The organism is Microbacterium sp. OVT16B, from assembly GCF_019969705.1.
Classification (GTDB): domain Bacteria; phylum Actinomycetota; class Actinomycetes; order Actinomycetales; family Microbacteriaceae; genus Microbacterium; species Microbacterium natoriense.
On sequence record NZ_JAHXZA010000001.1, the window covers coordinates 621,198 to 678,868 of the forward strand.

The 57,671-nt window shown below is 70.2% G+C and carries 44 protein-coding genes (2 of these 44 cut by a window edge); 35 read left to right on the forward strand and 9 right to left on the reverse strand.

Annotation, left to right across the window (positions count from 1 at the left end; translation table 11 throughout):
- From LC438_RS02910 to LC438_RS02960, 11 genes are all read left to right on the forward strand, one after another.
- Positions 1–2,881, forward strand: partial view of a family 43 glycosylhydrolase gene (locus LC438_RS02910; RefSeq protein ID WP_223585791.1) — the 3' portion only. Its footprint begins 1,454 nt before the window's first position; only the last 2,881 of its 4,335 coding nucleotides appear in the window; the start codon falls outside the window, past its left edge; its stop codon occupies positions 2,879–2,881.
- 119 nt (positions 2,882–3,000) lie between these two features.
- A complete protein-coding gene (locus tag LC438_RS02915) occupies positions 3,001–4,017 on the forward strand; it encodes a LacI family DNA-binding transcriptional regulator (RefSeq protein WP_223585792.1) in 1,017 nt (338 codons plus the stop codon).
- 166 nt (positions 4,018–4,183) lie between these two features.
- On the forward strand, positions 4,184–7,768 hold the full coding sequence (locus tag LC438_RS02920) for a glycoside hydrolase (protein WP_223585793.1): 3,585 nt from the start codon (positions 4,184–4,186) through the stop codon (positions 7,766–7,768).
- Between the two features lie 203 nt (positions 7,769–7,971).
- The gene (locus LC438_RS02925; RefSeq protein ID WP_105676806.1) at positions 7,972–8,979 is read left to right on the forward strand and encodes an ABC transporter substrate-binding protein; all 1,008 of its coding nucleotides are present in this window, start codon (positions 7,972–7,974) and stop codon (positions 8,977–8,979) included.
- Between the two features lie 77 nt (positions 8,980–9,056).
- Complete coding sequence (locus LC438_RS02930; protein ID WP_105676808.1) at positions 9,057–10,661, forward strand: sugar ABC transporter ATP-binding protein; 1,605 nt, start codon at positions 9,057–9,059, stop codon at positions 10,659–10,661.
- Positions 10,658–11,746 carry an ABC transporter permease gene (locus LC438_RS02935; protein WP_105676809.1) on the forward strand — a complete coding sequence of 363 codons (1,089 nt, stop codon included), beginning with the start codon at positions 10,658–10,660 and terminating at the stop codon, positions 11,744–11,746. The genes LC438_RS02930 and LC438_RS02935 overlap by 4 nt, the downstream gene beginning before the upstream one ends.
- Before the next feature lie 47 nt (positions 11,747–11,793).
- Positions 11,794–12,783 carry an ABC transporter permease gene (locus tag LC438_RS02940; RefSeq protein ID WP_374197885.1) on the forward strand — a complete coding sequence of 330 codons (990 nt, stop codon included), beginning with the start codon at positions 11,794–11,796 and terminating at the stop codon, positions 12,781–12,783.
- A 3-nt stretch (positions 12,784–12,786) separates the two neighbouring features.
- Positions 12,787–13,494: an L-ribulose-5-phosphate 4-epimerase gene (locus LC438_RS02945; RefSeq protein ID WP_105676813.1), complete on the forward strand. Its 708-nt coding sequence runs from the start codon at positions 12,787–12,789 to the stop codon at positions 13,492–13,494.
- Positions 13,491–15,086, forward strand: coding sequence for a xylulokinase (locus tag LC438_RS02950; protein ID WP_105676815.1), 1,596 nt, complete (start codon positions 13,491–13,493; stop codon positions 15,084–15,086). Before LC438_RS02945 ends, LC438_RS02950 begins: the two co-directional genes overlap by 4 nt.
- A gap of 96 nt (positions 15,087–15,182) precedes the next feature.
- On the forward strand, positions 15,183–16,700 hold the full coding sequence (araA, locus tag LC438_RS02955) for an L-arabinose isomerase (protein WP_105676817.1): 1,518 nt from the start codon (positions 15,183–15,185) through the stop codon (positions 16,698–16,700).
- A gap of 13 nt (positions 16,701–16,713) precedes the next feature.
- A complete protein-coding gene (locus LC438_RS02960) occupies positions 16,714–17,634 on the forward strand; it encodes an aldose 1-epimerase family protein (protein WP_223585794.1) in 921 nt (306 codons plus the stop codon).
- Between the two features lie 23 nt (positions 17,635–17,657).
- On the opposite strand, the gene LC438_RS02965 is transcribed toward LC438_RS02960, so the two are convergent.
- Positions 17,658–18,323, reverse strand: a complete 666-nt coding sequence (locus LC438_RS02965) for a type 1 glutamine amidotransferase domain-containing protein (RefSeq protein WP_223585795.1) — start codon at positions 18,321–18,323, stop codon at positions 17,658–17,660.
- Positions 18,324–18,406: 83 nt separating this feature from the next.
- Here LC438_RS02965 and LC438_RS02970 point away from each other — a divergent pair, with 83 nt between their 5' ends.
- Positions 18,407–19,306 (forward strand): LysR family transcriptional regulator, encoded by a 900-nt coding sequence (locus LC438_RS02970; RefSeq protein ID WP_223585796.1) that lies wholly within the window; start codon positions 18,407–18,409, stop codon positions 19,304–19,306.
- 3 nt (positions 19,307–19,309) lie between these two features.
- Here LC438_RS02970 and LC438_RS02975 read toward each other — a convergent pair whose 3' ends face one another.
- Positions 19,310–19,897 carry an antibiotic biosynthesis monooxygenase gene (locus tag LC438_RS02975; RefSeq protein ID WP_105676822.1) on the reverse strand — a complete coding sequence of 196 codons (588 nt, stop codon included), beginning with the start codon at positions 19,895–19,897 and terminating at the stop codon, positions 19,310–19,312.
- 436 nt (positions 19,898–20,333) lie between these two features.
- On the opposite strand from LC438_RS02975, the gene LC438_RS02980 reads away from it, so the two are divergent.
- The 17 genes from LC438_RS02980 to LC438_RS03060 all read left to right on the forward strand — a co-directional run bounded on the left by LC438_RS02980 (position 20,334) and on the right by LC438_RS03060 (position 46,742).
- Positions 20,334–21,278, forward strand: coding sequence for a helix-turn-helix domain-containing protein (locus LC438_RS02980; protein WP_223585797.1), 945 nt, complete (start codon positions 20,334–20,336; stop codon positions 21,276–21,278).
- A 268-nt stretch (positions 21,279–21,546) separates the two neighbouring features.
- Positions 21,547–22,194, forward strand: coding sequence for a response regulator (locus LC438_RS02985; protein ID WP_105676825.1), 648 nt, complete (start codon positions 21,547–21,549; stop codon positions 22,192–22,194).
- Between the two features lie 196 nt (positions 22,195–22,390).
- On the forward strand, positions 22,391–26,740 hold the full coding sequence (locus tag LC438_RS02990) for an isopeptide-forming domain-containing fimbrial protein (protein ID WP_223585798.1): 4,350 nt from the start codon (positions 22,391–22,393) through the stop codon (positions 26,738–26,740).
- Between the two features lie 89 nt (positions 26,741–26,829).
- Positions 26,830–28,434, forward strand: a complete 1,605-nt coding sequence (locus LC438_RS02995) for a SpaH/EbpB family LPXTG-anchored major pilin (protein WP_181155972.1) — start codon at positions 26,830–26,832, stop codon at positions 28,432–28,434.
- A gap of 176 nt (positions 28,435–28,610) precedes the next feature.
- A complete protein-coding gene (locus LC438_RS03000) occupies positions 28,611–29,573 on the forward strand; it encodes a class C sortase (protein WP_308116169.1) in 963 nt (320 codons plus the stop codon).
- A 63-nt stretch (positions 29,574–29,636) separates the two neighbouring features.
- Positions 29,637–30,272: a response regulator gene (locus tag LC438_RS03005; protein WP_105676830.1), complete on the forward strand. Its 636-nt coding sequence runs from the start codon at positions 29,637–29,639 to the stop codon at positions 30,270–30,272.
- Complete coding sequence (locus tag LC438_RS03010) at positions 30,269–32,428, forward strand: ATP-binding protein (protein WP_105676832.1); 2,160 nt, start codon at positions 30,269–30,271, stop codon at positions 32,426–32,428. Before LC438_RS03005 ends, LC438_RS03010 begins: the two co-directional genes overlap by 4 nt.
- A gap of 258 nt (positions 32,429–32,686) precedes the next feature.
- A complete protein-coding gene (locus LC438_RS03015) occupies positions 32,687–33,304 on the forward strand; it encodes a DNA-binding response regulator (protein ID WP_223587443.1) in 618 nt (205 codons plus the stop codon).
- A 39-nt stretch (positions 33,305–33,343) separates the two neighbouring features.
- Positions 33,344–34,528 (forward strand): thiolase family protein, encoded by a 1,185-nt coding sequence (locus tag LC438_RS03020; RefSeq protein WP_223585799.1) that lies wholly within the window; start codon positions 33,344–33,346, stop codon positions 34,526–34,528.
- A gap of 399 nt (positions 34,529–34,927) precedes the next feature.
- Positions 34,928–40,939, forward strand: a complete 6,012-nt coding sequence (pulA, locus tag LC438_RS03025; RefSeq protein WP_223585800.1) for a pullulanase-type alpha-1,6-glucosidase — start codon at positions 34,928–34,930, stop codon at positions 40,937–40,939.
- A gap of 217 nt (positions 40,940–41,156) precedes the next feature.
- Positions 41,157–41,603 carry a hypothetical protein gene (locus LC438_RS03030; RefSeq protein WP_223585801.1) on the forward strand — a complete coding sequence of 149 codons (447 nt, stop codon included), beginning with the start codon at positions 41,157–41,159 and terminating at the stop codon, positions 41,601–41,603.
- Between the two features lie 31 nt (positions 41,604–41,634).
- A complete protein-coding gene (locus LC438_RS03035) occupies positions 41,635–41,922 on the forward strand; it encodes a ribbon-helix-helix protein, CopG family (protein ID WP_223585802.1) in 288 nt (95 codons plus the stop codon).
- Positions 41,922–42,185, forward strand: a complete 264-nt coding sequence (locus LC438_RS03040) for a type II toxin-antitoxin system RelE/ParE family toxin (RefSeq protein ID WP_223585803.1) — start codon at positions 41,922–41,924, stop codon at positions 42,183–42,185. The genes LC438_RS03035 and LC438_RS03040 overlap by 1 nt, the downstream gene beginning before the upstream one ends.
- Before the next feature lie 87 nt (positions 42,186–42,272).
- Positions 42,273–43,796: a CoA-acylating methylmalonate-semialdehyde dehydrogenase gene (locus LC438_RS03045; RefSeq protein WP_105675078.1), complete on the forward strand. Its 1,524-nt coding sequence runs from the start codon at positions 42,273–42,275 to the stop codon at positions 43,794–43,796.
- A 33-nt stretch (positions 43,797–43,829) separates the two neighbouring features.
- The gene (locus tag LC438_RS03050; RefSeq protein WP_223585804.1) at positions 43,830–45,035 is read left to right on the forward strand and encodes an acyl-CoA dehydrogenase family protein; all 1,206 of its coding nucleotides are present in this window, start codon (positions 43,830–43,832) and stop codon (positions 45,033–45,035) included.
- Complete coding sequence (gene mmsB / locus LC438_RS03055) at positions 45,032–45,919, forward strand: 3-hydroxyisobutyrate dehydrogenase (protein WP_105675082.1); 888 nt, start codon at positions 45,032–45,034, stop codon at positions 45,917–45,919. The genes LC438_RS03050 and mmsB overlap by 4 nt, the downstream gene beginning before the upstream one ends.
- 46 nt (positions 45,920–45,965) lie before the next feature.
- Positions 45,966–46,742: an enoyl-CoA hydratase gene (locus LC438_RS03060; RefSeq protein WP_223585805.1), complete on the forward strand. Its 777-nt coding sequence runs from the start codon at positions 45,966–45,968 to the stop codon at positions 46,740–46,742.
- Between the two features lie 4 nt (positions 46,743–46,746).
- Here the strand turns inward: LC438_RS03060 and LC438_RS03065 are convergent, their stop codons facing one another.
- From LC438_RS03065 to LC438_RS03075, 3 genes are all read right to left on the reverse strand, one after another.
- On the reverse strand, positions 46,747–47,190 hold the full coding sequence (locus LC438_RS03065; protein WP_223585806.1) for a YdeI/OmpD-associated family protein: 444 nt from the start codon (positions 47,188–47,190) through the stop codon (positions 46,747–46,749).
- 110 nt (positions 47,191–47,300) lie between these two features.
- Complete coding sequence (locus LC438_RS03070; RefSeq protein ID WP_223585807.1) at positions 47,301–47,762, reverse strand: SRPBCC family protein; 462 nt, start codon at positions 47,760–47,762, stop codon at positions 47,301–47,303.
- 1 nt (position 47,763) lies between these two features.
- Entirely contained in the window at positions 47,764–48,300 is a 537-nt protein-coding gene (locus tag LC438_RS03075; protein WP_105675088.1) for a MarR family winged helix-turn-helix transcriptional regulator, read from the reverse strand.
- 101 nt (positions 48,301–48,401) lie between these two features.
- Here LC438_RS03075 and LC438_RS03080 point away from each other — a divergent pair, with 101 nt between their 5' ends.
- The 3 genes from LC438_RS03080 (at position 48,402) to LC438_RS03090 (ending at position 52,034) form a co-directional block, all read left to right on the forward strand.
- Positions 48,402–49,178 carry an electron transfer flavoprotein subunit beta/FixA family protein gene (locus LC438_RS03080; RefSeq protein ID WP_105675090.1) on the forward strand — a complete coding sequence of 259 codons (777 nt, stop codon included), beginning with the start codon at positions 48,402–48,404 and terminating at the stop codon, positions 49,176–49,178.
- A 1-nt stretch (position 49,179) separates the two neighbouring features.
- Positions 49,180–50,154, forward strand: coding sequence for an electron transfer flavoprotein subunit alpha/FixB family protein (locus LC438_RS03085; protein ID WP_105675092.1), 975 nt, complete (start codon positions 49,180–49,182; stop codon positions 50,152–50,154).
- A gap of 674 nt (positions 50,155–50,828) precedes the next feature.
- Positions 50,829–52,034: a cytochrome b/b6 domain-containing protein gene (locus LC438_RS03090; RefSeq protein ID WP_223585808.1), complete on the forward strand. Its 1,206-nt coding sequence runs from the start codon at positions 50,829–50,831 to the stop codon at positions 52,032–52,034.
- A 413-nt stretch (positions 52,035–52,447) separates the two neighbouring features.
- On the opposite strand, the gene LC438_RS03095 is transcribed toward LC438_RS03090, so the two are convergent.
- Positions 52,448–52,954, reverse strand: a complete 507-nt coding sequence (locus LC438_RS03095) for a GNAT family N-acetyltransferase (protein WP_105675094.1) — start codon at positions 52,952–52,954, stop codon at positions 52,448–52,450.
- A gap of 130 nt (positions 52,955–53,084) precedes the next feature.
- Here LC438_RS03095 and LC438_RS03100 point away from each other — a divergent pair, with 130 nt between their 5' ends.
- Both LC438_RS03100 and LC438_RS03105 read left to right on the forward strand, forming a co-directional pair.
- Positions 53,085–53,645, forward strand: coding sequence for an acyl-CoA thioesterase (locus tag LC438_RS03100; protein WP_223585809.1), 561 nt, complete (start codon positions 53,085–53,087; stop codon positions 53,643–53,645).
- A gap of 79 nt (positions 53,646–53,724) precedes the next feature.
- Complete coding sequence (locus tag LC438_RS03105; protein WP_105675098.1) at positions 53,725–55,122, forward strand: hypothetical protein; 1,398 nt, start codon at positions 53,725–53,727, stop codon at positions 55,120–55,122.
- Here the strand turns inward: LC438_RS03105 and LC438_RS03110 are convergent.
- Genes LC438_RS03110 through LC438_RS03120 form a run of 3 tightly spaced genes read right to left on the reverse strand, consistent with a single transcriptional unit; the run spans position 55,077 to position 56,970 of the window.
- Positions 55,077–55,739, reverse strand: coding sequence for a hypothetical protein (locus LC438_RS03110; RefSeq protein WP_146114319.1), 663 nt, complete (start codon positions 55,737–55,739; stop codon positions 55,077–55,079). The genes LC438_RS03105 and LC438_RS03110 overlap by 46 nt on opposite strands.
- Positions 55,736–56,281 carry a DUF4352 domain-containing protein gene (locus LC438_RS03115; protein ID WP_146114320.1) on the reverse strand — a complete coding sequence of 182 codons (546 nt, stop codon included), beginning with the start codon at positions 56,279–56,281 and terminating at the stop codon, positions 55,736–55,738. The genes LC438_RS03110 and LC438_RS03115 overlap by 4 nt, the downstream gene beginning before the upstream one ends.
- Before the next feature lie 11 nt (positions 56,282–56,292).
- Entirely contained in the window at positions 56,293–56,970 is a 678-nt protein-coding gene (locus LC438_RS03120) for a hypothetical protein (protein WP_223585810.1), read from the reverse strand.
- Between the two features lie 146 nt (positions 56,971–57,116).
- Here LC438_RS03120 and LC438_RS03125 point away from each other — a divergent pair, with 146 nt between their 5' ends.
- Positions 57,117–57,671: the start of a proline dehydrogenase family protein gene (locus LC438_RS03125; protein WP_223585811.1), read on the forward strand. The gene runs 3,090 nt beyond the window's last position; the window shows 555 of its 3,645 coding nt (coding positions 1–555); its start codon is at positions 57,117–57,119; its stop codon lies beyond the right edge, outside the window.

Below are 57,671 nucleotides of genomic sequence, written 5' to 3' on the forward strand. Positions count from 1 at the left end.
TCCGCACCTGGTGCGGGCCCCCGAGGGCGACAAGTACTGGATCATCGGCACCGATCTGCACGCCGAGGGCGGCGGTGCGGGCGGCTCGGGCTGGAACCAGCTCACCGCGAGCCAGAACATCGTCGTCTGGGAATCGGCCGACCTCGTCACCTGGAGCGATCAGCGCATCGTCTTCGCCGGCTTCGACAAGGCCGGGTGCGTCTGGGCGCCCGAGGCGATCTACAACGAGGCCACGGGCGAGTACTACGTGTACTGGTCTGCCCGCGATCAGCGCGACGACGGCACGAACGACTGGGCCCTGCGCGTCTACCTCACCAAGACCCGGGACTTCGTGACCTTCACCGAGCCCGAGATCTGGGCCTCCCTGAACGACCGCGGCGACGGTGCGACAGGACCGAACATCATCGACTCCACGATCGCCAAGGAGGGCGACACCTACTACCGGTTCTCCACCTCGGACTGGAACACCGTGGTCGACACGGCCACGAGCCTCGACGGCCCGTGGACCACCGTGATCGCCTCGGGGCAGGCGGCGTCCCACGGCCTGCGGGCGTCGATGGAGGGGCTCACGGTCTATCAGCTGCCCGACGGACGCTGGTCGGTCATGGGCGATCAGAGCGCGTACTACGGCCACACCGCCGACACGCTCGCGAGCCTGCAGTTCACCCAGCTGAGCAGCGGCGCCGGCGCGAACCAGTACTCCTTCGACCAGAAGTTCCGTCACGGCTCCGTCATCCGCCTCTCACAGGCCGAGGAGGAGAGGCTGCTCGCGGCCTACGGCCCCGATCGTGTCGAGCCGGAGGAGCCGCAGGAGCTGCCCATCGCGGAGTACACCTTCGACGACGGCACCCTGAAGGACTCCGCCGGGACGGCGGACCTCACCGCCTTCGGCACCGCGGCGGTGGCGACGGATGCCGTCAAGGGCAAGGCGCTCCGCCTGGACGGCAGCTCCGGCGGATACGCCGCCTTCCCCACGGGCTTCTTCGACGGCCGCAGCACCATGACGGTGTCGATGGACGTGAAGTCGGAGAAGACCAGCGGCAACTTCTTCACCTTCGCGATGGGGGCGGACACCACCAGGTACCACTTCCTCCGCGTCCGCGGGGGAGACGTCCGCAGCGCCATCACCCAGAGCTCCTGGCAGAACGAGTCGGCCGTCACCGGGACGGTCTCGGCCGGGCAGTGGCACCGGATCGACGTGGTCTTCGACGGAACGACGATGAAGGTGTACTCCGACGGGGTCAAGCTGGGCGAGAACTCGACGCTCGGGGCGACCGTGCAGCAGCTCGGCTCGAACCTCTCCGGCTACCTCGGCAGGTCCTTCTACGGGGCCGACGAGTACTTCAAGGGATGGTTCGACGACGTGCGCATCTACAACCGCGCGCTGAGCGACACCGAGATCCTCGGGAACGCGGGGGTCACGGATCAGCTCATCAACGTGTCCCTCGCCGACCCCGCCGCCCTCAAGGTCGCGCCGCTGGTGGACGGAACCGCGCACACCGCCACCCTTCCTGTGGTCAAGGGGACGGACCTCGCCGCCCTCGCCCCGACGTTCGGCACGGCGGCCGGGGTGACGGTGTCTCCGGCATCCGGCACGGTCGTCGACCTGCGCACGCCGAAGACGTACACGCTCACCGCACCAGGGGGAGCGACCACGACGTGGACGATCACGGCGACCGTCGTGAACAGCCCGGTGCTGCCGGGGCTGTACGCCGACCCGAACATCGCGGTGTTCGGCGACACGTACTTCATCTACGCGACCTCCGACGGCTACGCCGGCTGGGGTGGCAAGGAGTTCTACGTCTGGAGCTCGAAGAACCTGGTCGACTGGACGCGCTCCGACGAGCCGTTCCTCACTCTCGACGGGGCGAACGGCGACGTGCCGTGGGCCACGGGCAACGCGTGGGCTCCGACGATCATCGAGCGGGAGGGGAAGTACTACTTCTACTTCAGCGGCCACAACGCGGCTCTGAACCGCAAGACGATCGGCGTCGCCGTCGCCGACAGCCCGTACGGTCCGTTCGTCGCGCAGCCGCAGGCGATGATCCTCAACAACGAGGCCGTCACCTCGGGGCAGGCCATCGACCCCGCGGCGTTCCACGACCCCGTGACGGGCAAGTGGTACCTCGGATGGGGCAACGGCTCCCCGGTGCTCGCCGAGCTGAACGACGACATGATCTCCATCAGGGCCGGCACCTATCAGCGGATCAGCGGACTGACGGACTTCCGCGAGGGCGTCTTCTTCAACTACCGCAACGGTCTGTACCACCTGACGTACGCGATCGACGACACCGGCTCGGAGAACTACCGCGTCGGCTACGCCACGGCGACGAGCATGACCGGACCGTGGACGTACCGCGGGGTGATCCTGCAGAAGGACCTCTCCCTCGGCATCAAGGGCCCAGGCCACAGCTCGATCATCAACGTGCCGGGGACAGATGACTGGTACATCGCGTATCACCGCTTCGCCATCCCCGGCGGCAACGGCAACAACCGCGAGACCACGATCGACAGGGTGGAGTTCGGAGCCGACGGCCTGATCAAGGCGGTGGTGCCGACTCTGGAGAGCGTCGCTCCGCAGCTGATCGAACCGCAGGCGCCGATGCCGGAGGTGTCGGTGGTGGCGACCACGCGGTGCACCGCAGGCAAGGTGACGCTCGTCGTGCAGGTGAAGAACACGGGGGAGACCCCCGTCGCACTCGAACTCGCCACGGCCTACGGCACACGGGCGGTCGAATCCGTGGCCATCGACGGGTCGACCTCGCAGACGCTGTCGACCCGTCTCGCCGGCATCCCCGCCGGGACGGTGTCGGTCACCGCGACCGTCGACGGGCGCTCGGTCGTGGCGACCGCCGGGTACGTCGCGCGCAGCTGCGGCTGACACCGGCAGGACCGACGGAGTCTCCGCCCGCGGGGTGACCCGCGGGCGGAAACTCCGTGTTTCTGTGCCCCGCGCAGTAATGTCGTGTTTGTTGCCGGTCACATGGTCAGGGGGAAAGCGTGAGCACAGACGGAGGCGGGCCGCGCAAGCCGAGCATCTACGATGTGGCGGATCGTGCCGGAGTGTCGCACATGACCGTCTCGCGCGTGCTCAACGGGCACCCGAACATCCGCGCGTCCACGCGGGAGAAGGTGATGAACGCGATCGCCGAGATGAGCTACACGCGCAGCTCGATCGCCAGGGCCCTCGCCACCAACCGCACGATGCGCATCGGCGCTCTGATCGACAACCCCGGCTACTTCGGACCCAGCAGCACCCTGCGCGCGATCGAGGTCGCCGCGCGCGAGTACGGCTACGCCGTGAGCTCGTTCTCCGTGGGCGACGGGGAGGACCGCCGTGTCGACGCCGGGGTCATGGAGCTCATCACCCAGGGCGTCGACGCCCTGTGCGTCATCGCCCCCCGCGCCTCGTCCCTCGACCTGCTGCGACGTCAGTCGATCGGCGTGCCGACGCTGGTCGTCAAGGAGGAGCCCGACGAGGAGATGCACACGGCATCCGTCGATCAGCGCGCGGGCGCGACGGCGGCGGTGCGCCACCTGATCGATCTCGGACACCGCTCGATCCTGCACGTCGCCGGTCCGCCGGACTGGTTCGACGCCAAGGCGCGGACCGAGGCCTGGCGCGCGGTGCTCGAGGAGGCCGGTCTTCCCGTGGCCGAGCCGATGATCGGCGACTGGTCGTCGGATTCGGGGTACGCGTTCGGCACGAGCGTCGAGCTCGGCGACGCCACGGCCGTCTTCGTCGCGAACGACCAGATGGCCCTCGGACTCATGCACGGCCTCGCCGAGCGCGGCATCCGGGTGCCAGACGACGTGAGCGTCGTCGGCTTCGACGACGTGCCGGATGCTCGGCACTACCTGCCCCCGCTCACGACGGTCCGTCAGGACTTCACGCTGCTCGGCAGGCTCGTCATCGGAGAGCTGCTCTCGGCGATCGAGGGCGGCGAGACGGAGGAGCGCGAGCTGATCCAGCCCGAGCTCAAGCTGCGCGCGTCGACCGCCGCTCCGCGGAGCTGAGCCGACTCCTCTCGCGCTCATCGAGGCGCCGGATCGCGGCGCGCCCATTCGGCGATGGCCCGGGGCGTCCCCTGAGGCGACGCGCCTGTTGACGTGGGAGCGGGGTGTCCCTATGCTCACTGTTACCGCTCACTGTTGACGTCAACACATACTCTGAGGACAGACGATGAAGTCGAAGAGAACCATTGCCGCGCTCGGGATCTGCGCCCTCGGCGCCGGCGCGCTCGTGACCGGCGCCCCCGCGGCGCAGGCGGCTGCGATCCCGCTCACCATCACCCCCAACCCCGGTTACGCGTCATCCCCGTTCGAGGGATGGGGGACCAGCCTCGTCTGGTTCGCGAACGCGACGGGCGGCTACCCCGATGACGTCCGGCAGGATCTGCTCGACAAGGTCTTCGGCGAGGACGGGCTCAACCTCAACATCGCCCGGTACAACATCGGCGGAGGCAATGCGACGGACGTGCCGGGGTACCTGCGCCCCGGCGGCGCCGTGGAGGGCTGGTGGAACCCCGATCTCGCGAGCTCGACGTACGCCGACCGCGCGGAGTACCGTGCGGCCTGGGACGGCGACGACCCGGCGAGCTACGACTTCGACGCCGATGAGACCCAGCGCTGGTGGATCGACGCGCTGAAGGACCGCATCACGCACTGGGAGGCGTTCAGCAACTCGCCGCCCTACTTCCTCACCCAGAGCGGCTACGTCTCGGGCGGCATCGGCAACGGCAACGCGGAGCAGCTGTCCGCCGCCGACATGGACGCGTATGCGGACTACCTCGTGACGGTCGTCGAGCGCCTCGAGCAGGAGCACGGCATCGACTTCGCCAGCCTCGATCCGTTCAACGAGCCCAACACGAACTACTGGTCCACCACTCTCGGACCCGACGGCTGGCCCACCTCGGCGAGCAGGCAGGAGGGCGCGCACATCGGACCGGCCGCCCAGGACGCGATGATCAAGGCCCTCGCCGACCGCCTGGCGGAGCCCGGAACCGCCACAGACGTGCCGATCTCGGCGATGGACGAGACGAACCCGTCGATCTTCGCGACCAACTGGAACGCGTGGAGTGACGAGTCCAAGGCCGAGGTCGACCAGTTGAACGTGCACACCTACGGCACCTCAGGGCGGCTCGTGGTGAGGGACATCGCGAAGAGCGCCGACAAGCCGCTGTGGATGAGCGAGGTCGAGGGCGACTGGGACGGCACCGGCTACAACCTCACCAACATCGAGAACGGCCTCGGGATGGCCGGTCGCATCGTCGACGATCTGCGCGAGCTGGAGCCGAGCGCCTGGGTGTTCTGGCAGCCGGTCGAAGACACCTACAACATGCAGAAGGTCGAGAACAAGAACTGGGGATCGGTGTTCGTCGACTTCGACTGCAACGCCGACGGCGACTCCGTGCGGCGCATCGCCGACGGCGAGGCCGACCCGAGCTGCCGCGTCCAGACCAACGCGAAGTTCAACACCGTGCGCAACTTCACGCACTACATCCGTCCGGGGGACGCCCTCATCCCGTCGGGCGACGCGCAGACCACCGCGGCTGTCTCGGCCTCCGGCGACGCCGCGACCCTCGTGCACGTGAACACGGAGTCCTCGGCGCGTGAGCTCACGCTCGACCTCTCGCGCTTCGGCGCCGTGGCGGCAGGGGCGACCGTGACGCCGATCGTGACCACGCAGTCGACGGCCGCGAACCCCACGAGCAATGCGCTCGTGGCGGGAGCGCCCGTCGCGGTCGACGCGGCCACCCGCACCGCGAAGATCACCGTCCCCGCGAAGTCGGTGACGACGCTCCTGATCTCCGGGGTCTCCGGCGTCGCCGATGAGGCCGCCTCGCTGCGCGACGGCCACAGCTACCAGCTGTTCGGCGTGCAGAGCGGCAAGGCGCTCGCCGCGAACGGCACGGCGGCGGTCATCCGCACCCCCGCCACCACCGCGGAGGCCGCGACCGCCCAGACCTGGACCGTGCGGACCCTGTCGGGGGAGGGCGCCGATCGGCACCGCTTCGCCCTGCTGTCGGGTGACGGCAGGTTCCTCGCCGAGTCCGGCGGAGCGGTGACCGTGGTCGCCGCCACGCCGGAGCAGGCGGCATCCGATCCCGCTCTGCAGTGGATCTCGTCCACCGCCGACGGCTCGACGTTCTCGCTGCTCAGCGTCTCGGGCGAGCGCGTGCTCGACGTGAACGGGCAGAGCTCCGCCGATGGCGCGAGCGTGGGGCTGTGGACCTCGAACGACGGGGCGAACCAGCGCTGGACGCTCGCCGACACCGAACTGGTCGAGGTGCAGAAGGTCACGACGGGTGCGGTGCAGGGCACGGCCCCGACGCTCCCGCCCGCGGTGGCGCTGACCTATCGGGGCGGTGTCGAGCGCACCGCCGCCGTCACGTGGAACACGGCGGGGGCCGACTGGTCGACACCCGGCACCAGGACGATCGACGGGACGGGCGTCGACCTCTTCGGCGCGGCCTTCGCGGCCACGGCGATCGTCGAGGTCGGGTCCGTGACGATCACCGATCCGGTGTCCGTCACGACGTACGCGGGTGCACCGCTGTCCTCGGTGCGAGCCGCGGCGCCGGCGACGGCGCCCGCCGTGATCGGAGCCACCGACCAGCGGCTGCCCGTCGACGTCACCTGGGACTGGAGCGGCGTCGCCGACTCCTCGTTCGCCACTCCCGGCGTCGTCACCGTGCCGGGGTCGGCACGCGCGCCGGGCGGCGGAGCGCTCACGGCGACCCTGGCGGTGATCGTGACCGTTCCGTCGACGCGGAACGTCGCCCCGGCGAGCACGGCATCCGCGACCTTCACCGAGAGCTCCAGCTACGGCGCCGACCGCACGAAGAACGGCCTCACCACGGACAAGGGATGGTCGAACTGGAGATCGGGCACGAAGAACACGCAGGACACGCTGACCTACGCGCTGACCCGCACCGAGACGATGCAGAGCGCGAGGATCTTCTTCTACAAGGACGGCTCGTCGAACAGCTGGCCGCAGTCGCTCTCCGTGCAGTACCGCCTCGGCGCCGGCGCCTGGACGACGGTCGGATCCCTCGTCGACGTCCCCGTCCCGGCGGACGGATCCGCTCCTGTGGTCGACGTGCCGCTGGGCTCCGTGCAGGCCGATGCCGTGAGGGTGGTCATGAACGCCCGCGCCGCCACCCACATGATCGTGTCTGAGGTCGAGCTGCAGGCATCCGCCCCCGGCGTCTCCTCGGTGGACACGCTCGCCGCGATCACCCTGGACGGCGCGCCGCTGCAGGGCTTCGCATCGGCGACGACCGCGTACGAGGTGCCGTGGCCCGCGGGCGAGCAGCGTCCGGTGCTGCGCGCGGTCGCGACCGACGGCGCGGCTGCCGTCGCGGTCACGCAGGCCGGTGACTCCGGGGTCGCCTCGGTGCTCGTCACGGCGCCCTCCGGCGCGTCCCGCACCTACGACGTCGCCTTCGTCGACCGGGTCGGCCCCACGCTCGATGCGACGCTGGTCGGCAGCGTGCGCTGCGTGGCGGGCAAGGCGCAGCTCGTCCTCACGGTGACCAACACCGGAGGCGTTGCGACCGACGTGACCGTCACGACGCCGTACGGCTCGAGGGCGTTCTCGGAGCTCTCCCCGCAGGCGAGCGCGTCCGCAGCGCAGTCGACGAGGCTCGCCGTCGTCCCGGCGGGGAGCGCGCAGATCGTGCTGAGGGCTGATGTCGACGGGGTGCACCATGAGCGCACCCTGCCGTTCGCCCTCCCGGCTGGCGGGTGCGGCGCGGCGCGCTGACCCATCGCCGACGGAGGGGCGTCGAGGCCGGGAGACCGTCCTCGGCGCCCCTCTCGTCACGACGGCGTAACGACGGGGAATCCGGACTTGCGCAAAGTTTTGTTACCGCGCACAATTGGGTGAGCACAGCACCACACACGTCGTCCACGGCGGACGCGTTACCCGACGGCGAACCGCCGGAGGCACTCAAGGAGGAGACAACAATGGCTACATCCAAGCGACTGCTCGGAATGATCGGACTCGGCGTCGCCGGCGCTCTCGCGCTCGGCCTGACGGGCTGCAGCGGCGGCGGAGACGACAAGGGCGGATCCGACGCGGGCTCCGGCTCCGGCGACCTCATCACGGTCGGCTTCGTCGCCGTCGGCCCCGAGGGCGGCTGGCGTCAGGCCAACGAGAAGAACATCCAGGACACCTTCACCGAGGATGCCGGCTACGACCTGAAGTACGCGCCGGCCGCGAACCTCGACCAGAAGTCGCAGATCGACAACTTCACGTCGTTCGTCGACGAGGGCGTCGACGTCATCCTGCTCTCGGCCACCGAGGCCACCGGCTGGGAGGACTCGCTCAAGCGCGCACAGGAGGCGGAGATCCCCGTCATCCTCCTCGACCGCGGCATCGAGCCCGACGACACCAGCCTCTACGTCACCCGCATCGCGCCCGACAACGTCGAGGTCGCGAAGGAGGTCGGCACCTGGGCTGCAGCCGAGTTCCCCGACGGTGGCAACTACATCGTCCTCGAGGGCCCGGCCGGCGTCGGCGTCGTGAACGAGCGCAACAAGGGCTTCGAAGAGGGCCTCGGCGACTCCTCGCTGGTCAAGGTCGCGGCGCAGACCGCGAACTGGTCCACCGAAGAGGGCAAGAGCGTCACGGAGACCCTGCTCAAGTCGAACAACAACGACATCCAGTTCATCTTCGCCCAGAACGACGAGATGGGCCTCGGCGCATCCCAGGCGGTCGAAGAGGCCGGTCTGACCGTCGGCACCGACGTCAAGATCGCGACGATCGACGGCACCAAGAACGCCATCCAGGCGCTCGCCGACGGCAAGCTCAGCTACGTCCACGAGTACAACCCGCTCTTCGGCGAGACCGCTCTCGACGTCGTCAAGAAGGCGCTCGACGGCGACAAGGTCGACTCGTACATCGTCGTCCCGAGCAAGGCGTTCGACTCCGCCGAGGCCGCCAAGGCCGCTCTGCCCGACCGCAAGTACTGAACCACCCGCCCGGGCGGCGCGCCGAGCGCCGCCCGGGCACCCTCCGCCGAGAGACACAGAGACCGGAAGTCAGAGCAATGAACGAAGAACTGCCCATCGTCCAGATGCGGGGGATCTCGATCGAGTTCCCCGGCGTGAAGGCGCTCGACGGCGTGGACTTCCGGCTCTTCCAGGGCGAGGTGCACGCGCTGATGGGCGAGAACGGCGCCGGCAAGTCGACCCTCATCAAGGCCCTCACCGGCGTCTACGGCATCGACTCCGGCTCGATCGTCGTCGCCGGCCAGGAGCGCAGCTTCCGCGGGACGAGCGACGCGCAGGCCGCGGGCATCTCGACCGTGTACCAGGAGGTCAACCTGGTCACGAACCTCTCCATCGGCGAGAACGTCATGCTGGGGCACGAGGTGCGCGGCCCCTTCGGCATCAACTGGCGCGCCACCCACCGTGCGGCCACCGAGGCCCTCACCCGTCTCGGCCTGGAGGACCTCGACACCCATCAGCCGCTGTCGAGCCTGTCGATCGCGATGCAGCAGCTCGTCGCGATCAGCCGGGCGATGGCCATCAAGGCCAAGGTGCTCATCCTCGACGAGCCCACCTCGAGCCTCGACGCCGCCGAGGTCGACGGCCTCTTCCGCGTCATGCGGACCCTTCGCGACCAGGGCGTCGCGATCCTCTTCGTCTCGCACTTCCTCGACCAGATCTACGCGATCAGCGACCGTCTCACGGTGCTGCGCAACGGGCAGTACGTCGGTGAGTACCTCACACGCGAGCTCGACCGCCATGCCCTCATCTCGAAGATGATCGGCAAGGACCTCGACGCGCTCTCGGCGCTCGGCGGCAACCGCCGCACCGACGCCCGCACCGCCGACGAGGCCCCCGTCGTGTCCGCCCGCGGACTCGGACGCCGCGGATCCGTGCAGCCCACCGACCTCGACATCCGCCGCGGAGAGGTCGTCGGCTTCGCCGGCCTCCTGGGCTCAGGGCGCACCGAGCTCGCCCGCCTGCTCTACGGCGCCGATCGCGCCGACGAGGGCACGGTCGAGCTGAACGGCGTCGTCGGCGACATCAAGTCCCCGGCCGACGCCCTCGCGAAGCGCATCGCGTTCTCGACCGAGAACCGCCGCGACGAGGGCATCATCGCCGACCTCACGGTGCGCGAGAACATGATCCTCGCCCTCCAGGCGGAGCGCGGCTGGGCGCGGCCGATCCCCAAGAAGGAGCAGGACGAGATCGTCGACAGGTACATCGCCGAGCTCAACGTCCGCCCCGCCGACCCGAACCGCCCGATCAAGAACCTCTCCGGAGGCAACCAGCAGAAGGTCCTCCTCGGCCGCTGGCTCGCCACCGAGCCCGAGCTGCTGATCCTCGACGAGCCCACCCGCGGTATCGACGTCGGAGCCAAGGCCGACATCCAGGAGGCCGTGGCGCAGCTCGCCGAAGAGGGGATGTCGGTGGTGTTCATCTCCTCCGAGCTGGAGGAGGTCGTCCGCCTGTCCGAGCGCATCGTCGTGCTCAAGGACCACCAGAAGATCGGCGAGATCCAGAACGGCCCCGACGTCACCGCCCAGTCGGTCGTCGACGTGATCGCCGCCCACGGCGTGGAGAGCGCCGCGGACAGCCTCGACGAGGCGCCGGGCGGAGAAGCCCAGCCCGTCGACGCAGACGCAGAAGAGGAGACGCGATGAGCGCCGCAGCATCCCGCCCCACCGCCTGGCTGAGGGAGGTGATCCGCAAGCCGTGGTTCTGGGGGATCGTCGCCCTCGTGGCACTGCTCGCGCTCAACGTGCTGAAGGACCCCACGTACCTCGCCATCTCGGTCAACCCGAACAACGGCAACCTCGTCGGCAACCTGATCGACATCCTCAAGGCCGCGGCCCCCGTCATGATGATCGCGCTCGGCATGTCTCTCGTCATCGCCACCGCGGGCATCGACCTCTCCGTCGGATCGCTCATGGCGGTCGGCGGCGCCGTGTCGATGGAGTTCCTGAAGGCGGCGGGAGATTCCACCTCCGTCGGCGTCGCACTGGCCGCGATCGGGCTCACGCTGCTGATCACCGGCGTCCTGGGCGCCGTCAACGGCATCCTCGTCGCCTACGTCGGACTCCAGCCGTTCATCGCCACCCTCGTGCTCATGCTCGCGGGCCGAGGCATCGCGAAGGTCATCACGGGCGGCCAGAACACCGCCGCGTCCAGCGACCCGTACCGCTGGATCGCGAACGGGTATGTCGTCGGCATTCCCGTGGTCTTCCTGTTCGCCGTGCTGATCGTGCTGGTCGTCGCCGCCGTCGTGCGGCGCAGCGCGCTCGGGCTCATGATCGAGGCGATCGGCATCAACCCCAAGGCCAGCCGGATGGCCGGCATCAAGCCGCGCGGCCTCCTGCTGACCACCTACATCCTCAGTGGTCTGCTCGCCGGGGTCGCCGGCATCATGTCCGTCGGCACCGTCATGACGGTCGACATCTCGCGCACCGGGTACCAGCTGGAGCTCGACGCGATCCTCGCGGTCGTGATCGGCGGGGCCTCGCTCGCCGGCGGCAAGTTCTCGCTCAGCGGCGCCTTCGTCGGCGCCCTGCTCATCGCGACGCTCGACAAGACCGTCGTGTTCCTCGGCATCTCCTCGTCGGCCACCCCCGCCTTCAAGGCGATCGTGATCGTCGTGCTGTGCCTGCTGCAGTCCGACCGCGTGCGCGGCTGGTTCACCCGCCGCCCGAAGGCCGTGTTCCCGACCGCGCCGAGAGTCGAAGCCCGCAAAGAGGAGGTGACGGCATGACCGTCCTGACCGAGGCTCCGGCCCGCACGGATGCCGCGACCGGCGTCATGACCCGCATCCGCCGGCTCGTGTCGACCAACCCGTCGACCCTGCCCACCGTCGCCGCCGTCGCCATCCTGATCGCGATGGTCGTCTACGGGGAGATCGCGTACGGCCGCATCGTGCAGGCCAACACGCTGTCGAACCTGCTCATCAACAACACGCACCTCATCGTGCTCGCGGTGGCGCTGACCTTCGTCATCCTCACCGGCGGGATCGACCTGTCGGTGGGGTCGATCATCGCGTTCTCCTCGGTCGCCGGCGTGATGCTGTCGAACGCGGGGTGGCATCCGCTCGCCGTGCTCGTGGTGATGATCGGCTCCGGCTCCCTGTTCGGCCTGGTCTCCGGCATCCTGATCCGGTACTTCAACGTGCAGCCGTTCATCGCGACGCTGGCGATGATGTTCCTGGGTCGCGGTCTCGCGTCACTGCTCAGCACGGTCCCCGAGCGGCTCGGCGAGGACTCCCCGCTGCGCTGGATCGGCACGCAGATCAAGGTCGTCGACGGGCCGAAGGTCAACGACCTCGTCATCACCCCGGCCGTGATCGTGGCTCTGCTCGTCGTCGTCGTCGCGTTCTTCGTCCTGCACCGCACGCGCACCGGCCGCACCGTGTACGCGATCGGCGGCTCCGAGAACTCGGCGGCGCTCATGGGCCTCTCGGTGCCGCGCACCAAGGTGCTCGTGTACGTGATCAGCGGCACGCTCGCCGGCATCGCCGCCGTGCTCTACACGGGGCGTCTCGGCACCGCGCAGAACATCACCGGCATCGGCTGGGAGCTCGACGCGATCGCGGCGGCCGTGATCGGCGGCACCGTGCTCACCGGCGCCTACGGCTACGTGCTCGGCTCGGTGGTCGGGGCGCTCGTGCTGGGCCTCATGAACGTGCTCATCACCCGCGACGGCAAGATCCCGCCCGAGATGACGACGATCATCACCGGCGCGATCCTCCTCGTCTTCGTGCTCCTGCAGCGCGCCGTCACCCGCAAGAAGGAATAGCCGATGACCGTATTCACCCCCGAGGTCGAGGCATCCATCCGCGCCGTCCGCGCGGACGTCGCCCGCCTGCACGCCGAGCTCGTGCGCTACGACCTGATCGTCTGGACCGGCGGCAACGTGTCGGGCAGGGTCCCGGGCGCCGACCTGTTCGTGATCAAGCCGTCCGGCGTCTCCTATGACGACTTGACGCCCGAGAACATGATCCTCTGCGACCTCGACGGCACGGTCGTGCCCGGCACCCCCGGCAGCGACCGGAGCCCCTCCAGCGACACGGCGGCGCACGCCTACGTGTACCGGAACATGCCGGAGATCGGCGGCGTGGTGCACACCCACTCGACGTTCGCTGTCGCCTGGGCCGCGCGCGGCGAGGAGATCCCGTGCGTGATCACGGCGATGGCCGACGAGTTCGGCGGGCCGATCCCGGTCGGCCCCTTCGCGATCATCGGCGACGACTCCATCGGCCGCGGCATCGTGGAGACCCTCCGCGGCCACCGCAGCCGGGCCGTGCTCATGCAGAACCACGGCCCGTTCACGATCGGCGTCGATGCGAAGGATGCCGTGAAGGCCGCCGTCATGGTCGAGGACGTCGCCCGCACGGTGCACCACGCCAGGGAGGCGGGTCCGCTGATCCCGCTGCCGCAGGAGGCCATCGACCGGCTCTACGACCGGTACCAGAACGTGTACGGCCAGAGCGCGGACGCCCGCCGATGAGCGGTCGCGACGACATCGCCCACGGACGCACGAGCCTCGGCATCGAGTTCGGCTCCACCCGCATCAAGGCGTGTCTGATCGGCGCCGACGCCTCCGAGGTGCTCGCCACCGGCTCGTTCTCCTGGGAGAACCGGCTCGAGGACGGACTGTGGACGTACGGGCTCGACGAGGTGTGGGCGGGGCTCCAGGCGGCGTTCGCCGACCTCGTGGCCGATGCCCACGACCGCTACGGAGTGCGACCCGCGACCTTCGGCGCGATCGGCGTCTCGGCGATGATGCACGGCTACCTCGCCTTCGATGAGGACGGCGAGCTGCTGGTGCCGTTCCGCACCTGGCGCAACACGAACACCGGTGCGGCGGCGGCCGAGCTGACCGCGCTGCTCGGGGTCAATATCCCGCTGCGGTGGTCGATCGCGCACCTGCATCAGGCGGTCGTCGACGGCGAGCCCCACGTGCCGGGCATCGGCTTCGTCACGACCCTCGCCGGATACGTGCACTGGCGGCTCACGGGCGCCCGCGTGCTGGGCGTCGGCGACGCCTCGGGCATGTTCCCCATCGACTCGGCGACCGGCGGCTACGACGAGAGGATGCTGCAGGCCTACGACGCGCTCGCGGGCGACCGCCTCCCCTCGTCGCTCGGTGCGCTGCTCCCGGCCGTGCTCCCCGCGGGGGCCCCGGCCGGATCACTCACCGCAGAGGGTGCGCTGCTGCTCGACCCCACGGGCGCGACGCCCTCCGGCATCCCGCTGTGCCCGCCGGAGGGCGATGCGGGCACGGGGATGGTCGCCACGAACTCGGTGTCGCCGCGCACGGGCAACGTCAGCGCAGGTACGAGCATCTTCGCGATGGTCGTCCTCGAGCGCCCGCTCGCCGAGGTGCACCACGAGCTCGACCTCGTCACCACCCCGGTCGGAGACGCCGTCGCGATGGTGCACTGCAACAACGGCGCCAGCGAGCTCGCGGCCTGGGCGGGGCTCTTCATCCGCTTCGCCGCATCCGCCGGCCACCCCGTCGGAGACGATGCGGCGTTCGACGCGCTCTTCCGCGAGGCGCTCGGAGGGGAGGCGGATGCCGGCGGCATCCTCGCCTACAACCATCTGGCGGGTGAGCCGCTGGCGGGGCTCACCGCAGGCCGACCGCTCGTCGTGCGCACCCCGGACAGCGCCTTCACGCTCGCGAACTTCATGCGCGCGCAGCTGTACGGCGTGTTCGGAACCCTGGCGCTGGGCATGCAGGTGCTCGCCGCCGAGGGCGTCGGGCTCGACCGGATGTTCGCGCACGGCGGCATGTTCCGCACCGCGGGCGTCGCGCAGCGGTTCCTCGCCGGCGCGCTCGGCGCCCCGGTCGCCGTGGGCGATCTCGCCTCCGAGGGCGGGGCGTGGGGCATCGCGGTGCTCGCGTCGTACCTCGCTCACGCCGACGACCTCGCCCTCGACGCGTATCTCGACGAGAGCGTGTTCGCCACGGCATCCCTCCGCACCGTCGCTCCCGATCCGGAGGACGTCGCGGGCTTCGCCGCCTACCTCGACCGTTACCGCGCCGGCCTCGCCATCGAGTCCGCCGCCATCACCGCACTCCCTCCCGGTCTTTGAGCGAGCGGAGCGAGACGAAACGCAGCTTCCCGTCGGACCACGTTTCGTCTCGTCGCTTCGCTCCTCGCTCAACGAACGGAAACAGAAAGGCCAGAAATGCCCACGCTCACCACCTCCCTCGACGGCTTCGAGGTCTGGTTCCTCACCGGCAGCCAGCACCTCTACGGCCCCGAGACTCTCGCGCAGGTCGCGGAGCAGTCGCAGGAGATCGCCCGCATCCTCGACGAGGCGGGCGAGGTTCCGGTGAAGATCGTCTGGAAGCCGGTCCTCACCGACGCGGCCTCCATCAAGAGGACCGCCCTCGAGGCGAACGCCGACGACAGGGTGATCGGACTGATCGCGTGGATGCACACGTTCAGCCCCGCGAAGATGTGGATCGCCGGTCTCGACGCGCTGCAGAAGCCGCTCGCGCACCTGCACACCCAGGCCAACGTCGAGCTCCCGTGGGCCGACATCGACTTCGACTTCATGAACCTGAACCAGGCCGCGCACGGCGACCGCGAGTTCGGGTACATCCAGACCAGGCTCGGCGTGCCGCGCAAGACGATCGTCGGCCACGCGAGCGACCCGCGCGTGCGCCGCGAGCTCGGCACGTGGCAGCGCGCCGCCGCCGGTCTCGCCGCCGCGCGTTCGCTGAAGCTGGCGCGCTTCGGCGACAACATGCGCTTCGTCGCGGTCACCGAGGGCGACAAGACCGAGGCCGAGCTGCGTTTCGGCGTGCAGGTCAACACGTGGGGCGTCAACGAGCTGGCGGACGCAGTGGCCGCGGCATCCGCGTCCGACATCGACGCGCTGGTCGCCGAGTACGAGGAGCTGTACGAGGTCGCCCCCGAGCTGCGTCGTGGCGGCGACCGGCACTCCTCCCTGCGCGACGGCGCAGCGATCGAGATCGGCCTGCGCTCGTTCCTGGAGGAGGGCGGCTTCGGCGCCTTCACGACCTCGTTCGAGGACCTGGGTGCGCTGACGCAGCTCCCCGGCCTCGCCGTGCAGCGTCTGATGGCCGAGGGCTACGGCTTCGGCGCGGAGGGCGACTGGAAGACGGCCGTGCTCGTGCGCATCGCGAACGTGATGGGCTCGGGCCTGCCCGGAGGCGCGAGCCTCATGGAGGACTACACCTACGACATGACCCCCGGCGACGAGCTGATCCTCGGCGCGCACATGCTGGAGGTCTCGCCCTCGCTGACCACCGCGAAGCCCACGCTCGAGATCCACCCCCTCGGCATCGGCGGCAAGGACGACCCGGTGCGTCTGGTCTTCACCGCCGACCCCGGACCCGCCGTCGTGGTGGCTCTCAGCGACATGCGCGACCGGTTCCGCCTCACCGCGAACGTCGTCGAGAACGTGCCGCCGCGGGCGTCGCTGCCGAAGCTGCCGGTGGGCCGCGCGGTGTGGAAGCCCGCGCCCGACTTCACGACCTCCGCGGCCGCGTGGCTCACGGCCGGTGCCGCGCACCACACGGTGATGTCGACGGCGGTCGGGATCGAGGCGTTCCGCGACTTCGCCGAGATGGCCGAGGTCGAGCTGCTCGTGATCGACGAGGAGACCACGCTTCCCGAGTTCCAGAAGCAAGTGCGCTGGAACCAGGCGTACTACCGCCTCGCGCAGGGCCTGTGAAGATAGACGCGTGATGAGCATTCCGAGGTCAGGCAGGCAGCTGCGCATCGCGAGCGGCGGATACGAGGCCGTGATCGCGAGCGTCGGCGCATCCCTGCGGACGCTGCAGAAGGACGGGCGCGACCTCGTGGTGCCCTTCGAGGCCGACGAGGTGCGCCCCGGCTACCGCGGCGCGACCCTCGCCCCCTGGCCCAACCGCATCGTCGACGGACGCTACGTCTTCGCCGGCGTCGAGCACCAGCTCCCGCTGACGGAGCCGTCGCGAGGGCAGGCGCTGCACGGGCTGCTGTGCTGGACCGAGTTCGCCGACCGGCTCGTGCTCGACGACCGCATCGTGCTCGCCGCGGTGATCGAACCGCAGTCCGGCTACCCGTTCCGTATCGAGGTCGAGGTCGAGTACCGGCTCGACGCCGACGGTCTCGCCCAGACGGTCACCGCCCGCAACCTCGGGACGGATGCCGCCCCCTGGGGCACCGGTCCGCACCCGTACCTCGTGGCCGGCCCTGAGCGGAGCGTCGACGAGTGGACCCTGACGCTTCCCGCGTCCGAGGTGCTCACGGTCACGCCCGATCGGCTGAGCCCCGTGGCCGTGGAACCCGTGTCCGCGCACCCCGAGTGGGACTTCCGGACCCCGCGACCTATCGGCGACGTGTTCATCGACCACGCGTTCACCGGCCTCACCCGTGCAGACGGCGTGGCCGAGGTGCGTCTGACGGCGCCGGGCGGCACGGGCGTCGCGATGACCTGGGACGAGCGCTGTCCGTGGGTGCAGGTGCACACCGCAGACAACCCCGGCGTCGACGGCATCCATCGCATCGGCCTCGCGGTCGAGCCGATGACGTGCCCGCCCGACGCCTTCACCTCTGGCGTCGATCTCGTCGTGCTCGCGCCGGGCGCGGAGCACGCGGCATCCTGGCGGATCCGCGCGCTGTGACGGGCCCGGCGCGAGTGCGCCGGTCAGGACAGCGCTGAGACCAGGGCCTCGGCGGCGGATGCCGATGACTGCGGGTTCTGCCCGGTGATCAGGAGCCCGTCGACCACGGTGTGATCGCTCCAGGGCTGGGCGACGTCGACATCGGCTCCGAGCTCCCGCAGCGAGGTCTCCAGCAGGAAGGGCGCGCGATCGGCGAGACCGCCGAGGCGCTCCTCCTCGTCGGAGAACCCCGTGATGCGGCGGCCGGCCACGATCGGCCGACCCTCGGCGGTGCGTGCGGGGAGCAGAGCCGCGAGCCCGTGGCACACCGCCGCGAGCGGGCGTCCGCCCGCCACCGTGGCCGTGATCAGCGCGGCGGAGGCGGCATCGGTCGCGAGGTCCTGCATCGGCCCGTGCCCTCCTGGGTAGTAGACGGCGTCGTAGGCCGCGGGCTCGACATCGGCGAGCACCAGCGGGGACGAGAGGCCGGGGATCACGGCGAGAGCGTCGACATCGCCCTCTCCGAGGCTCGCCACGTCGGCGACCGGCGTCGCGCCGCCGGGGGTCGCGAACGCGACGGAGTGACCGGCCGCGGTGAGCAGGCGGTAGGGCGTCAGCAGCTCTTCGGCCCAGAAGCCGGTGGGGTGCGCGGTGCCGTCGGCGAGGGTCCAGGTGCGGGCGCCGGTGACGACGAAGAGGACGGTGGACATGGTGTCTCCAATGCGGTCGAAGTGATCGAGGTGCATCAGGGGGAACGGATGCCGATGGTGCGTGATTCCGATACATTCTCGATATGAGCGATCGGAATGTCGATGGTCTGCGCGACCTCCCGCTGTGGCGCACGTTCCTCGCCGCCTACCGGGCCGGTTCGGTCTCCGCCGCGGCGCGCACGCTCGGACTCGCGCAGTCGACGGTGACCGCTCAGCTCCAGGCCCTCGAGAGGAGCACCGGAGAGCCCCTGTTCGAGCGCTTCGCACGCGGCATCCGTCCGACCCCTCGCGCCGACGAGCTCGCCGCGCGGCTCGCGGCCCCGCTCGACGCGCTCGCCGCAGCGGTGGGGCAGGACTCGACCGCCGCGGCGCCCGTGCTGCGGCTCGGCGGGGCGGCTGAGTTCCTCGCCAGAGTGGCGCTCCCCGCGCTCGCGCCCGCCGTCGCCGCGGGGCTCCGTCTCTCCGTCACCGCGGGCCTGGCCGACGACCTCCTCGACGCCGCGCGCACAGGATCCCTCGACCTCGTCGTCTCCGCCGTGCGCCCTCGCGGGAGGTCGGTGGCGGCGTCAGCGCTGTGCGACGAGGAGTTCGTCCTCGTCGCGTCGCCGTCGCGCGGGATCGCTCCCTCCGCCGAGCTGTCGGCCGCCGAGCTCGCAGACATCCCGCTGCTCGCCTACGCGCACGACCTGCCGATCCTGCGGCGGTACTGGCGGCATGTGTTCGGCATCCGACTGGAGCGCGATCCGGCGCTGGTCGTGCCCGATCTGCGGGCGCTCGCAGCCGCCGCCGTCGGGGGAGCGGGCGTGACGGTGCTGCCGAGCTATCTGATCGCCGACGAGCTCGCGGACGGGCGGCTGATCGTGCTCCGGCCGACCGACGATCCGCCCATCAACACCCTGTTCCTGGTGCGTCGCCCCGGCGCGCTGTCCCCGCGAGCGGCCACGGTCGAGGCTGCTCTGCGCGCCGCCGTCTCCGGCTTCTGAGCCTCAGCGGGCGAGCCAGCCCCGCAGCGTCCTCGTCACCCACGGCAGCACCCAGTACGTCATGATCGGCGTGAGCACGACGGTCGTGCACAGCACCCGCAGCCAGATCGGCAGCTCGTTCCACCCCGGCACCGGGCTGAGCGCGTAGGCGAAGGCGACGTTCGCGGGGAAGAACCCGAGCCAGATCGACACGGCCTGCTTCCACCGTGGCGGCGTCCGCACCACCGAGACGGTCGCCGTCGTGCCGTCGGCGCGGGGGATGGTGATGGTGTCGGTGCTCGGGTCGTCGAACCAGCCCTCGATGCCGGTGCGCCGCTTCGCGCGCTCGCTGCGCACGAAGCCCTCCCCGGCCGAGCGCCACCACTCGCGTTCCCCCGAGCGCTCCCACGCGACGAGGGTCTCCTCGTCGGCGAAGCGGTAGAGCATGTGCCAGACGTTCGAGTCCTCGCCGTCGCGCACCCAGCCCGACCCGAGGAACCCCGGATACCTGTGCGCGAGGTTCACACCGGTCTGCGCCCAGGCCGTCGCTTCGGCGACGTGGTCGGGGTCGACCTCGCGGCGGATGGACACGGTGATGGGTTCGCTGGACATGGTGGGTCCTCGGAGGGGTGCGCGGCCCGGATCGCGGGCACGTCGGAAGGGGGATGCGCCAGGGTCGCGGCGCCTCGTCGATTCTATTTCGGATGCCGAGGGGAGGCGTCGCGCGGGCGTCCGCTGCCGGAGAACGCAGAGCGGCAGCCGGTTCCCGCAGAACCCGACGCGGCCGCTGCCTCGCCTGGTGTGATGGATGAAGCACCCGATCTCCCGCGGTTCTCGCGGGGAATCGGGATCCGCGCCCCCAGCGCGGAAAGGCCGGTCCCCTCCGGCCCTGGCGGCGGTCCCCACCCGTCGCCGGTCGGCAGGACCCGGAGCCCCATCCGGGTCCTGCCGGCGTTACTGTGTGACGTGACATCGCACGGCCCCCGGTCTCCTCCGGTCGGCGTCGCCGGCGATCCTCGGCCCTCAGCAACGGGGAAGGAGCACACGGATGCCCGGCACCAGCACGAGCGCAGCCCGCAGCGGCAACACGTCCGTGCGCCGCGTGCACTTCCCGATTCCGAGCATCCGGTCGCTCGAAGGGTGCGAGGTCACCGGGGAGTACCTCCGCCGCGTGGACACCAGGGTGATCGGGGTCGACGACGGCGCCCCGCTGAGGGCGCGGGTCGCCCGGGTCGGCGACATCCGGTTCTGGCACGTCGCCTCCCCGGAGATCGAGATGCAGTGGCCGTCTCCCGCCCCGACGACCCGGCTCCTCTTCGTGATGTGCATCTCAGGGCGGATGACGGTCGAGCCCGTGTTCCCTGCGGGGCGGAGCAGCACGCGCGTCGTCGTGATCCCCGCCACCACGGCGGAGTCGCGGATCCGCTTCTCGGCCCCGCGCAACGAGTTCTTCGCGATGTCGGTGCCCGACCCGGGGATGCTGACGACGGCGGGCGCGCGGCCGGCGGCTCCCGCGATCAGCCTGGATGCGCTGCGCCCGTTCATCGGCTTCATCGACGGGGTCACCGCGGTCGACGACGCCGAGCACCTCGACGCGTCGCCGCTGCACGCGGCGGCACGGAGCGTCGCGCGGAGCATGATCGAGCTGGTCGGCGGCAGCCTGACCGATCGACGCTGCATCGTGACGAGGGCGACGGACATCATGCTCGCGGAGTCGGACGATCCGAGGCTGACGACGGCATCCCTCGCCGACCGGCTGGACGTGTCGCCGCGCACCCTGCAGGCGGCGTTCGCCAAGGAGGAGCTCACCGTCAGGGGGATGCTGCGCGACATCCGCGCGCGCTCCGCCAGGGCGCTGCGTCGTGCGCAGCCCGATGCGAGGTCCTCCACGCTGGTGCGGGCCACCGGCTTCGGCTCGGAGTCCGCGATGTTCCGCGCGCTCAGAGAGCTGGAGAGCAGGGATGCCGCGGCCGCGGTCGCGGACATCGCCTGAGACCGGCCTGCCGCATGCACCGTCAGTTGTGACGGTTTCGCGGGGAACCGAGTGATGAGGGGCGTCTGACTCCGTCTTGCTCTGTGAGGGCCGGACAGTCGTCCGTGTCCTCACGCGCCCGAGTGAGGCGAGGCTGCCGCACTCGGGTCGCGCGTTCTGGAACGGCGTATGGGGATGCCCGACTGGAGGGAGAGCGCGCAGAGGTGTCGGAGAGCGCACGGGGCGCGCTCTCCGACACCGAGATCCAGGTCGAACGGAGGGACGCACGATGGGAGCGGGAATCGACGAACACGGCAGCGTGATCAGGATCGGCGTGGTCGACGATCACCGGTCGATCCTGGTGGGCATCGCGGTGATGCTGAACGCGAGGGAGGGCGTCCACGTCGTGGCCGTCGGACGCACGGTCGCCGAGCTGCTGAGCGTGTCGCAGCGTATCGACGTCGTGCTGCTCGATCTGCTCCTGTCTGACGGCTCCTCGTCCGCACGGAACATCGCGGCTCTCGCCGCGACGGGAGCGCGAGTGCTCGCCTTCACGGATCGTTCGTCTGCGGGGGTGCATCGCGATGCGATGCGCGCGGGCGCGGTCGGGACGATCAGGAAGACGGACGATGTGACGCAGATCGTCTCCCGACTGCGTGCGGCGGTGCGAGGACGGTCCAAGGTGGCATCCGACGTCCGTCCCACCGGTGGAGTGAGCGTCGCTCTCTCCGCTCGGGAGACCGAGGTGCTCGCGCTGTACGCCGCAGGGGCGACGGCGGAGAGCGCGGCGAACCAGCTCTTCGTGACGAGGGAGACGGTGCTCGACCACATCCGCCGCATCCGCGCGAAGTACGCGAACGCCGGCAGACCCGCCGTGACCAAGGTCGACCTGTTCCGTCGTGCCGTGGAGGACGGCATCCTCGAGCCCGGGGACTGAGCGGCCGTGCGCCGGGGGCGTCGCGAGGAGGGGATGGTCTGTCTGTCCCCCATAACAGGGGGATTCACGCCCGACCGCGTGATCCCGCGACCGGAATACCGTCTGCTTGATTGAGGCGTCTCCTGTGCGCCGAACATCGTGCGGGCGCCCCAGACGCCCGGAAGAGGGGAACACACCAGTGCGAGCAGAACACCTGATGCGACGAGCAGAGGACGCGACCCGACGTCGGCGCGCGATCCGCGCTCTGATCGCGATGATCGCCGTCATCGCCGTGGGGATGGGGTTGCAGACGCCTGTCGCCGCGATGGCGGATGCCACGTCGCGCCCGTCGATCTCGATCACGCCGCTCACGCCGTCCAGCCAGCCGTCTGGCACGGCGTTCGGGTACCGCGTCTCGTACACCTGCAGCAACGTGAACGCGTCGCCATGCGCCGACAATCCGACCGTGACGATCCCGCTCGGAGCAGCGGCGAACCCGACATGGACGGTCGCGGTCGGCGCGAACCCCCTCATCACGTCATGGACGGTCACCGGGGGCAACCTCGTCATCACCCTGGCAGACCTCACCGAGGGTGTCGCGGGCACCATCGGCATCACGATCACGCCCCCGAACCACACGACGCCGAACGGCACGAGCTGGACACTCGTGCCGACGATGACGTTCACCGACGGCACCCCGACGGTGTCGGCTCCGGGCGTGACCTCGACGGCCACGGCGACCCCGTCACTCGACGTCTCGAAGACCGTCGAGCAGACCTTCTACAAGCCCGGCGACACCGTGAAGTACACGCTGTGGTGGTACTGCCCCCGCAGCGGTTTCGGTGCGCCCGGTGATGAGAACCTCGCGAGCCTGCGACTGGTCGACACGCTGCCCGCGGGCCTGACGTACCTGTCCAGCTCCCCGTCCGCAACGGTCGCGGGCCAGACGCTCACCTTCGATCTCACCGCGGCGCAGCTGGGCTCCAGCTGCGCGGCCGGAGCCGGAACGGCCGTCTCCGTGACCGTGAATGCGCGGGTCAACGCCAATGTCGCCGACAACACCGTGCTGCGCAACGTCGTCAACGGCACCGGGACGTCGATCAGCGGCGCCCCGGTCACGTCGTCGGACGAGGTCTCCGTCACCGTCGTGTCGACGCTCCCCGGCGCGACCGTCACCAAGCGAGGCTACGGCCCTCTCCTCAACACGGTGGGCGACAGCGGCACCTACGACCTCAACCTGAACGGCTACACCTCGGCGACGTATCCCGGGCCGTGGCTCGGTCGCGGCGACGCGAACGTCTCCACCGCCACGATCTACAACAGCGCTGCGCCCTCTTTTCGCATCGAGGCGCTCTACGCGCTCGACGTGCTGATGCCCGGCCCCGGCCTGCAATCCGAGGTCGTCGACCCGGTGCCGTGCACGACGAACGTGAGCGGATCCTCGTACTCCAGCAACGCTCCGGGCACCGTGTGCACGGATCCCGCCTTCCATCCGACCATGGTCACGATCTGGGCACGTACGACGGAGAATCCGCAGAACGTCGGCATCCCCTCCGCTTTCGCTCCGCAGGCGCGCCTCACCGACGGCTCGATCGTCACCCTGACAGCCGGACCCATCCCGTCAGGAGCGGTGACGCTCGCGAGCGGACCCGACTACCGCAGCTACTTCGTGCCCGCCTCGGCGATCGGCCGCGTGGCGGAGATCATCCTGCCGCGCACGACCGGCATGACCAACACACGCATGAACGTGGTGATCGGCGGCTATGCCGACTCGCGTCGAGTCGCGGGCGACATCCTCCGCAACCAGGCGGCGATCAGCTCCTACGCCGTGGGCGCGACGACGCCCTACGCGACGGGGACCTCGTCCGTCGGCCGGATCTTCATCCTGGACGGGCCGCAGATCGGCGTGACCAAATACTGGTACGCCGCAGGGCCGGAATTCCGAGTGAACAGCGAAGTCATGCTGAAGGGGCCGACGACCGGCGATCTGACCTTCGTCGATCGCTTCCCCGCCGGCGTCTCGTTCACCGGTCCCGCTGTTCTCGACGCATATCGCTATGGCGCCGGAGCCTGGAGCAACAACATCCCGACGACCACGACCGTCACCGCCGACCCCGTCACCGGCGAGACCGTCGTCACGGTGGTGGTCAAGGCGTCGACGGTGAACGGACTCCTGCCGGCCTCGAAGGGTGAGCGCATCCGCTTCGAGCTCCACCTCCCGTCGAAGGTGCAGTTCCCGGGCAACTACGTGAACAGGGCGACCGTCAACCTCTCCGATCCGCAGGTGAACAACTCGATCTGCACACAGGGCACGAAGGTGGCGGGCACGACGGGGGCTGGACACCAGTGCGCCTCGTCGACGTCCTTCACCGTCAATCCCGACCCGACGTCGGATGCGGTGCGTGTGACGAAGTCGGTGCGCGGAAGCCTCGATACCGCGTTCAAGAGCTTCCCGGCGATCGGGTACGTCGCATCGGCGGGGGGAAACGCGACGTTCCGGCTCGGCTGGACGAACAAGAGCCAGCAGAACGTCGGCAACGTCGTGATGTACGACCTGCTTCCGCGGGTGGGCGACACCGGCACGGTCGCGGGAACGGTGAACCAGCAGCGGGGGAGCACGTTCCGGCCGATCCTCACCGGGTTCTCGGCGCTGCCGGCCGGGGTCACGGCGTTCTACTCGACGTCGACGAACCCGTGCCGTCCCGAGGTGCTGCCGAACGCGCAGAACGCGGGCTGCGTCGACGACTGGGCCGCCGTGCCTGCGTCGCCGTCGGCCGCGCTCCTGCAGACCGTGCGCGCGCTGCGTTTCGTGTCGACCGCGACCTACGCGTTCGATCAGGGCCTCTCGATCGATCTGACGATGACGACGCCGCCGCTGAACAGCGTCGGCGACGTGGCCTGGAACACGGTCGCCACGGCGCAGACGAACCTGGCGAGCGGACAGCCGATCCCGCCCGTCGAGTCGGCCAAGGTCGGGATCGCGCGACAGGACTTCAGCCACATCACGATCGACAAGGTCGTGGACAAGACGGTGGCGAACGTGGGCGATCTGCTCACCTACACCGTCAGCGCGGTCAACGACGGTGGTCGTGACCTCTCCGACATCACCCTGCGGGACACGCTCCCGGCCGGTGTGACGTTCGTCTCGGCGAGCGGGGGAGGTGTGCACGCCGGGGGCGAGGTCACCTGGAACCTCGCGAGCATGCCCCTCGGGCAGCAGTTCACGTACACCGTCACGGTGCGCGTGGACCAGGAGGGCGTGGCGCTCGTGAACCGCTTCGGAGTCGACGGGACGACCCCGGTGACACCGCTGCATCCGTGTGCGGAGCCGAACGACGACGATGAGTCCTGCGCGACGACGACGGTGCCCGCGGTGGCCCTCACGTACGCGAAGACGTCCGACCCGGCACCGGGGACGATGGTCAAGGCGGGAGACACGGTGTCGTACACCGTGACCGTGTCGAACGCCACGGGCTCGCCGTCCACGAGCGGCATCGCGACGGATGACATGTCGGAGGTGCTCGACAAGGCGACCCTGGCGTCGCCGCCGGTCCTGACGTGTGCGCCGGTCGGCGCCTCGTGCGGGCAGGTCGCGTACACCGCCGGCGATACGGAGCTCGTCTGGAGGTCGACGGCGGGGGCGCCGCTCGCAGCGCACACGACGGCGACGATCACGTACACGGTGACGCTCGACGACGACGCGAGCGGAACGCTGCGCAACCTCCTCGTCGAGCCCGGCATCGCCGTCGAGCATCCGATCCTCAGCGTCGACAAGACGGTCGACAAGGGCGCCGGGTCGCTCGTGAACCCCGGCGATGACGTGAAGTACACGCTGTCGATCACGAACAGCGGCGCCGTCGGGAGCGGTCCGTTCTCCGTGTTCGATGACCTGAGCGACGTCGTGGGCAACGCGACGCTCGACGAGGCGTCCATCGCGGTCGACCCCGCCGTCGGAGCGGCGGCCTACGATGCCGGCACGCACCATCTCACCTGGACGGGTGCGCTCGCCGCGGGGCAGACGGTGCAGGTCTCCTACACCGTCACCGTGAACGACGATGCGTTCGGAGAGCTGCGCAACGTCTTCCTCGACAAGACCGTGGTGAACCCGATCTCGGGAACGCTGCAGTGGACCAAGATCGACGAGTCGCCTCAGCAGCGCCTCCTGGCGGGCTCGGAGTGGACGCTCCAGGCGCTCGATGAGAACGGCGCGCCGACCGGCATGGTGCTGACGGTCGAGGACTGCACGGAGCTGCCGTGCTCCGGGCCCGAGAAGGACCCGGCCGGCGGAGCCCTCCGCGTGCCGAACCTCACCCCCGGCGACCACCAGCTCGTCGAGACCAAGGCTCCGGCCGGCTACGTGCTCGACACGACCGTGCGCACCGTCACCGTGCTCGGCACCGTGCAGGTGACCGTGCTCGACGGGATCGTCAACCAGCAGCAGGGAGTGCCGGTCCTGCCGTTCACCGGCGGTCTGGGCACAGACCACCTGCTGCTGATCGGGGGCGCGCTGCTTCTGCTCACCTCCGGACTCGTCGTCTGGCAGATCCGCCGCAGGCGCAGGGCATGACCGCGCCGCGTCTCACCGACCCACCCGCTCCGCACCAGCGGAGAACCACTCATCCCGCCCACCCAGGGGCGGACTCGAAAGGACATCACATGACCGCACTCACGCACCCGCGGGGGCGCCGGATCCTCGCCATCGGCGCAGCGCTGACGCTCGGCGCGCTCGGCATCCTCGCCACGGGCTCGGCCGCGAGCGCCGCCGAGATCGACCCCGACCAGACCGGCTCGATCACCATCCACAAGTTCGCGAACCCCGGCAACGGCGCCGCGAACCCTGACGGCACCGGCACGCTGCCCGATACGGAGCCGATCGCCGACGTCGTGTTCGAGGTGTGCGCGATCGACGGCATCGACCTCGTCGACGGCACGAACACGGGATGGGATGCGCTCAACGCGATCACCCAGGCCGAGAAGCTCGCCGCCGGCGCCCAGGGCACCGCGACGCTCGGCGCCTACGCGCTGAGCGGCTGCGAGGAGGTCACTACCAGCGCAGACGGCACCGTGTCCACCGGCGCGCTGCCCGTCGGTCCGTACTTCGTGCGCGAGATCGACGCCCCCGCCGGGGTGATCGCGCCCGCGATCCCCTTCATCGTCACGGTGCCCACCCCCGCGGTGAACACCGGCATCGCCGGAGCACCGCTCGACGGCGAGTGGGTGTACGACGTCAACGTCTACCCGAAGAACACGCTCGCCGAGAGCCCGCGCAAGAACGTCGTCCGCCAGGACGACAACGGCGCCGCTCTCGGGGCGCCGGTCACGTACCAGGTGACGACGAAGATCCCCGCGCTCGCGGCCGGCGAGACGTACGACGTGTTCGCCATCACCGACACGCTCGACCCCGCCCTCACCCCGAACACCGACCTCTCGACCCTGTCGGTGGCCGTCGGCGGAGGAGCCGCGTTCGTGCAGGGCGCCGACTACACGGCGACCTGGGCGGGGCAGACGCTCACCGTCTCCTTCACCGCCGCCGGGCTCGCGAAGCTCGAGGCCGGGCAGAACGTCGTGCTCACCTTCGACGCGGCAGCGAACGCGGTCGGCGAGATCCAGAACCAGGCCTTCGTGAACCTGAACGGCTTCCAGCTCACCCCCGGTGTCCCGAACGGACCCGGCGGGTCGCCGACCGACATCGTGGAGACGCGATGGGGCAGCCTCACCGTCAAGAAGGTGAACGCCGCCGACGCGCAGCAGGGCCTCGCCGGCGCCCGGTTCGAGATCTACATGGGCACCACGGATGCCGCAGGCTGCATCGCCGACATCGACGACCTCAGCGCCGTGACCGCACCCGGCACGACCTCGCCGCTCGTCGTCTCCTCCGGCGCGGACGGCTCCGTCGTCTTCCCCGGACTCTGGGTCGGCGACACGGAGAAGACCGTCGCCGCCGACGGCACCGTCAGCGACGTCGCGGCCCCCGGCCACGACTACATGCAGCGCTGCTACGTGCTGAAGGAGATCGCGGCCCCGGCGGGCTTCATCCTCCCGGCCGGTGCGGCAGCGCTGACCGAGGTCGTCGTCGCTGCGGGCGACAACGGCACCGTCGCGCTGATCGACATCCCGAACACCCAGCAGGGAGTGCCGACCCTGCCGTTCACCGGAGCCGACGGACAGCTCGCCCTCATGATCGCGGGAGCCGCCCTCGCGGTCATCGCCGTCGGCGGAGTGCTCGTCTCGCGGCGGCGCAAGGCGGCTGAGGAAGCCTGATCGCGGAGACGTGATCGCAGAGACCCCGGGGCGGGGCTGGAGTGTCACCGCCCCGGGCCCGCGCGCCCGCTGATGCAGGGGTGCATGGCAGCGGGCGCATGAGGCGGCGGGGACGCGGGGCGTCCCCGCCGCCGACGCGCTCACGAGAGAATGCGGACGAGAGAGGAGAAGGACACGTGAACGATGACGTCACCGCAGCGACGGCGCAGACGCGAGCGCGTCCTCCCCGGAGCGACGCGCGGCGCCGGCCTCGCTGGCGCCCGTCGGTCCTGCTGCTCGTCACGCTGGCCGCAGCGGTCACGGGAGCGACCGTGTTCGCCTACGCGCCGGCCGCGCAGTGGCTCGCCGACTACAACCAGGCGCTGATCGTCGACGGCTACCCGCAGAGCGTCGCCGCCGCTGTGCCAGGGCCCGCAGACCAGCGCGCGGAGGCCCACCGGTACAACGAGGCCCTGTCCGCCGGTGCGATCCTCGCCGCCGATGCGAACGTCCCCACCAGTTCCGCGCGCACCGGGCAGGAGTTCGACTACGCGAGCATGCTGCGCACGGACTCGGGCGTCATGTCGCGCATCCAGATCCCGTCGATCGGCGTGGATCTCCCGATCTATCACGGCACGGACGAGGCCACGCTGCGGAAGGGTGCCGGTCACCTCGAGGGGACGTCCCTGCCCGTCGGCGGCGCGAGCACGCACGCCGTGATCACCGCGCATCGGGGGTTGCCCGAGGCGGCGATGTTCACCGACCTCGATCGGGTGAAGAAGGGCGACCTGTTCACCCTGACGACCTTCGGCGAAGTGCTGACCTATCGTGTGATCGATGCGCGGGTCGTCGATCCCGCCGACACCGAGACCCTCCGCCAGGAGGAAGGGCGCGACCTCGTCACGCTCGTCACCTGCACCCCGCTGGGCATCAACTCGCACCGCATCCTCGTCACGGGCGAGCGCGAGACGCCGAATCCGCCGCAGTCGGTCGTCGCCGCAGGAGGGCTCGCGGAGGGCGCAGGATTCCCGTGGTGGGCGGTGGCGTACCTCGCCGCCCTCGTGGTGATCGGGGTGTACGGCTGGTGGGCTGGTCGCTCGACCGCCGCGCGGTCTCGGCTGGCGGGTCGCGACGCGCCAGCCGACGCTCCGATGGAGTGACCGGAATACTGCACGAGCGCTATGCTCAGCTGTGGGGAGAGCCCACCCGAGGGAGATTTCTTCATGCCCATTCTCGTCGGAATCGTCGAGGATCACCCTGCCACGGTGCTCGGCACCGTGGCGATACTCCGGAAGCACGCTGACATCGTCGTCGCCGCGACGGGATCGCGCGCTCTGGACCTCCTCTCCAAGGCGTCGAAGCTCGACGTCGTCATGCTCGATCTGGCGCTCTCAGACGGCTCTTCTCCGACGGAGAACATCCGCACCCTGGCGCCGCTCGGAGCGCAGATCATCGCCTACACCTCCGGTGAGCAGTCGCGTCTCGTCCGCGAGGCCGCGCGCGCCGGCGCCTCCGGGATGATCCGCAAGTCCGAGCGCATGGAGGTGATCGTCGAGTCGGTGCGTCGCGCAGCCCGGGGCGAGGTCATCGCGTCCCCCGACTGGGCGGCGGCGCTCGACGCGGACCGCGAGTTCGTGTCGGCGAGGCTGAGCCCGCGGGAGTCGGAGGTGCTCTCCCTCTATGCGTCGGGGGAGACCGCCGACCGCGTGGCGCAGTCCCTGTTCCTGTCGCGGGAGACGGTGCTCGATCACATCCGTCGGATCCGCGCGAAGTACGCGGCCGTCGACCGCGCCGCTCCCACGAAGGTCGACCTGTTCCGTCGCGCCATCGAGGACGGGCTCGTCGCGCCGGATCAATGACCGCGCTGCGCGACGAGCTGACGCTCGTCGACCGACGCCTGGGCCGGATCATCGCGTGGTGCGGCATCCTGAGCACCGTCGCCGCATGGTCTCGCATCCTCCCGCAGATGCCCGAGTTCGCCCCCTGGTGGACGCTCCTCGCCGCCGTGCCCGTGCTCGTGATCGTGATCCTCGCGGTCGCGGGAGCCACGCTCTCGGCGACCGCGTGCCGTGTGCTCTGGGCGACGACGATCCTCTCGGTCACGGCCGCCCAGGCGACGGTCTTCCTCGGCTACCGTGGCGATGACCCCGACGGACTGCGTCCGTGGATCGGTGTTCTCGGCCCGATCGCCGTGTGCCTGATGCCGCTGCTCGTGCGCTCCGCCGTCGCCGCCGTCGCGCTCGCGGCGGTGATCCCCTTCGCGATGGCGCTGTCGGGGCTCGTGTTCCTCGGAGCCGTGCCCGCGACGGCGCTCGCGATGACCCCGATCCACGTCGGCAACATCGCCGTGCTCGCGGCGGTGATGGGCGCGCGGGCGCGACTGCTCCGCCTGGAGCGCGCCGAGGAGTCGACCCGGCGTCTCGAGTCGCGGCGCGACAGGGCGCAGGAGCGGCTGAGGAGCCAGCGCGCGGTGGCCAGGATCGTCCACGACGAGGTGCTGTCGGTGCTGACCGCGGCGATGCGTCTTCCCGGGCCGGCGCTCCCCGAGGTGCGGCAGGCGGCGTCGGCGGGGCTGGAGGCGCTCCGCACCGCCATGCGCATGCACCCCGGGACCCAGATCGACGTCGAGCGGGAGCTGGAGGCCGAGGACGCCGGACAGGCTCTGGCCCGAGTGGCGCACGGCATCGCCGCCGACGCGGATCTGAGCATCGCGATGAGGGCGGGCACGGTCCCCGCCGCGGTGCTGGAGCGCTCGTCGCTCGCGCTGGGGGAGGCGCTCCGCAACAGCGTCCTCCACGCGCGGAACGGGGGCCCGGCCGTCTCGGTCGACGTCGGGGGAGACGAACTCACGCTCGTGGTCTCCGACCGAGGACCGGGCTTCGATCCGGACGACGTGGCTCCCGAGCGGATGGGGCTGCGCAACAGCATCCTCGAACGCATGCGCGACCTCCCCGGCGGCACGGCGGACGTGACCTCGGGCGCGGGCGGCACACGCGTCGAGCTGGGATGGCGGCGCGCTGCGGCGAGGGTGATCGACTCCGGACTGTCCACTCGGATCGCACGGGTCGCGGTCGCCACGCTGTGGGTGACGGGGATCGTGCAGAGCCTGTTGATCGATCTCTTTCCCGTTCCGAACCCCGCCGTCGGCATCGGATGTTATCTGGTGGCCCTTCTCGGCGCCCTGATGGTCACGGCGCAGCATCCCGGCAGGCTGCGCGGCGCGGAGGCGGCGGCGGTCATCGGATGCGCGGTCGTCGTCGCGCTGTGCGTGCTCGCCTACGCCGACATCTTCGACGCTCCCGCCGGTGAGGTATGGCTGCTGACCTTCGCCTCCTACCTCGTCGCTCTCGTGGCGGCGCGCGGCAATCCGGCCGCAGGCTGCGTCGGCGCCGTCCTGCTCGTCGGGCTCGTCGTCGCGTGGGGATCCGCGACCGGACAGCCCGCCATCGGGGTCGTGGCCATGGCGACGCCGACCGTGGTCTCCCTGCTGGTCGGTGTCACGTGGTTCATCGGCGTCAGCAGGATCTCCGTGCGCGAGTACGGCGTCCGCGCCGCCGCTGTCGAGGCCGCATCGGCGACCGTCTTCGCCGCAGCCGAGCGGTGGTCGTCACGGCGGGAGCTGTCCGGCATCCGCAGGACCGCCCAGCCCCTGCTCACCGCGCTCGCCTCGGGCGCCGACATCGACGACGCGCTCATCGGGGAGCTCGCCGCGGCTGAGGGGAGCATCCGCGACCGCATCCGCGCTCCCGGCCTGCACCACCCGGCACTGGTCGCGGCGGTGGATGGCGCACGCCGGAGAGGCGTGCATGTGCTGCTGCTCGGCGAGGAGACGGCGATGAGGCACCGCCTTCCCGGTGAGCTCGCCACGTCGATCGCGCGACTGGTCGCGGAGGAGGGGGCGGTCGCGGTCACCGTCAGGGAGGTGCATCGCGACGGCGGTTCCGTGGTGACGGTGGTGCGTGAGCGGGGGGACGGCAGCGTGCAGCGAGAGGAGTTCTCGCGTGCCGGCGCATGACGCGTCCCCCACTTACGGGGGAAAGACGTCTCGTTCCTTGTGAGCGGAGGGAGTACCGGCAACCCTAGAGAGGCGGTTCGTCCGCCACGAGGTGACTCTCCTCCCCAGGGTCCCTCTCTAGCTGCGGGGGCGACGTCACCCCCGCAGCTGTCTTGCAGCGTGAAACGGGGTGTCGGCGCATCTACTGGGGACTCGCGCCGAGGAAAGTGGTGTGAATTTGTGGGGACCGGAGTGAACTCGATCGTTCGGGTGGGGATCGTGGACGATCATCGGGTCATGCAGCTCGGAACGACGGCGATCATCAACGGGCATCCGGGCCTGCACGTGGTCGCGGTGGGGACGACCGTGGCCGAGCTGCTGGCGCTCCAGCAGCGCATGGACGTCATCCTGCTCGACCTCACGCTGTCAGACGGGTCGACGCCGTCGCAGAACATGGCGGCGCTGTCGCGCACGGGAGCGCGGATCCTGGCCTTCGTCGCCGAGGAGCCGCCGCCGATGCTGAGACAGGCGGCGCGTGCGGGCGCCGTCGGGCTGATCAGGAAGTCGGCCGACGCCCCGCAGATCATCGCCACGATCCGCGCGGCCGCCCGCGGGCAGGTCGTCGCAGGGGCCGAGTGGTTGGCGGAGATGAGCCGCGCGGTGCCCGAGGTGGCCGACGCCGGTCTCTCCGTGCGAGAGGCCGAGGTGCTCGCGCTCTACGCGGCGGGCAACACGGCCGAGAGCGTCGCCCAGGGGCTCTACGTCTCGCGCGCCACCGTGCTCGACCATATCCGCCGGATCCGTGCGAAGTACGCCGCGGCAGGGCGTCCCGCGCCGACGAAGGTCGACCTCTTCCGCCGCGCGGTGGAAGACGGGCTCGTCCAGTCCGAGTCCTGACCCGCGCCGTGGCGGCCATCGCGGGGAGAGAATGGAGCCATGAGCACGCGCAGCGAAGCCGTCCTGATCGATGTCGTCCGCACTCCCGTCGGCCGGGGCAAGCCAGGGGGAGCGCTCTCGGGCGTGCACCCGGTCGACCTCGCCGCCGGCGTCCTCTCCGCGCTCCTGGAGCGCACCGGGCTGGAGTCCGCGCAGATCGACGATGTGCTGCTCGGCTGCGTGAGCCAGGTCGGAGATCAGTCGTCGAACATCGCGCGTCAGGCTCTCCTCGCCGCCGGATTCGATGAGTCGGTGCCAGGGGCCACCATCGATCGGCAGTGCGGATCCAGTCAGCAGGCGGTGCACTTCGCGGCGCAGGGCGTGATGGCGGGAGCCTACGACGCCGTGATCGTCGGCGGGGTCGAGTCGATGAGCCGAGTGCCGCTCGGCGCCGCGCTCGCCGGAGGATCGCCGATGTCGCCGCGGTTGCGCGCACGCTACCCGGAGGGTCTGGTCAACCAGGGCGTGAGCGCCGAGCTCATCGCACAGCGCTGGGGCCTCGACCGCGACGCGCTCGACGCCTATGCCGCGGAGTCGCATCGGCGTGCGGCATCCGCCTGGTCGGAGGGCTTCTTCGACAGGACGATCGTCGCGGTCGACGAGGCGCCGGATGCGATGACCGATGAGACCGTCCGGCCGGGGACGACGGCCGAGGGGCTGGCCGGCCTGAATCCGGCGTTCCGCACGGACGCGCTCGCCGCGCGCTTCCCCGAGCTCGGGTGGCGGATCACACCGGGCAACTCGTCTCCTCTGACCGACGGCGCCTCCGCCGCGCTGATCATGAGCGCCGACCGCGCCGCCGCGCTCGGGCTGACGCCGCGCGCACGGTTCCATGCGTTCGCCGCTGTGGGCGACGACCCGCTCCTCATGCTCACCGGGCCCATCCCGGCCACCCGTCGCATCCTCGAACGGTCGGGCCTCGGCATCGACGACCTCGACGCCTACGAGGTCAACGAAGCATTCGCGTCGGTGCCGCTCGCCTGGGCCGCCGAGGTCGGGGCGGATGCCACCAGGCTCAACCCGCGCGGCGGGGCGATCGCGCTCGGGCACGCGCTCGGCTCGTCCGGCACGAGGCTGCTCGGCACCCTCGTCGATCATCTCGACGCCGTCGGCGGGCGCTACGGATTGCAGACGATGTGCGAGGGCGGCGGCATGGCCAACGCCACGATCATCGAGAGGCTGTAGCCGCGGCGGACCCGTTCCGGAGCGCGCCGCAGAACGGAGAAGACCCCCGCCGACCCGATTCGGCGGGGGTCTTTCGCGGTGTGGGCACCGCGACGGGAGCAGACGCTCACCGTTGGCGCGGAAGCTGTGACTACCCGATCCGGTCTGAGTCTCTGTCCGCGCATCTGCAGTTGTAGCCGGTGGAGGTGACCGGGCGGTGAACGAGGGGAGAACTCGCGGATCGGGGGAGGGGCGTCTCCTGAAAGCGCTTGCGCTATCGGCTTCTTCTGCCGGACGAGTCTGGAATATTACGCGACAGAAGTACTGGAAGCGCTTGCAGTTTCTCCCGGCGGACTGATAGCTTCGCACGCACAGCATCCGGGCACGCCGTCGTGCCCTCTCCATCCCCAGGGAGCATCCGTGTCGAAGACGACCACCGCACGCCGTACCGCACTCCTCGCCGTCACCGCGCTCATCACCGCGGGGCTCGCGGCCGTGGCCGCACCCGCGGCATCCGCCGCAGAGCGCACCGCGGCGCTCGTGGGCGACCTGCAGTCCGAGCTCGGCTGCGCCGCCGACTGGGCGCCCGACTGCGCCGCGACCGAGCTCGCCCCCACGGGTGCGCCGGGCATCTACAGCGCCGAGTTCGAGGTGCCCGCCGGCAGCTACGAGTACAAGGTCGCTCTCGACGACGGGTGGGACGAGGCGTACGGACTCGACGGCGGAGGGGACAACATCCCGCTGACGGTCGCGGGCCCGGCGACCCTCCGGTTCACCTACGACGACACCCGCCACCGCGTCGGCGTCGAGGTCGAAGACCTTCGCGGCGGCTACACGAGCGACGACGATGCGCTCATCGCGGCACCGGTGCGGCAGCCCGGCGCGGGGGAGCAGTTCTACTTCGTGATGACAGACCGCTTCGCGAACGGGGATCCGTCGAACGACAGGGGCGGTCTGGACGGCGACCGGCTCACGACCGGATTCGACCCCACCGACAAGGGCTTCTACCAGGGCGGCGACATCGCCGGCATCCGGAACGAGCTCGACTACATCGAGGGACTGGGGACCACCGCGATCTGGCTCACCCCCAGCTTCGCGAACAAGCCCGTGCAGGGCGAGGGAGCGAACGCGAGCGCCGGTTATCACGGCTACTGGGTCACCGACTTCACCCGCATCGACCCGCATCTCGGCACGAACGAGGAGCTGCAGGCGCTGATCGCCGAGGCGCACGACCGCGGCATCAAGGTCTACTTCGACATCATCACCAACCACACCGCCGACGTCATCGACTACACGCAGCAGAAGTACGACTACATCGACCAGACGACGAGCCCGTACCGGGACGCCGACGGAAAGGCGTTCGATCCCGGCGACTACGCCGGCACCGGCGACTTCCCCGCCCTGGACCCCGCCACGAGCTTCCCGTACACGCCCGTGGTGGCGGATGCTGAGAAGGACGTGAAGGTCCCGACCTGGCTCAACGACCCCACGCTGTACCACAACCGCGGAGACTCGACCTGGTCGGGGGAGTCCGTGACCTACGGGGACTTCAGCGGCCTCGACGACCTCATGACCGAGCATCCGACCGTCGTCAACGGTTTCGTGCAGGTCTACGACAAGTGGATCGACCTCGGCATCGACGGATTCCGCATCGACACCGTCAAGCACGTGAACGTCGAGTTCTGGCAGCAGTTCACGACCGACGTGCTCGACTACGCCCACGCGAAGGGCAAGAAGGACTTCTTCATGTTCGGCGAGGTCTACGACGCCGATCCGGTGAAGCTCGCCCCCTACGTGCGCGACACCGACATGAACTCGATCCTCGACTTCACATTCCAGTCCTCGGCCGTCAGCTACGCCTCGGGCAACTCCGCGAAGGGGCTGCAGTCGCTGTTCGCGGGGGACGACCGCTACACGACCTCCGACTCCTCGGCCACGGCACTGCCGACCTTCCTCGGCAACCACGACATGGGCCGGGTGGGGAGCTTCCTGCGGAACACGGACTCCGCGGTGCAGCGCGACGAGCTCGCGCACGAGCTGATGTTCCTCACCCGCGGGCAGCCCGTCGTCTACTACGGCGACGAGCAGGGCTTCGCCGGCACCGGCGGCGACAAGGACGCACGCCAGTCGCTCTTCGCCACGCAGGTGGCGGAGTACGCGAACCAGAACCTCATCACGGGAGAGCAGGTCGGCTCCACGGACCGCTACGGCACCGACGGCGAGCTGTACCGCAGCATCGCGGCGCTGTCCGATCTCCGCGAGGCCCACCCCGCGCTCGTCGACGGCGCGCAGATCGAGCGGTACACGGCATCCGGTGCGGGCGTGTACGCGTTCTCCCGGGTGGATGCCGACGACAGGGTCGAGTACCTCGTCGCCGTGAACAACGCCTCCTCGGCGCAGACCGTCGATCTGAAGACGCTCACCGCCGACGCCGGCTACAGCGCCGTCTACGGCGACGGCGCGGCGATGACGACGGATGCCGGTGCGGCGACGAGCATCACGGTGCCCGCACTGTCCGCGGTGGTGTGGAAGGCGGATCGCAAGGTCACCGCCCCCGCCGAGGCCGCCCCGGTCACCCTGAGCGTTCCCGCCGCGGGCGCCGGCCTCGCCGGGCAGTCCGCCGTGCAGGCGACCATCGCCGACCAGTGGGCGCAGACGAGCTTCGCGTACCGCGTCGTCGGCTCCGACGAGTGGCACGCGCTCGGCACGGCGGAGGACACCGATCCCCGCGTCTTCCACGACATCCGGGGCCTGGCGAAGGGAACGCTGGTCGAGTACCGGGCGGTGACGACGGATGCCGCAGGCCACCACTCCGCGGCATCCACCTACGCCTCGGTCGGCAACGCCGTGACGCTCGAGCAGGCCGAGGAGCCGGAGTCCCCGATCGACATGGTGACCGTCCCCGGCAGCCTCAACTCCGAGATGGGATGCGCGGGCGACTGGGATCCGGCGTGCGAGAAGGCCGCGCTCACGCTCCGTGCAGACGGGGTGTGGGCCGGCACGTTCGATTTCCCCGCCGGCGACTACGAGTACAAGGCGGCGATCAACGGCAGCTGGGCGATCAACTACGGCGCCAACGGCGCACCCGACGGCTCGAACATCGCCGTGCACCACGCGGGCGGACCGATCACGTTCTACTTCGATCCGCGCACGAACATCGTGCAGTCCACGTCGGAGGGCCCCATCGTCACGCTCCCCGGCTCGCAGCAGTCGGAGCTCGGCTGTGCGGCCGACTGGTCGCCCGACTGCCTCGCGACCCTCATGGCCGACGGCGACCGCGACGGCGTCTACGAGTTCGCGACGGACGAGCTGCCGACCGGCGCCTATGAGCTGAAGGTCGCGCACGGCCTGAGCTGGTCGGAGAACTACGGAGCGGACGGAGCGCCTGGAGGGGCGAACATCTCGTTCAGCGCCACCGAGGGCAAGGTCACGACCTTCCGCTACACGCTCGCCACGCACGTCCTCGAGGTCGTGAGCGTCGACCCGCCGCTCCCCGGCACGGGCGAACTGCGTGCGCACTGGATCGACGCCACGACCATCGCGTGGCCCGCGACGCTCGGGAAGCCCGACAGGGCCGCGTACCAGCTGTACTCGGCATCCGACGCCGCGCTCGCCGTGGCCGACGGCGACGTCTCGGGCGCGGATCCGATCGCCCTGACCGTGATCGACGGGGGACTCACCGACGCTCAGCTCGCGCGCTTCCCCGCTCTCCAGGGCTACCTCGCGCTGAGGGTGAAGGATGCGGATGCCGCGGCGCTCGTGCGCACGCAGCTCGCCGTCGCCCAGCGCGATACGGCAGGCGCCCTCACCGCGTTCACGGGCGTGCAGATCCCCGGGGTGCTCGACGACCTCTACGCCGCAGCACTCGACGAGGTCGACCTCGGTGTCACCTTCAGCGGCAAGAAGCCGACCTTCCGGCTGTGGGCGCCGACGGCGCAGAGCGCGGCCCTCCTGACCTGGAACGCCGGGGCGAGCGGCGATCCCGTGCGTCACGACGCGGCATGGGACGCGGCATCCGGCACCTGGACCGTGAAGGGCGGCAAGGACCTCAAGGGCGATGAATTCCTGTGGGAGGTGAAGGTCTACGCGCCGACCACGGGGAAGATCGAGACCAACCTGGTCACCGATCCGTACTCGACGGCCCTCACGCTGAACTCGGAGCGCTCCGTCGCGATCGACCTCGACGACAAGGCGTGGCAGCCCAAGATCTGGCAGAAGACGACTTCCCCCGTCGTGGAGAAGTCGGTCGATCGCGCGATCTACGAGCTGCACATCCGCGACTTCTCGATCAGCGACGAGACCGTGCCTGCGGAAGAACGGGGCACCTACCTCGCCTTCGACGAGAAGAGCGCGGGCACCGATCAGCTCCGCCAGCTCGCGGATGCCGGCATCAACACCGTGCACCTGCTGCCGTCGTTCGATCTCGCGACGATCGAGGAGGACCGCGCGGCCCAGGCCGTGCCGGACTGCGACCTCGCATCGTTCGGCCCCGCGTCCGATCAGCAGCAGGCGTGCGTGCAGGCCGTGGCCGACGCGGACGGCTTCAACTGGGGCTACGACCCGTACCACTTCTCGACGCCCGAGGGCTCGTACGCGGTCGACGCGAACGGCGGGGCGCGCGTGGGCGAGTTCCGCACCATGGTCGGCTCGCTGCACGACATGGGGCTGCAGGTCGTGCTCGACCAGGTGTTCAACCACACCGCGGCATCCGGTCAGGCGGGCACATCGGTGCTCGATCAGGTCGTGCCCGGCTACTACCAGCGGCTGAACGCGGCGGGCGCGGTCGAGACCTCGACCTGCTGCCAGAACGTCGCGACCGAGCACCTCGCCGCGCAGAAGCTCATGGTCGACTCGATCGTGACGTGGGCGCGCGACTACAGGGTCGACGGCTTCCGGTTCGACCTGATGGGGCACCACTCCACGACGAACATGCAGGCGATCCGCGACGCGCTCGACGCGCTGACGCTCAAGAAGGACGGCGTCGACGGCACGGCGATCTATCTGTACGGCGAGGGCTGGAACTTCGGAGAGGTCGCGAACAACGCACTGTTCGAGCAGGCGACGCAGGGCCAGCTCGGCGGCACAGGCATCGGCACGTTCAACGACAGGCTGCGGGATGCCGTGCACGGCGGCAGCCCGGTCGACGGCTCCTCGACGTTCCGACAGGGCTTCGGCACCGGTCTCGGCACGGACCCGAACGGGAACCCGATCAACGGCACGACCGAGCAGGCGCTCACCGACCTCGGCCATGAGACGGATCTCGTCAAACTGGGGCTCGCGGGCAACCTGCGCGACTTCACGTTCGTGACGAGCGACGGGAAGGTCACCGCCGGTTCAGGCATCGACTACCGCGGCTCGGCCGCAGGCTATGCCCAGGAGCCGGACGAGGTCATCAACTACGTCGACGCCCACGACAACGAGACGCTGTACGACCTGTCGGTGTTCAAGCTGCCGGTGGGCACGTCGATGGCCGACCGGGTGCGCATGAACACGCTCGAACTGGCGACCGTGACGCTCTCGCAGTCGCCGTCGTTCTGGCACGCGGGCACCGAGCTGCTGCGCTCGAAGTCGCTCGACCGCAACAGCTACAACTCGGGCGACTGGTTCAACCGCATCGACTGGACCGGCCAGGAGTCGACCTTCGGCTCCGGCCTGCCGACCGCGGCGGACAACCAGGAGAAGTGGCCGATCATGGCGCCGCTGCTGGAGAACCCGGCGCTCAAGCCCGGAGCCTCCGACATGGCGTCGGCCGAGGCATCCGCCCTCGATCTGCTGCGCGTGCGTGACGAGGTCGACCTGCTGCGGCTCGGCTCGGCGGATCTCATCGAGCAGAAGGTGACGTTCCCGAACAGCGGAGCGGAGGCCGCGCCCGGTGTGATCCTCATGCAGATCGACGATCTGGTCGGGGCCGACGTCGACCCCGAGCTCGACGGAGCCCTGGTGGTGTTCAACGCGTCGCCCGCAACCGTCACGCAGACGGTGGCGGGGCTCGCCGGTCGCTCGTTCGCTCTGACACCCGCGCAGGCGAACGGAGCGGATGCGGTGGTCAAGGGCACGACGTGGGATGCCGCGAGCGGCACGGTCACGGTGCCCGCGCGGTCGGTCGCCGTGCTGGTCGACGACCAGGTGCAGCCGATCGATACGTCCGTGCGGCTGAGCTCGTCCGACGTCGTCATGAAGGCGGGCCGGAACGCGATCGTGAAGGTCGCGGTCGCCGCCGACGACCGCAGCGCCGCCGTCGGCACCGTCACGGTGCGCGACAACGGCAAGGTCATCGCGACGGTCGAGCTGACCGCCGCCGATCGGGGCAAGGTCACGGTGACCGTGCCCCAGGTGACCCGCGGCATCCACTTGATCACGGCGCGGTTCGAGGGGACCGAGCCGTACACGGACTCGCGTTCCTGGCTCCCGCTCCCCGTGATCGCCTACTGAGTCCTGGCGGCCCGCCCCGCCGCCGAGCGCACGGGTTGTCGCCGAGTGCACGGGTCGTCCACGTCGACGACCCGTGCACTCGGCGCGATGCCGTGCGCTCGGCGGCCGGCCCACTGTTCGTCCCCAGGGGGTGGCGGGGGAGAAGTTGTCCACGGTGTCGCGGAAGTCCGGGGGATGCCGCGGAACGAGGGGTGGCGAACGCGCCAGCATCAGGGGCATGACCGATCAGAACACCCCCAAGAACGACCGCCCGCTGCGCGATGACGACGACCTCCGCGACCTCCTCGAAAGAATGCTCGAACGCGCCAGTCGGCGTCAGGTGTGGCTCATGTTCATCGATGCGCGCGGATGCCTCGGTGAGCCCCTCATCCCGATGGAGGGGTATCCCGAAGATCCGAACGCGCTGACGCGCACGGAGGATCTCGGCGAGCTCACCGAGGCCCAGCTGCTCGTGCAGCGCGCGGACCTCCTGCGCGAGGTGACCTCCAGCGAGTCCGTCGTCATCGTCTGGGAGCGCATCGGCCCGCCGGCCGTGGGCATCGACGACCGCGAGTGGGCAAGGGCGATGCGCGATGCGGCGTTCGCGCTCAGGGTGCCGCTGCGTGCGCAGTTCATCCTGCACGACCGGGGAGTGCGTCTGCTCCACCTCGACGACATCCTGTGACAGGCGCCTGATCATGTGGAACGATGTATACATGTCTACAGGAGTGCTGAGCGTCCGTCTTCCGGAAGAGCTGAAGGCTCGTCTCGACGCGCTTGCAGCCTCGACCGGGCGCTCTGCGGCCTACTACGTTCGGGAGGCGGTGTCGCAGCATCTCGCCGACCTCGAGTACGCCTACGCGGTGCGGGCGGAGGCGGAGGCCGTGCGTCGCGGCGAGGTGCCATCACGCTCGCTGGACGATCTCGCACGCGACCTCGGCTTCGATCCGATAGAGCTCCGCCGAACGCCGCATGACGGCGCCGCAACGCCTGCACCCGCCTGATGCGCTACCGGCTCACGCCGGCACCCCGATTCGAGAAGCAGCTGCGCAAGCTCGACCGCAGCACGTCGCGGCGCATCCTCGTCGCGCTGTACGAGCTGGCCGAGTTGGAGGATCCCACCGTCAGGCTCAAGCCGTTGCAGCGCGAACTCGCGGGGCTCTGGAGGCTGCGGGTCGGCGACCATCGGGTCGTCCTCGACGTGAGGCCGGATGAGGTGGTCATCGTGGCGGTCGATGTCGGGCACAGGCGGAGTATCTATCGATGACACAGATACAAGGACGTCCTAGTAAATATCCGGAGACCCGAGTAACATCGACAATGTGCCAACGAAGGCGCGAAGGGATGTCACACAATGACTCGTACCATTCCGCATTTTGTAGGCGGATCGCTTCTCACCCCTGAAGACGGGCGCTTCGCCGACGTGTTCGATCCGAGCACGGGAGCAGTGCAGGCCAGGGTGCCGCTCGCCTCCGCCGACGAGGTGCGCAACGTGATCGCCGATGCTGAGGCTGCTCAGGTCGGATGGGCGGCGACGAATCCGCAGAAGCGCGCCCGCGTGCTGCTGCGCTTCCTCGACCTCGTGCAGCGCGAGATGCAGTCGCTCGCGGAGCTGCTCGCCAGCGAGCACGGCAAGACGGTCGACGACGCGAAGGGCGACATCCAGCGCGGACTCGAGGTCATCGAGTTCGCCGCAGGGGCGCCGCACCTCCTGAAGGGCGAGTACTCCACGGGCGCCGGCGCGGGGATCGACGTGTACTCGATGCGTCAGCCCCTCGGCGTCGTGGCCGCGATCACTCCGTTCAACTTCCCCGCGATGATCCCGCTGTGGAAGGCGGGTCCCGCCCTCGCCGCAGGCAACGCCGTCGTCCTCAAGCCCAGCGAGCGCGACCCGTCCGTGCCGGTGCGTCTCGCCGAGCTGTTCCTGGAGGCGGGTCTCCCCGCCGGAGTCCTCAACGTCGTCCACGGCGACAAGGAGGCGGTCGACACGCTGCTGACCGATGACCGCATCCGTGCCGTCGGCTTCGTCGGCTCGACGCCGATCGCCGAGTACATCTACGCGACCGCCGCCGCCCACGGCAAGAGGGCCCAGTGCTTCGGCGGAGCGAAGAACCACATGATCGTGATGCCGGATGCCGACCTCGATCAGGCCGTCGACGCGCTGATCGGCGCGGGGTACGGCTCCGCGGGCGAGCGCTGCATGGCGATATCCGTCGCGGTGCCCGTGGGGCAGGAGACGGCGGATGCTCTCGCCGCGAAGCTCACCGAACGCGTCGCACAGCTCCGCATCGGCCCCTCCCTCGCCGCCGACGTCGACTACGGCCCGCTCGTCACGCGGGCCGCGGTCGAACGGGTCGAGGGCTACATCCAGCAGGGCGTCGACGAGGGCGCCACGCTCCTCGCCGACGGTCGTGGCTTCACGGTCCCCGGCCACGAGGAGGGCTTCTACCTCGGTCCGACCCTGTTCGACCACGTCACGACCGACATGGCGATCTACCGCGAGGAGATCTTCGGCCCCGTGCTCGTGATCGCCCGTGCGGCGGACTATGAGGAGGCGCTCCGCATGGCGAACGAGCACGAGTACGGCAACGGCGTCGCGATCTTCACGCGCGACGGCGATTCCGCGCGTGACTTCGCGGCGCGAGTCGACGTGGGCATGGTCGGCGTCAACGTGCCGATCCCCGTGCCGATCGCCTACTTCACGTTCGGCGGCTGGAAGCGCAGCGGCTTCGGAGACCTCAACCAGCACGGCGCCGATGCGTTCCGCTTCTACACGAAGACCAAGACGGTGACGAGCCGCTGGCCCAGCGGGATCCGCCAGTCGGGCGCCGAACAACCAGCAGAGGGTGCGAGCTTCGTCATCCCCACCATGCACTGAGCAGCGACTACCCCCATCCCACAAGGAATCCCCATGACACTCACCACCGTCACCACCACCGCCGAGGAGCGCGAGGCGATCCTCGACGCCGTCCGCGAGTTCGCCGACACCGAGCTGGCCCCGTACGCCCTCGAGCGGGACGAGAAGCACCTGTTCCCGCGTGAGAGCCTCGGCCGCGCCGGCGAGCTCGGACTCGGCGGCATCTACGTGCGCGAGGAGTTCGGCGGCACGGGGCTCAGCCGCACCGACACCGTCGCGATCTTCGAGGAGCTCGCGAAGGCCGATCCCGCGGTCGCGGCTTACATCTCGATCCACAACATGGTCGTCTGGATGATCGACACCTACGGCGACGACGCCCAGAGGGGCGAGTGGCTTCCCGCGCTCACCACGATGGAGCAGTTCGGCGGGTACTGCCTCACCGAGCCGGGAGCGGGATCGGATGCCGCGAACATCGCCACCAGCGCGGTCCGCGACGGCGACGCCTATGTGCTCACCGGCGTCAAGCAGTTCATCTCCGGAGCAAGCGAGGCGGGCGTGTACGTCGTCATGGCGCGCACCGGCGAACCCGGGGCCCGCGGCATCAGCGCCTTCCTCGTGGCGGGCGACGCCGAAGGACTGAGCTTCGGCGCACCCGAGAAGAAGATGGGCTGGCACGCGCAGCCCACGCGCCAGGTCATCTTCGACGGGGTGCGGGTGCCAGCCTCGGCCATGCTGGGCGACGAGGGCAAGGGGTTCGCGATCGCGATGTCCGCCCTCAACGGAGGTCGGCTGAACATCGCCGCCTGCTCCCTCGGCGGAGCGCAGTGGGCGCTCGACCGGGCTGTGCAGTACGTGCACGAGCGCGTCGCCTTCGGCGAGCCGCTCGCCGAGAAGCAGTCGATCCTCTTCGCCATCGCCGACATGCGCACCGACCTGCAGGCCGCACGACTCATGGTCCGCGACGGAGCTCAGGCCGTCGACGAGCATGCCCCCGACGCTACGATGCGCTGCGCCATGGCCAAGCGCTTCGCCACCGACGCCGGCTTCGACGTCGCCAACAGGGCCCTTCAGCTGCACGGCGGGTACGGGTACCTTCAGGACTACGGGATCGAGAAAGTCGTCCGTGATCTGCGGGTGCACCAGATCCTGGAAGGGACGAACGAGATCATGAGACTCATCGTCGGGCGGGAGATGCTGCGCCCCGCAGGGTCGGCCTCCCTCCAGCGCAGCGGCGGAAGCCAGACGCGGAGCGCGTCATGAGCAGGGTCGCCTTCCTCGGGCTGGGGCACATGGGACTCCCGATGGCCGTCAACCTCGTCAAGGCCGGGCACGAGGTGCACGGCTTCGACCTGGTGCCTGCGGCCATCGACGCCGCGCGGGCCGCCGGCATCCCGGTCGCCGCGAGCGGGTCGGATGCCGTCGCCGATGCGGATGTCGTCATCACGATGTTCCCCGCCGGACGCCACGTGATCGCCGCCTACCAGGACGAGCTGCTGGCCGCGGCGCGCCCCGGCACACTGTTCATCGAGTCCTCGACGATCGCGGTCGACGAGGCCCGCACGGCCCACGAGCTCGCGATCGCCGCTGGGCACCGCAACGTCGACGCGCCCGTGTCTGGCGGAGTGGTCGGCGCGGAGAACGGCACCCTCGCCTTCATGGTGGGAGGGGCCGACGAGGACTTCGCTGCGGCGCTCCCTCTGCTCGAGGCGATGGGCAGGCGGATCGTGCACTGCGGTGGTCCCGGCCTCGGCCAGGCCGCGAAGGTGTGCAACAACATGGTCCTCGCGGTCTCGCAGATCGCCGTGGCGGAGGCCTTCGTGCTGGGCGAGCGGCTGGGCCTCGAGCATCAGGCCCTGTTCGACGTGGTCTCCCAGGCCTCCGGCCAGTGCTGGTCGATCACGACCAACTGCCCCGTGCCCGGCCCGGTTCCGACGAGCCCCGCCAACCGCGACTATCAGCCGGGGTTCGCGGGGGCGCTCATGGCCAAGGACCTCGGGCTCGCGCTGCAGGCCATCGAGCAGACATCCACGGACGCGAAGATGGGCAGGCTCGCGCAGCAGCTGTACGCCGCCTTCGCCGAGGGAGACGGCGCGACGCGCGACTTCTCCGGCATCATCACCGACATCCGCGACGATCGCGTCTGAGGACGCGGGACATACTGAGAAGACCACGACGGAGAGGGCCTTCACGATGACCGAGTACGAGACGATCCTGGTCGAGCAGCGCGGAAGGGTCGGCTGGATCACACTGAACCGCCCGCAGGCGCTCAACGCTCTGAACAGCCGCATCGCCGAGGAGGTCACGGCGGCGGCCGTCGCCTTCGACGCCGATGAGGGCGTGGGCGCCATCGTCCTGACCGGCTCCGAGAAGGCGTTCGCCGCCGGAGCCGACATCAAGGAGATGGAGGCGATGTCGGCCGCCGAGATGCTCGAGACCGACCACTTCGGCATCTGGTACGACTTCGCCGCGGTGCGCACCCCGGTGATCGCCGCGGTGTCCGGCTTCGCCCTGGGCGGGGGCTGCGAGCTGGCGATGATGTGCGACATCATCCTCGCCGCCGACACCGCGAAGTTCGGGCAGCCCGAGATCAATCTCGGCGTCATCCCCGGCATGGGCGGCACGCAGCGGCTCATCCGCGCGGTCGGCTACTACAAGGCGGCGGAGCTCGTGCTCACCGGGCGCTTCATGGGCGCCGAGGAGGCGGAGCGCTCCGGTCTCGTGTCGCGCGTCGTGCCGGCATCCGGCCTGCTCACCGAGGCCGAGAAGCTGGCCGAGACCATCGCGTCGAAGTCGCTGCCATCGGTCTACGCCGCGAAGGCCGCCCTGGACGCCGCGATGGAGACGACACTCGCCGAAGGACTCGCGCACGAGAAGGCCGCGTTCGCCGCGCTGTTCGACACGGAGGACCAGAAGGAGGGCATGTCGGCCTTCCGGGAGAAGCGTGCGCCCGACTTCCGGAACAGGTGAGCTCTCAGCCGCGCATCGCCTCGACGACCTTGGCGATGCGGCGGTCGCGCGTGGCCTCCTGCTTCGCCTCGGCGACGGAGCGGGCATGCTCCTTACGGTGCGTGTAGGGGAGCTTCTCGAAGGCGGCGCGCAGGGCGGGCTCCGCGTCGAGGGCGGCCGTGAGCTCGGGAGGCTCTTCGACCGTGCGCTCGGCGGTGTCCACGGCGATGATGGCGTCGACCTCCTGGTCGATCTCGACGCCGAGCTCGGCGCGCGTGGCCTTGCTGAAGCCGATCATGTTCTTCCCGCCCATGCGGGAGAGACGCAGACGAGCGGTCCGCCCGCCGATCGTGACGGCGACGGGGAAAGCCTTGCCCGCGCCGAAGGCGGCGACCTGCTCATCGGTGAGCACGATGGCAGCCGCGGGCCCGGACCCCGCGAGAACGGTGTGCAGGTGCAGTTCGGTCATCCCGACAGCGTACGCCCGGGCGGTGCGCGCGGTCACGCCGAAGCAGCCCCGGTGCGGGGTCGTCCTGACCTCGGCATCGGGTGCACCGCGCCGCGTGTCCCGAGCGGCCGTCACTCCGGCGGCGTCGCCTCGATCTCGGAGGCGAGCAGATCGTTGCGCTCGGAGATCAGCCGCCGCATGTACTCGCGCAGGAACAGGCGGTCGACGAGGTGCCCGATCGGGCCGAAGGGGGAGCGGAACGTGATCGTGTCGCGCATCAGCGTGCCCCGCGGATGCTCCTCGAACACGTGCTCGTGGAGGAAGTCCCCGAAGGGCCCCGACAGCTGCCGGTCGCTGAAGCCGTGCGGAGGGTCGATGTCGAACACGACGGAACGCAGCCGGAACGGGATGCCGAAGTGCTGCGCCCGCCAGGTGACCGTCGACCCCTCGGTGAAGGCTCCGCCCGCAGGCGCCTCGACCATCGTCTCCCCATATCGCACCATCGAGCGCACGTGCAGGCCGGGGTCGAGGGAGGCCGCGAATACGGCAGACGGCGGCGCCGCGATCACCCGTTCGAGCACGAACGCCGCCATGTCAGAGCGGTTCGGGCTGGGGGCGCGGGTCGGTGAAGTCGCCCGCGGCTTTGCGCATGCGCGCGACGATCGCGACGAGCTCCGCGGCGTCGTCGGCGCTGAGGCCGGGGTTCGCGAACACGTCGGCGTTCAGGGCTGTGGTCGCGCGATCGACGAGGTCGCGTCCGGCCGGCGTGAGCGCGAGGAGCGCGGCCCTGCCGTCGTGCGGATGCGGCTCGCGGATCACGAGACCGTCGCGGACCAGGCGCTCGGACGTGCTCGTGATCGTCGTCGCATGCACCTGGAGACGGGCCACCACGCTCGACAGCGGCAGACGCCCCGCGCGGCTGAACGCGAGCAGGCGCAGCACCTCGTAGCGCGCGAAGGACAGCGAGAAGGGCTTGAGTGCGGCGTCGACGCGGGCGAGCAGCAACTGCTGCGCACGCATCACCGAGGTGACGACGGTCATCCCGTCTGCGGCATCCGACCACCCGTGCGCGAGCCACTGCCGCTTCGCCTCGGCGAGCGGATCCACGGGCAACGGGCGGGACGGGGTCACAGGTTCTACGGTAGGCCATCGGATGCTCTGAGTCTCAGTTGCAGAAAAGTTGGCACTCAGTTTCAAGGGACTAGAATCGAGCCAGTCGTGAGGAGCAATCGATGAAGATCTTCGTCCTGGTCAAAGAGGTGCCGGACACCTATGGCGATCGCAAGCTGAATCTCGAGACGGGTCTGGCCGACCGCGCCGCCGGAGACGTGGTGCTCGATGAGATCACGGAGCGCGCGCTCGAGGTCGCACTGAGCTATGCCGACAAGAACGAGGGCACCGAGGTGGTCGCCCTCTCGATGGCGCCCGAGGGGTCCACGGCATCCGTCCGCCGCGCGCTCGCGATCGGTGCCGCATCCGCCGTGCACGTCGCCGACGAGCAGCTCGCCGGCGCCGACCTGACCTTGACCGCCGAGGTGCTGGCCGCCGCGATCCGTCGCGGAGAGCCCGACCTCGTCATCACCGGCAACCTCTCGACCGACGGCTCGGGCGGTGTGATCCCGGCGATGCTCGCGGAGCACCTGGGCTGGGCGCAGGCGACCGCGCTCTCCTCAGTGGAGATCAGCGCGGATGCCGTCGCGGGCACGCGGGCCGCCGACGCGGGATCCCAGCCAGTGTCGGCGAGCCTGCCGGCGGTGATCTCGATCACGGAGGCGCTGCCGGATGCGCGCTTCCCGAACTTCAAGGGCATCATGGCGGCGAAGAAGAAGCCGCTCGAGGTGCTCTCCCTCGCAGACCTCGGCGTCTCCGCCGACCCGTCCCTCGCGCCGCGGACCATCATGACGACGGTCGCGGAGAAGCCCCCGCGCGCAGCGGGCGTGAAGATCGTCGATGAGGGAGACGCCGCCGACAAGCTGGTGGAGTACCTCGTGCAGAACAGGCTGGTGTGAGATGAGCTCGTCCGAGAACCCGATCCTCGTCCTCGTGGACGTCGACCCCGCAGGAGACGTCGCGTCCAGCACCGCTGCGCTGATCGGCGCGGCATCGACCATCGGCAGGCCGGTCGCGCTGATCGTCGGCGGCTCTGCGGATGCCGCGGAGCAGGCCGCCCAGGCCGGCGCGGCGGAGATCATCTCCGAGGAGGGCGACGCCGCGCTGCTCACCGTGCCGATCGTCGACGCGCTGCAGCGGGCATACGAGCGGGTGCGACCGGATGCCGTGCTCATCTCGAACTCGATCGCCGGCCGCGATGTCGCCGGCCGTTTCGCCGTGCGTGCGAAGCTCGCGCTCTCGGTCGACGCGGTCGGCGTCTCCCGTGACGACGAGGGCATCGTCGCACACCACTCCGTCTACGGCGGCGCCTACCTGACCGACTCCGCCCCGACGTTCGGGACTCCCGTCATCACCGTGCGGCAGGGCGCGATCGACGCACGCGCGGAGCGCATCGACGACGCCGTGTTCACGGGGGCCACCGGAGCATTCCCGGTGAGCGGAGTCGCCGCGACCGCCGGGACGATCGACGCCGTCGAGCAGGCGTCCTCGCGCCCGGAGCTCCGCGGCGCCGCACGCGTCGTGTCGGGCGGACGCGGGCTCGCGTCGAAGGAGAAGTTCGTGCTCGTCGAAGAGCTCGCCGATGCGCTCGGCGCAGCCGTGGGCGCGTCCAGGGCCGCCGTCGATGCGGGGTACATCCCGCAGTCGCACCAGGTCGGCCAGACCGGCGTCTCGGTGTCGCCGCAGCTCTACGTCGCGCTCGGCATCTCCGGCGCCATCCAGCACCGCGCGGGCATGCAGACCTCGAAGACGATCGTCGCGATCAACAAGGACGCCGAGGCTCCCATCTTCGACGTCGCCGACTTCGGCATCGTGGGCGACCTGTTCACCATCGTGCCGCAGGTCATCGCCGCTCTCGAGGCGCGGAAGAAGTAGGCATGGCCACGCTGCGACGCGGACTTCCGCGGGTACCGGGCGGAGAGCCCTGGCCTCCCGCGGGGGTGAGCGATGGCGCCGATGCGGACGCGATGGCGGATGCTGCGACGGATCCGGGTGCGGAGTCCGGAGCTGCGACGCAGCCGAGTGCCTCGGGCGCCGCGGCGGGCGCATCGGGAGACGCGGCGGGCGCATCGGGAGACGCGGCGGGCGCTTCCGGAGATGCGGCTGCCGGTTCCGGTGCTTCGGTTGCTGCCTCGGTCGAGCGGGCAGAACGAGACGAGGCGCGCGCTGCCAATTCGGCCGCCGCTGCCTCTGTCGCCGCTGCTGCCTCCACCGCTGCAGTTCGCATCCGTCGCGGACTCCCGCGTGTGCCGGGCGGAGAGCCGTGGCCCCCCGCGGATGTCGCGCCGAACAGTTCGTCTACCGCCTCAACCGTCGCGTCGACGGACTCCTCGTCTGTCGCGCCGTCGTCCGTCTCGTCCGTCGCGCCGACCACAGTCCCGAGCGCGGTCGCAGCACCGGAGCGGCCGCAGTCGTCCGAGTCGGCGCCAGACGCAACGCGCGCATCGACGGGGTCGTCCGCGCAGAGCGAGGGCGCGACTGCCGATGGCGTCATGCGCCGAGGACTTCCGAGAACCGCGGGTGGCGAGCCATGGCCGCCGGCGGGACTCGTGCCGGCAGCCGTGGCGCCGGTCGGAGCGGCGGATCGGGCCGGGGCGCCATCCTCGCCCGATGATCGGGCGGCCGCCGCGCCGTCTGCCTCCGACGGTGTGGGCGTCGACTCCGCATCTGCGGCGGCATCCGTCGCGGCGGCATCCGCCCTCGGCGAGGGGGACGCCGTCTCCGCGGCATCCGCTGTCGCTCCGGTCGCGGCATCCGCCGTCGTGCCTGGCGCCGACCTCAGCGTCCCCCTGCGGGGCGCGCGCACGGTGTGGAACGGCAGTGCGCCCCGGCATCTCCCCGCCGCACCGGCATCCGACCGCCGTCGTCCGACGTGGACGCAGGGGATCGCCGCGCTCATGGCCGCCGCCGGTCTCGGAGTGCTGGCTGGTGCCGCCGTCGCTCTTGTCCGGACGCTGCTGAGCCTGGATCCGCTGCAGGACTTCCTCGCGGCCTTCCCCGGGGAGTATGCGCCGGCGGTGCACGTGGAGCCGGGCTTCGCGCCGTGGATCGGATGGCAGCACTTCTTCAACATGTTCCTGATGGTGCTGATCATCCGATCGGGGCTCACCATCCGGCGCGAGAAGCGGCCGACCGCGTTCTGGACGCCCAAGAACAACCCGAAGGGCAAGGTCAGCCTGACGATCTGGTTCCACCAGGCACTCGACATCCTGTGGCTCGTCAACGGCGTGATCTTCGTCGTCCTGCTGTTCGTCACCGGGCACTGGGCGCGGATCGTGCCGACGAGCTGGGAGGTCTTCCCGAACGCGCTGTCGGCGGCTCTGCAGTACGTCTCGTTCAACTGGCCGCACGAGAACGGGTGGAACAACTACAACAGCCTGCAGCAGCTGGCCTACTTCGTCACCGTGTTCCTCGCGGCGCCGCTGGCCGCGGTCACCGGGTTCCGGATGTCGGGGCTGTGGCCGAAGAAGGCGGAGCGGCTGTCGAAGGCCTACCCGATCGAGTGGGCCCGCGCCGTGCACTTCCCGGTGATGCTGTACTTCGTGCTGTTCATCATCGCGCACGTCGCACTGGTGTTCCTCACCGGCTTCCTCGCGAACCTCAACCACATGTTCGCGTCCTCTGACGCGGTCACGTGGACGGGTTTCTGGGTGTTCGTCGCGGCCGTCGCCGTGATCGCCGCCGGCTGGGCAGCCGCCCGCCCGCTGGTGATCGCCCCGATCGCCAAGCTCTTCGGGACCGTCTCCGGCCGCTGAGTCGCGTGGGTTCCGCATCGCCTCCTGACTCGCGTGGGTTCTGCGCTGCCCCTGAGTCGCGTGGGTTCTGCGCTGCCCCTGAGTCGCGTGGGTTCTGCGCTGCCCCTGAGTCGCGTGGGTTCCGCATCGCCCGCTGAGTCGCGCGGGCTCCGCGCCGCCCCCTGACTCGTGCGGGCCCCGTGCCGCCGAACCCTGAGGCGAGGGTTCTGCGTTCACAACTCCTCATGAGCCGGGTGATCTTCCGCAGATCCGGCCGTGTGGGCGGCTGATGGGCCGATCTGTGCGGAGTTGTGAACGCGGTGCGGCTCGGCCGAGCTCCAGAACTCCGGAGATCTGCCGCGTGCGGATGCAGAAGAGGCCGCCATCCGTGGATGGCGGCCTCTTCTCCGGAGTTCTGGAGCCGAACGAGCGACTCAGCGCGTGAAGCGGACCTCGGTCAGCGTCTCGCCGAGGAACGGCTCGGTGTGGCTGGCGCCGTCGAGGGCGAAGCCGTTGCGGGTGTAGAAGCGGTGCGCGCGGGGGTTGTCCTCGGCGACCCAGAGGTACAGCGGCTCGTCCTTCTCGACGGCGGCGTCGAACAGCTTCTGACCGATGCCGGTGCCGTGGTACGCGTCGAGCAGGTAGATGAAGTAGAGCTCGCGGAACGCCGGAGCATCCTTGTCGCGGGCGGGACCCGAACCGACGAAGCCGACGATCTCGCCATCGACGAGGGCCGCGTTCATCTTGAACTCCGGCCCCTGCGAGGCCCAGTGCGTCCACAGCTCGGCCATGCGGCGGGGCGACACCTTCTCGAGGGCGGCCTTGCTGATCAGGTGGTCGTAGGTCTCGTGCCAGCACTGCGCGTGCACGCGGCCTAGGGCTTCCGCATCCACGTCGCGGACCGGACGAACGGAGATCTGGGGCTGGGCTTCGGCGCTCATGCCGCGACTCTACGCGCGGCGTCGGCGAACCGGAAATCGAGTGGATGTCGTCAACAGGGCATCCGACGCCGATGGAGGATCCGTACAACGATGTTCGCGGATCGTTCGCGAATGGCTACGATCGGACATCGTGAACGTGATCTGGCGCACCCTCCTCGTGATCCTCGGCGCCCGCCGCCGCGTGCGGCAGGGCAAGACCCTCGATCCGTCTGCCGTCGGCACCATCCGTCTGACGACGCTGCCGACCGACATCGACATCCTCCGCCACATGAACAACGGCCGCTACCTGTCGCTGTTCGACCTCGGACGCTGGGACCAGCTGATCCGCACCGGCCTCTTCGACGCCATGAAGGAGCGCGGCTGGTACGCCGTCGTGTCGAGCGAGACGATCACCTTCCGCAAGTCGCTGCAGCTGTGGCAGCGGTTCGAGGTGCAGTCGCGCTTCATCGGCCACGACGACAAGGCCGTGTTCATGGAGCACCGCGCCGTCGTCGACGGCGAGATCTACGCGAGGGCGATCGTGAGGGCCCGGATGCTGCGTCGCTCCGGCGGCACGGTCAGCAACGAGGAGCTGTTCGCCGCGGTCGGCAAGCCCGAGGGCGTGCCGGAGATCGACGAGTGGGTGCACGACTGGGCCGCGGCATCCGCTCTCCCGCCGGTGCGCAAGAGCGCGCCGAGCCTCTGGACCTGAGAACGGGTCGCTCGGCCCCGGAGGGGGATGCAGCGACGCGACCTCGCCCGGAGTCGGTGCGACGCGCTATTTTGGGGGCGTGGGGGACATTCTGACGACCGCCGGCCGGGTGCTGTGGCGGCACTGGCCGGCGATGCTCGCGTGGTACCTCGGCGGCATCCTCGTGCATTACGTCATCCTGCAGTTCGCCGGCATCATCGGCGCCTACACGGCGACCGTCGGGTTCCTCGTGCTGCCCGTCGCGATCCTCGCGAAGCTCATCAGCTACGTCGCCATGTTCCTCGTGCTGCGCGACGGCCTGCGCAATCTGCAGGAGGTCGCTCCTCTGCCGGAGTCCCCGGCCGAGCGGCGGCGCACGTTCCTCTCGGCGCTGCTCGCCGGCATCCTCCCCTTCTTCGCGGTGTACTGGGCGCAGAAGCTGCTGCGGGACGACGTGATCGACTACTCGGCTCGCGCGCTGCAGGTGCGCACGGACCTCCATTGGATAGCTGCGGCGAACGGCGACGGGCCGCTGAGCAGCGAGGACTCCGTGCAGAACCTCCCGTTCAACGTGTGGACCGTCTCGATCATCGTGCTCGCCTTCGCCGGCCGCTGGGCCTGGTCGAAGTGGTCGGACCGGCTCGCCGCGTGGCTCTCGCCGGTCGCGGTGTACTTCGAGGTCGTCTGGGTCTTCTTCTCGGTGATCCTGCTCGGCGATCTCTTCGAATCCATCCGTGCCTGGGTGGACGGCCGCGCCGTGATGGTGCTCCTCGACGACATGCGCGAGCAGATCCTCGCCGCGGTCGCGCCGCTGCGCTGGCTGTGGGACGGCATCGGCTGGGTGCTCTCGGAGGCAGGGCCGGTGCTGCTCGCGCCGCTCGCGTGGCTGACCATCGCCGGCGTCGTGTTCGGCCAGGCGATCGTCGCGGAGAAGCTGCGCGTGGAGAGCGAGCTGATCACCCGCATCCGCGAGCACGCGAAGGTCATCCCCAACCCGCTGGTGCGTCGGCTGAAGGATCTGGGCGATGAGCTCGGCGCCCGGTTCCGCCCCATCGGCCGCGCTCTCCTGTTGATGTGGCGCGCGGGCCCCGTGCTCGTCGCGTCCTATGCGCTCCTCTTCGTGGCGGTGAAGGCGCTGGGCTCCTACCTCGACCTGGGCGTCACCCGTCTGATCGGACCGCACGAGTTCGATTTCTGGTCGATCGCGCTGCCGGTGGTCACGCTCATCCCGATGCTGATCGTCGAGCCGCTGCGGATCGCGGTGATCAGCGGGGCCTACGACGCCACGCTGGGCCGGCTGCGCCGCAGGCAGCAGGATCTCCGGTCGGAAGGGACCACGTCGGAGGAGGCGGAGATCCGTGCGGTGGCGGATGCGGCGGGTCTTCTGCCGAGTTCTGCGGATGCCGTCGCCGCGGCGGTCGTGTCGGCATCCGACCGCGACGTCCTCGGGGGTCAGGGGTCGATCGAGAACCTCAGGAACGTCCCGCCGGAGTCCTGAGGCCAGACGTCCAGCCAGAACGGGCCCTCCACGTCATCGGGGAGGACGAACGGCGCGATGAGCTCGTAGTCGCCGAGCTCGTCCGACGAGCAGAACTCGGGTTCGTCGGCGTTGTCGGGGACGCCGATCTCCGATCTCTGCAGCGCCCACTGCCGCCCCGACGACTGCTGCGTCAGAGTGGGGCGCCGACACGACACCCCCTCCGGACCGGGCTCGACGGGGACCGCCGCGGCGATGACCCGCGTGCCGTCGGGGACGTCCAGACCGCTGAGATCTTCGATGACCGCGCTGCGCACGGGGCCGAAGGACGCGCCCGCCAGCTCGGCGCTGTCATCCTCCGCCACGATGATCGGGTCGACGGGGCGGGCGCCGAAGTCGTAGATCAGGTGCCAGTGCTGCCAGCCGACGGCGAACAGCGTCGCGGGCAGGAGCACCGCGGTCGCGGCGAGACCCAGTCGGTTGCGCCGCCACCACGAGGGCGACGTCGCCGATACGGGGCCAGCCGCATCGCCTGCGGGATCCGCGGATGGCGTGGGGACCGGGGGAATGCTCGACGGTGCGGGAGCCCCGGAGTTCGCGGAGGAGGAAGAAGGTCGGGGCGGTTCGGGGATCGTCATCGCGCCCAGCCGTTCTCTTCGAAGGAGACCTCGGGCTCGAAGGGCAGGTCGGAGAGGTCGATGCCCATCTCGATCACACCGTCGAGAACGGGGGTTCCCAGCCCGAGCCGCAGCGTCGCGTGCTCCGTCCATGCGTCGTCGGGGAGCTGGAAGGCGAGGCTCCCCGAGCGCGGCACCCCGGTCACGAGAGCCTGGTTGAGGAACGTCGTCCCGCGCTCGGTCGCGGTGAACGTGCGGTCCCCGACGACCAGCGTCGCGGTGCGGAGCGACGCCCCCTCCTGGGTCACCTGCGCCGCGGCCTCGAGGTCGATCACGAGCCAGTCGCCGTCGGCCGACCAGCCCGTGGCATCGGTCACGGAGCGTGCGGCGTGCACATCTGTGACCGTGGCGACGAGGTTGCGGGCGGATGCCGCCTCGCCGAGCGTCGCGGTGGTCACGAACGGCTCCTGAGCGGCGTCGACCGGGAGGGTGGCCTTCACGATCACCCAGGCGCCGGCCAGCAGCACCGCGGTGAGCAGCCACGGCAGGATCTTCGACCTCACGGCATCCGACCTCACGGCGCGCTCACCTGCTCGACGGTCGCCGTCATCGTCGCGCCGACGCGGGGGTCCTCCCAGAGGTCCGTTCCGCGTAGCACGTTGTCGCCGACCCGGTGCGTCGACGCCGGAAGCGTCAGCGTCACGGCGTCGCCGTCGTGGAAGTCATCGGGGCCGACGCTCCAAGCGAGCAGCAGCCGAACGGGGACGTCGGGCTGCAGCGTCGTGGCCGTGCCGCCGTCGTCGGCGTAGGTGAGGAACGGGGCGTCCTCCAGCTCGCCGACCCGGATGGCGCCCGCAGACCCCTCGTCGAACTCGCTGCCCGAGGCCAAGCGCGGCTTCTCGAACCTGTTCGTGACATCGACCGTCACGACCAGGACCTTCTCGCCGCTCTCCGGATCGGGGTAGATGGCCGTATTGCCCTGGTCCTCGCGCAGCTCGACGCCGACGACCGACAGCTCGAGACCCGAGCCGGTGTACGGGTCTCCCACGGCGAGTTCGGGAACGGGGGCGACGGGCGCGGTCGCGAGCCCTCCGAACGCGGCGGTCGTGGTGAGCAGCACGGCGCCGGCGCCCGTGATCAGCCATCCGGTGGGGATGAGGTCGACGGTGCGCCGCGCCCACCCGAGCACCTTCGCCCTGGCGCTCGCGTTCGCGCGCGCCTCGGCGGCTCCTGACGCCTTCTCTTCCCCCACGCAGACAGCATAGAACGGTCATCGGCGCTCGATCGCGGCCCCTTTGCGGAGACCGCGCGGTTTCTCGCCTCGACGCGGCCGGACCGTCCGGGAAACGCGCCACCGTCCGACCCGGTTGCCGCCCCTGCCGCGCCTAGGCTGAAGCCATGCCAGAGCCGTTGTCGTCCGATTCCCCCACGCTCGCCGAGCGGGCGGTGGAGCTCGCGCGGCGATGGGTGTCCGAAGCCGCGGCGGCTGACGTCGATCCCGCGGCCGAGCGCCTCGCCGGCGTCCTGCAGGACGCGAACGGGCTCCCGTTCACCCTCGGCTTCGTCGACGGCGTGATGAGGCCGGAGAGCCTCGGCGCCGCGGCATCCCGACTGCACCGGATCGCGCCCCTCGTCCCCGAGTTCCTGCCCTGGTATCTGCGCGGAGCCGTGCGCGTCGGCGGCGGCGTCGCTCCGATCCTTCCTTCGCCGGTGGTGCCGATCGCCCGGCGGATGCTGCGCGACATGGTGGGTCATCTCGTGGTGGACGCCCGGCCGGCGCGACTCGGGGCCGCGGTCGCGCGCATCCGCGAGACCGGCGCGCGGCTCAACCTCAACCTGCTCGGCGAGGCGGTGCTCGGCGAGACAGAGGCGAAGCGGCGGCTCGACGGCATCCACGAGCTGATCCGCCGTGATGATGTGGACTACGTCTCGGTGAAGGTGTCGTCGATCATC

Coding starts and splice junctions, on each gene's coding strand:
- LC438_RS03020 (WP_223585799.1), top strand. CDS start 33,344: ATGAGCACGCGCAGCGAAGCCGTCCTGATCGATGTCGTCCGCACTCCC.
- LC438_RS03040 (WP_223585803.1), top strand. CDS start 41,922: ATGCGCTACCGGCTCACGCCGGCACCCCGATTCGAGAAGCAGCTGCGC.
- LC438_RS03080 (WP_105675090.1), top strand. CDS start 48,402: ATGAAGATCTTCGTCCTGGTCAAAGAGGTGCCGGACACCTATGGCGAT.
- LC438_RS02945 (WP_105676813.1), top strand. CDS start 12,787: ATGACCGTATTCACCCCCGAGGTCGAGGCATCCATCCGCGCCGTCCGC.
- LC438_RS03035 (WP_223585802.1), top strand. CDS start 41,635: ATGTCTACAGGAGTGCTGAGCGTCCGTCTTCCGGAAGAGCTGAAGGCT.
- LC438_RS03060 (WP_223585805.1), top strand. CDS start 45,966: ATGACCGAGTACGAGACGATCCTGGTCGAGCAGCGCGGAAGGGTCGGC.
- mmsB (WP_105675082.1), top strand. CDS start 45,032: ATGAGCAGGGTCGCCTTCCTCGGGCTGGGGCACATGGGACTCCCGATG.
- LC438_RS03070 (WP_223585807.1), bottom strand. CDS start 47,762: ATGGCGGCGTTCGTGCTCGAACGGGTGATCGCGGCGCCGCCGTCTGCC.
- LC438_RS03095 (WP_105675094.1), bottom strand. CDS start 52,954: ATGAGCGCCGAAGCCCAGCCCCAGATCTCCGTTCGTCCGGTCCGCGAC.
- LC438_RS02960 (WP_223585794.1), top strand. CDS start 16,714: ATGAGCATTCCGAGGTCAGGCAGGCAGCTGCGCATCGCGAGCGGCGGA.
- LC438_RS02975 (WP_105676822.1), bottom strand. CDS start 19,897: ATGTCCAGCGAACCCATCACCGTGTCCATCCGCCGCGAGGTCGACCCC.
- LC438_RS02980 (WP_223585797.1), top strand. CDS start 20,334: ATGCCCGGCACCAGCACGAGCGCAGCCCGCAGCGGCAACACGTCCGTG.
- LC438_RS03085 (WP_105675092.1), top strand. CDS start 49,180: ATGAGCTCGTCCGAGAACCCGATCCTCGTCCTCGTGGACGTCGACCCC.
- LC438_RS02925 (WP_105676806.1), top strand. CDS start 7,972: ATGGCTACATCCAAGCGACTGCTCGGAATGATCGGACTCGGCGTCGCC.
- LC438_RS03030 (WP_223585801.1), top strand. CDS start 41,157: ATGACCGATCAGAACACCCCCAAGAACGACCGCCCGCTGCGCGATGAC.
- LC438_RS03005 (WP_105676830.1), top strand. CDS start 29,637: ATGCCCATTCTCGTCGGAATCGTCGAGGATCACCCTGCCACGGTGCTC.
- LC438_RS02965 (WP_223585795.1), bottom strand. CDS start 18,323: ATGTCCACCGTCCTCTTCGTCGTCACCGGCGCCCGCACCTGGACCCTC.
- LC438_RS02935 (WP_105676809.1), top strand. CDS start 10,658: ATGAGCGCCGCAGCATCCCGCCCCACCGCCTGGCTGAGGGAGGTGATC.
- LC438_RS02920 (WP_223585793.1), top strand. CDS start 4,184: ATGAAGTCGAAGAGAACCATTGCCGCGCTCGGGATCTGCGCCCTCGGC.
- LC438_RS03045 (WP_105675078.1), top strand. CDS start 42,273: ATGACTCGTACCATTCCGCATTTTGTAGGCGGATCGCTTCTCACCCCT.
- LC438_RS02995 (WP_181155972.1), top strand. CDS start 26,830: ATGACCGCACTCACGCACCCGCGGGGGCGCCGGATCCTCGCCATCGGC.
- LC438_RS02990 (WP_223585798.1), top strand. CDS start 22,391: ATGCGACGAGCAGAGGACGCGACCCGACGTCGGCGCGCGATCCGCGCT.
- LC438_RS03110 (WP_146114319.1), bottom strand. CDS start 55,739: ATGACGATCCCCGAACCGCCCCGACCTTCTTCCTCCTCCGCGAACTCC.
- LC438_RS02940 (WP_374197885.1), top strand. CDS start 11,794: ATGACCCGCATCCGCCGGCTCGTGTCGACCAACCCGTCGACCCTGCCC.
- LC438_RS02930 (WP_105676808.1), top strand. CDS start 9,057: ATGAACGAAGAACTGCCCATCGTCCAGATGCGGGGGATCTCGATCGAG.
- LC438_RS02970 (WP_223585796.1), top strand. CDS start 18,407: ATGAGCGATCGGAATGTCGATGGTCTGCGCGACCTCCCGCTGTGGCGC.
- LC438_RS02950 (WP_105676815.1), top strand. CDS start 13,491: ATGAGCGGTCGCGACGACATCGCCCACGGACGCACGAGCCTCGGCATC.
- LC438_RS03050 (WP_223585804.1), top strand. CDS start 43,830: ATGACACTCACCACCGTCACCACCACCGCCGAGGAGCGCGAGGCGATC.
- araA (WP_105676817.1), top strand. CDS start 15,183: ATGCCCACGCTCACCACCTCCCTCGACGGCTTCGAGGTCTGGTTCCTC.
- LC438_RS03065 (WP_223585806.1), bottom strand. CDS start 47,190: ATGACCGAACTGCACCTGCACACCGTTCTCGCGGGGTCCGGGCCCGCG.
- LC438_RS03010 (WP_105676832.1), top strand. CDS start 30,269: ATGACCGCGCTGCGCGACGAGCTGACGCTCGTCGACCGACGCCTGGGC.
- LC438_RS02985 (WP_105676825.1), top strand. CDS start 21,547: ATGGGAGCGGGAATCGACGAACACGGCAGCGTGATCAGGATCGGCGTG.